The 53,620-nt window shown below is 73.0% G+C and carries 56 protein-coding genes, 1 tRNA gene and 1 pseudogene (1 of these 58 cut by a window edge); 24 read left to right on the plus strand and 34 right to left on the minus strand.

The window, feature by feature from the left end:
• Positions 1-190 (minus strand): annotated as a pseudogene (locus tag ACJ6WD_RS07220) (hypothetical protein); the annotation flags it as partial.
• A 126-nt stretch (positions 191-316) separates the two neighbouring features.
• On the opposite strand from ACJ6WD_RS07220, the gene ACJ6WD_RS07225 reads away from it, so the two are divergent.
• A complete protein-coding gene (locus ACJ6WD_RS07225; RefSeq protein WP_407615324.1) occupies positions 317-535 on the plus strand; it encodes a hypothetical protein in 219 nt (72 codons plus the stop codon).
• A gap of 91 nt (positions 536-626) precedes the next feature.
• Here ACJ6WD_RS07225 and ACJ6WD_RS07230 read toward each other — a convergent pair whose 3' ends face one another.
• Entirely contained in the window at positions 627-1,640 is a 1,014-nt protein-coding gene (locus tag ACJ6WD_RS07230; protein WP_407615325.1) for an NADPH:quinone reductase, read from the minus strand.
• 670 nt (positions 1,641-2,310) lie between these two features.
• Between ACJ6WD_RS07230 and ACJ6WD_RS07235 the strand changes: the two genes are divergently transcribed.
• The 3 genes from ACJ6WD_RS07235 to ACJ6WD_RS07245 all read left to right on the plus strand — a co-directional run bounded on the left by ACJ6WD_RS07235 (position 2,311) and on the right by ACJ6WD_RS07245 (position 5,627).
• On the plus strand, positions 2,311-3,372 hold the full coding sequence (locus ACJ6WD_RS07235) for a S8 family serine peptidase (protein WP_376442952.1): 1,062 nt from the start codon (positions 2,311-2,313) through the stop codon (positions 3,370-3,372).
• Between the two features lie 230 nt (positions 3,373-3,602).
• Entirely contained in the window at positions 3,603-4,898 is a 1,296-nt protein-coding gene (locus ACJ6WD_RS07240) for a C2 family cysteine protease (RefSeq protein ID WP_407615326.1), read from the plus strand.
• Positions 4,899-5,018: 120 nt separating this feature from the next.
• Positions 5,019-5,627 (plus strand): GNAT family N-acetyltransferase, encoded by a 609-nt coding sequence (locus tag ACJ6WD_RS07245; protein WP_376442904.1) that lies wholly within the window; start codon positions 5,019-5,021, stop codon positions 5,625-5,627.
• A gap of 104 nt (positions 5,628-5,731) precedes the next feature.
• Here ACJ6WD_RS07245 and ACJ6WD_RS07250 read toward each other — a convergent pair whose 3' ends face one another.
• The 4 genes from ACJ6WD_RS07250 to ACJ6WD_RS07265 all read right to left on the minus strand — a co-directional run bounded on the left by ACJ6WD_RS07250 (position 5,732) and on the right by ACJ6WD_RS07265 (position 9,757).
• Positions 5,732-6,679 carry a CPBP family intramembrane glutamic endopeptidase gene (locus tag ACJ6WD_RS07250; RefSeq protein WP_233655811.1) on the minus strand — a complete coding sequence of 316 codons (948 nt, stop codon included), beginning with the start codon at positions 6,677-6,679 and terminating at the stop codon, positions 5,732-5,734.
• Positions 6,680-6,813: 134 nt separating this feature from the next.
• Positions 6,814-7,872, minus strand: coding sequence for a tartrate dehydrogenase (locus ACJ6WD_RS07255; RefSeq protein WP_407615327.1), 1,059 nt, complete (start codon positions 7,870-7,872; stop codon positions 6,814-6,816).
• Positions 7,873-7,945: 73 nt separating this feature from the next.
• Positions 7,946-8,848, minus strand: a complete 903-nt coding sequence (locus ACJ6WD_RS07260) for a LysR family transcriptional regulator (RefSeq protein ID WP_407615328.1) — start codon at positions 8,846-8,848, stop codon at positions 7,946-7,948.
• Between the two features lie 264 nt (positions 8,849-9,112).
• Positions 9,113-9,757 (minus strand): TetR/AcrR family transcriptional regulator, encoded by a 645-nt coding sequence (locus tag ACJ6WD_RS07265; protein WP_233655808.1) that lies wholly within the window; start codon positions 9,755-9,757, stop codon positions 9,113-9,115.
• A gap of 81 nt (positions 9,758-9,838) precedes the next feature.
• Between ACJ6WD_RS07265 and ACJ6WD_RS07270 the strand changes: the two genes are divergently transcribed.
• Together ACJ6WD_RS07270 and ACJ6WD_RS07275 are read left to right on the plus strand one after the other, a co-directional pair.
• On the plus strand, positions 9,839-10,078 hold the full coding sequence (locus ACJ6WD_RS07270; RefSeq protein WP_233656241.1) for a hypothetical protein: 240 nt from the start codon (positions 9,839-9,841) through the stop codon (positions 10,076-10,078).
• Entirely contained in the window at positions 10,075-10,233 is a 159-nt protein-coding gene (locus tag ACJ6WD_RS07275; RefSeq protein ID WP_233655807.1) for a hypothetical protein, read from the plus strand. Before ACJ6WD_RS07270 ends, ACJ6WD_RS07275 begins: the two co-directional genes overlap by 4 nt.
• Before the next feature lie 230 nt (positions 10,234-10,463).
• Here ACJ6WD_RS07275 and ACJ6WD_RS07280 read toward each other — a convergent pair whose 3' ends face one another.
• Positions 10,464-11,702 (minus strand): MFS transporter, encoded by a 1,239-nt coding sequence (locus ACJ6WD_RS07280; RefSeq protein ID WP_407615329.1) that lies wholly within the window; start codon positions 11,700-11,702, stop codon positions 10,464-10,466.
• Between the two features lie 72 nt (positions 11,703-11,774).
• On the opposite strand from ACJ6WD_RS07280, the gene ACJ6WD_RS07285 reads away from it, so the two are divergent.
• Complete coding sequence (locus ACJ6WD_RS07285; protein WP_233655805.1) at positions 11,775-12,530, plus strand: DeoR/GlpR family DNA-binding transcription regulator; 756 nt, start codon at positions 11,775-11,777, stop codon at positions 12,528-12,530.
• 103 nt (positions 12,531-12,633) lie between these two features.
• On the opposite strand, the gene ACJ6WD_RS07290 is transcribed toward ACJ6WD_RS07285, so the two are convergent.
• Positions 12,634-13,626, minus strand: a complete 993-nt coding sequence (locus ACJ6WD_RS07290; RefSeq protein WP_376442921.1) for a LysR family transcriptional regulator — start codon at positions 13,624-13,626, stop codon at positions 12,634-12,636.
• An 83-nt stretch (positions 13,627-13,709) separates the two neighbouring features.
• Between ACJ6WD_RS07290 and ACJ6WD_RS07295 the strand changes: the two genes are divergently transcribed.
• Positions 13,710-14,681 (plus strand): DMT family transporter, encoded by a 972-nt coding sequence (locus tag ACJ6WD_RS07295; RefSeq protein WP_233655803.1) that lies wholly within the window; start codon positions 13,710-13,712, stop codon positions 14,679-14,681.
• Between the two features lie 63 nt (positions 14,682-14,744).
• On the opposite strand, the gene ACJ6WD_RS07300 is transcribed toward ACJ6WD_RS07295, so the two are convergent.
• Positions 14,745-15,242 carry a MarR family winged helix-turn-helix transcriptional regulator gene (locus ACJ6WD_RS07300; RefSeq protein ID WP_267952088.1) on the minus strand — a complete coding sequence of 166 codons (498 nt, stop codon included), beginning with the start codon at positions 15,240-15,242 and terminating at the stop codon, positions 14,745-14,747.
• Positions 15,243-15,372: 130 nt separating this feature from the next.
• Here ACJ6WD_RS07300 and ACJ6WD_RS07305 point away from each other — a divergent pair, with 130 nt between their 5' ends.
• Positions 15,373-15,999, plus strand: coding sequence for a UbiX family flavin prenyltransferase (locus tag ACJ6WD_RS07305; RefSeq protein WP_331246279.1), 627 nt, complete (start codon positions 15,373-15,375; stop codon positions 15,997-15,999).
• A gap of 59 nt (positions 16,000-16,058) precedes the next feature.
• Positions 16,059-17,570, plus strand: coding sequence for a UbiD family decarboxylase (locus ACJ6WD_RS07310; protein WP_407615330.1), 1,512 nt, complete (start codon positions 16,059-16,061; stop codon positions 17,568-17,570).
• A gap of 46 nt (positions 17,571-17,616) precedes the next feature.
• Here ACJ6WD_RS07310 and ACJ6WD_RS07315 read toward each other — a convergent pair whose 3' ends face one another.
• The 10 genes from ACJ6WD_RS07315 to ACJ6WD_RS07360 form a co-directional block, all read right to left on the minus strand.
• Positions 17,617-18,720, minus strand: a complete 1,104-nt coding sequence (locus ACJ6WD_RS07315; protein ID WP_376442931.1) for an NAD(P)-dependent alcohol dehydrogenase — start codon at positions 18,718-18,720, stop codon at positions 17,617-17,619.
• A gap of 262 nt (positions 18,721-18,982) precedes the next feature.
• Positions 18,983-19,546, minus strand: coding sequence for an isochorismatase family cysteine hydrolase (locus ACJ6WD_RS07320; RefSeq protein ID WP_331246282.1), 564 nt, complete (start codon positions 19,544-19,546; stop codon positions 18,983-18,985).
• Between the two features lie 133 nt (positions 19,547-19,679).
• A complete protein-coding gene (locus ACJ6WD_RS07325) occupies positions 19,680-20,924 on the minus strand; it encodes a beta-ketoacyl synthase (RefSeq protein ID WP_233655800.1) in 1,245 nt (414 codons plus the stop codon).
• A complete protein-coding gene (locus ACJ6WD_RS07330; protein ID WP_020963754.1) occupies positions 20,921-21,190 on the minus strand; it encodes an acyl carrier protein in 270 nt (89 codons plus the stop codon). Before ACJ6WD_RS07330 ends, ACJ6WD_RS07325 begins: the two co-directional genes overlap by 4 nt.
• Positions 21,163-22,263, minus strand: coding sequence for a beta-ketoacyl-ACP synthase III (locus ACJ6WD_RS07335; protein ID WP_233655799.1), 1,101 nt, complete (start codon positions 22,261-22,263; stop codon positions 21,163-21,165). The genes ACJ6WD_RS07330 and ACJ6WD_RS07335 overlap by 28 nt, the downstream gene beginning before the upstream one ends.
• Positions 22,264-22,289: 26 nt before the next feature.
• Complete coding sequence (locus ACJ6WD_RS07340) at positions 22,290-23,132, minus strand: SDR family NAD(P)-dependent oxidoreductase (protein ID WP_407615331.1); 843 nt, start codon at positions 23,130-23,132, stop codon at positions 22,290-22,292.
• Positions 23,129-24,241 carry a 3-oxoacyl-ACP synthase III family protein gene (locus tag ACJ6WD_RS07345; RefSeq protein WP_407615332.1) on the minus strand — a complete coding sequence of 371 codons (1,113 nt, stop codon included), beginning with the start codon at positions 24,239-24,241 and terminating at the stop codon, positions 23,129-23,131. Before ACJ6WD_RS07345 ends, ACJ6WD_RS07340 begins: the two co-directional genes overlap by 4 nt.
• A 13-nt stretch (positions 24,242-24,254) precedes the next feature.
• On the minus strand, positions 24,255-26,099 hold the full coding sequence (locus ACJ6WD_RS07350) for an acyl-CoA dehydrogenase (protein WP_407615333.1): 1,845 nt from the start codon (positions 26,097-26,099) through the stop codon (positions 24,255-24,257).
• The gene (locus ACJ6WD_RS07355) at positions 26,071-26,979 is read right to left on the minus strand and encodes an acyltransferase domain-containing protein (protein WP_407615334.1); all 909 of its coding nucleotides are present in this window, start codon (positions 26,977-26,979) and stop codon (positions 26,071-26,073) included. The genes ACJ6WD_RS07350 and ACJ6WD_RS07355 overlap by 29 nt, the downstream gene beginning before the upstream one ends.
• 306 nt (positions 26,980-27,285) lie before the next feature.
• On the minus strand, positions 27,286-28,641 hold the full coding sequence (locus ACJ6WD_RS07360) for a hypothetical protein (RefSeq protein ID WP_407615335.1): 1,356 nt from the start codon (positions 28,639-28,641) through the stop codon (positions 27,286-27,288).
• A 426-nt stretch (positions 28,642-29,067) separates the two neighbouring features.
• On the opposite strand from ACJ6WD_RS07360, the gene ACJ6WD_RS07365 reads away from it, so the two are divergent.
• A complete protein-coding gene (locus tag ACJ6WD_RS07365; protein ID WP_376442949.1) occupies positions 29,068-30,417 on the plus strand; it encodes a hypothetical protein in 1,350 nt (449 codons plus the stop codon).
• 401 nt (positions 30,418-30,818) lie between these two features.
• Here ACJ6WD_RS07365 and ACJ6WD_RS07370 read toward each other — a convergent pair whose 3' ends face one another.
• The 3 genes from ACJ6WD_RS07370 to ACJ6WD_RS07380 form a co-directional block, all read right to left on the minus strand.
• Entirely contained in the window at positions 30,819-31,577 is a 759-nt protein-coding gene (locus tag ACJ6WD_RS07370; protein ID WP_407615336.1) for a maltokinase N-terminal cap-like domain-containing protein, read from the minus strand.
• 73 nt (positions 31,578-31,650) lie between these two features.
• The gene (locus ACJ6WD_RS07375) at positions 31,651-32,610 is read right to left on the minus strand and encodes an erythromycin esterase family protein (protein ID WP_233655791.1); all 960 of its coding nucleotides are present in this window, start codon (positions 32,608-32,610) and stop codon (positions 31,651-31,653) included.
• A gap of 148 nt (positions 32,611-32,758) precedes the next feature.
• Positions 32,759-33,697: a LysR family transcriptional regulator gene (locus tag ACJ6WD_RS07380; RefSeq protein ID WP_407615337.1), complete on the minus strand. Its 939-nt coding sequence runs from the start codon at positions 33,695-33,697 to the stop codon at positions 32,759-32,761.
• 93 nt (positions 33,698-33,790) lie between these two features.
• Between ACJ6WD_RS07380 and ACJ6WD_RS07385 the strand changes: the two genes are divergently transcribed.
• Complete coding sequence (locus ACJ6WD_RS07385; protein WP_407615338.1) at positions 33,791-34,153, plus strand: DoxX family protein; 363 nt, start codon at positions 33,791-33,793, stop codon at positions 34,151-34,153.
• 39 nt (positions 34,154-34,192) lie between these two features.
• Here ACJ6WD_RS07385 and ACJ6WD_RS07390 read toward each other — a convergent pair whose 3' ends face one another.
• Entirely contained in the window at positions 34,193-34,330 is a 138-nt protein-coding gene (locus ACJ6WD_RS07390; RefSeq protein ID WP_020930953.1) for a hypothetical protein, read from the minus strand.
• A 128-nt stretch (positions 34,331-34,458) separates the two neighbouring features.
• Here ACJ6WD_RS07390 and ACJ6WD_RS07395 point away from each other — a divergent pair, with 128 nt between their 5' ends.
• Both ACJ6WD_RS07395 and ACJ6WD_RS07400 read left to right on the plus strand, forming a co-directional pair.
• Positions 34,459-35,031 (plus strand): sigma-70 family RNA polymerase sigma factor, encoded by a 573-nt coding sequence (locus tag ACJ6WD_RS07395; RefSeq protein ID WP_331246850.1) that lies wholly within the window; start codon positions 34,459-34,461, stop codon positions 35,029-35,031.
• Between the two features lie 150 nt (positions 35,032-35,181).
• A complete protein-coding gene (locus ACJ6WD_RS07400; protein WP_233655787.1) occupies positions 35,182-35,424 on the plus strand; it encodes a hypothetical protein in 243 nt (80 codons plus the stop codon).
• A 258-nt stretch (positions 35,425-35,682) separates the two neighbouring features.
• Here ACJ6WD_RS07400 and ACJ6WD_RS07405 read toward each other — a convergent pair whose 3' ends face one another.
• Positions 35,683-36,129 carry a nuclear transport factor 2 family protein gene (locus tag ACJ6WD_RS07405; protein WP_407615473.1) on the minus strand — a complete coding sequence of 149 codons (447 nt, stop codon included), beginning with the start codon at positions 36,127-36,129 and terminating at the stop codon, positions 35,683-35,685.
• Positions 36,130-36,312: 183 nt separating this feature from the next.
• Between ACJ6WD_RS07405 and ACJ6WD_RS07410 the strand changes: the two genes are divergently transcribed.
• On the plus strand, positions 36,313-36,888 hold the full coding sequence (locus ACJ6WD_RS07410; RefSeq protein ID WP_331246851.1) for a PadR family transcriptional regulator: 576 nt from the start codon (positions 36,313-36,315) through the stop codon (positions 36,886-36,888).
• Between the two features lie 266 nt (positions 36,889-37,154).
• Positions 37,155-37,910: an SDR family oxidoreductase gene (locus tag ACJ6WD_RS07415; RefSeq protein ID WP_233655784.1), complete on the plus strand. Its 756-nt coding sequence runs from the start codon at positions 37,155-37,157 to the stop codon at positions 37,908-37,910.
• 21 nt (positions 37,911-37,931) lie between these two features.
• Here the strand turns inward: ACJ6WD_RS07415 and arsB are convergent, their stop codons facing one another.
• Positions 37,932-39,032: an ACR3 family arsenite efflux transporter gene (gene arsB / locus ACJ6WD_RS07420; RefSeq protein WP_331246852.1), complete on the minus strand. Its 1,101-nt coding sequence runs from the start codon at positions 39,030-39,032 to the stop codon at positions 37,932-37,934.
• Positions 39,029-39,430: a helix-turn-helix transcriptional regulator gene (locus tag ACJ6WD_RS07425; protein ID WP_233655783.1), complete on the minus strand. Its 402-nt coding sequence runs from the start codon at positions 39,428-39,430 to the stop codon at positions 39,029-39,031. Before ACJ6WD_RS07425 ends, arsB begins: the two co-directional genes overlap by 4 nt.
• 79 nt (positions 39,431-39,509) lie before the next feature.
• Here ACJ6WD_RS07425 and ACJ6WD_RS07430 point away from each other — a divergent pair, with 79 nt between their 5' ends.
• Together ACJ6WD_RS07430 and ACJ6WD_RS07435 are read left to right on the plus strand one after the other, a co-directional pair.
• Positions 39,510-39,944, plus strand: a complete 435-nt coding sequence (locus ACJ6WD_RS07430) for an ArsI/CadI family heavy metal resistance metalloenzyme (RefSeq protein WP_331246853.1) — start codon at positions 39,510-39,512, stop codon at positions 39,942-39,944.
• Positions 39,945-40,106: 162 nt separating this feature from the next.
• Positions 40,107-40,790: a DUF4328 domain-containing protein gene (locus ACJ6WD_RS07435; RefSeq protein WP_233655781.1), complete on the plus strand. Its 684-nt coding sequence runs from the start codon at positions 40,107-40,109 to the stop codon at positions 40,788-40,790.
• Between the two features lie 183 nt (positions 40,791-40,973).
• Here the strand turns inward: ACJ6WD_RS07435 and ACJ6WD_RS07440 are convergent, their stop codons facing one another.
• A complete protein-coding gene (locus ACJ6WD_RS07440) occupies positions 40,974-41,591 on the minus strand; it encodes a TOPRIM nucleotidyl transferase/hydrolase domain-containing protein (RefSeq protein WP_331246952.1) in 618 nt (205 codons plus the stop codon).
• Between the two features lie 246 nt (positions 41,592-41,837).
• On the opposite strand from ACJ6WD_RS07440, the gene ACJ6WD_RS07445 reads away from it, so the two are divergent.
• A complete protein-coding gene (locus tag ACJ6WD_RS07445; RefSeq protein WP_407615339.1) occupies positions 41,838-42,524 on the plus strand; it encodes a hypothetical protein in 687 nt (228 codons plus the stop codon).
• A 127-nt stretch (positions 42,525-42,651) separates the two neighbouring features.
• Here the strand turns inward: ACJ6WD_RS07445 and ACJ6WD_RS07450 are convergent, their stop codons facing one another.
• Positions 42,652-44,496, minus strand: a complete 1,845-nt coding sequence (locus tag ACJ6WD_RS07450; RefSeq protein ID WP_407615340.1) for an FG-GAP-like repeat-containing protein — start codon at positions 44,494-44,496, stop codon at positions 42,652-42,654.
• A 67-nt stretch (positions 44,497-44,563) separates the two neighbouring features.
• On the minus strand, positions 44,564-45,283 hold the full coding sequence (locus ACJ6WD_RS07455) for a hypothetical protein (protein ID WP_407615341.1): 720 nt from the start codon (positions 45,281-45,283) through the stop codon (positions 44,564-44,566).
• Between ACJ6WD_RS07455 and ACJ6WD_RS07460 the strand changes: the two genes are divergently transcribed.
• From ACJ6WD_RS07460 to ACJ6WD_RS07475, 4 genes are all read left to right on the plus strand, one after another.
• A complete protein-coding gene (locus tag ACJ6WD_RS07460) occupies positions 45,276-45,494 on the plus strand; it encodes a hypothetical protein (protein WP_233655776.1) in 219 nt (72 codons plus the stop codon). The genes ACJ6WD_RS07455 and ACJ6WD_RS07460 overlap by 8 nt on opposite strands.
• A 203-nt stretch (positions 45,495-45,697) precedes the next feature.
• Positions 45,698-46,822 (plus strand): hypothetical protein, encoded by a 1,125-nt coding sequence (locus ACJ6WD_RS07465; protein WP_233655775.1) that lies wholly within the window; start codon positions 45,698-45,700, stop codon positions 46,820-46,822.
• A 43-nt stretch (positions 46,823-46,865) separates the two neighbouring features.
• Complete coding sequence (locus ACJ6WD_RS07470) at positions 46,866-47,381, plus strand: hypothetical protein (RefSeq protein WP_376447592.1); 516 nt, start codon at positions 46,866-46,868, stop codon at positions 47,379-47,381.
• A 31-nt stretch (positions 47,382-47,412) separates the two neighbouring features.
• On the plus strand, positions 47,413-48,939 hold the full coding sequence (locus ACJ6WD_RS07475) for an RICIN domain-containing protein (RefSeq protein ID WP_407615342.1): 1,527 nt from the start codon (positions 47,413-47,415) through the stop codon (positions 48,937-48,939).
• Between the two features lie 622 nt (positions 48,940-49,561).
• On the opposite strand, the gene ACJ6WD_RS07480 is transcribed toward ACJ6WD_RS07475, so the two are convergent.
• A complete protein-coding gene (locus ACJ6WD_RS07480; protein WP_407615343.1) occupies positions 49,562-49,789 on the minus strand; it encodes a hypothetical protein in 228 nt (75 codons plus the stop codon).
• Positions 49,790-50,199: 410 nt separating this feature from the next.
• Entirely contained in the window at positions 50,200-50,418 is a 219-nt protein-coding gene (locus ACJ6WD_RS07485; protein ID WP_016576971.1) for an EF-hand domain-containing protein, read from the minus strand.
• 213 nt (positions 50,419-50,631) lie between these two features.
• Here ACJ6WD_RS07485 and ACJ6WD_RS07490 point away from each other — a divergent pair, with 213 nt between their 5' ends.
• Positions 50,632-51,708, plus strand: coding sequence for a polyprenyl synthetase family protein (locus ACJ6WD_RS07490; protein WP_407615344.1), 1,077 nt, complete (start codon positions 50,632-50,634; stop codon positions 51,706-51,708).
• 149 nt (positions 51,709-51,857) lie between these two features.
• Here ACJ6WD_RS07490 and ACJ6WD_RS07495 read toward each other — a convergent pair whose 3' ends face one another.
• From ACJ6WD_RS07495 to rph, 3 genes are all read right to left on the minus strand, one after another.
• The gene (locus ACJ6WD_RS07495) at positions 51,858-53,021 is read right to left on the minus strand and encodes a UDP-N-acetylglucosamine--N-acetylmuramyl-(pentapeptide) pyrophosphoryl-undecaprenol N-acetylglucosamine transferase (RefSeq protein ID WP_407615345.1); all 1,164 of its coding nucleotides are present in this window, start codon (positions 53,019-53,021) and stop codon (positions 51,858-51,860) included.
• Between the two features lie 162 nt (positions 53,022-53,183).
• A tRNA-Met gene (locus ACJ6WD_RS07500) sits at positions 53,184-53,257 on the minus strand.
• A gap of 228 nt (positions 53,258-53,485) precedes the next feature.
• Positions 53,486-53,620, minus strand: the 3' portion of a protein-coding gene (rph, locus tag ACJ6WD_RS07505; RefSeq protein WP_407615346.1) for a rifamycin-inactivating phosphotransferase. The gene runs 2,463 nt beyond the window's last position; 135 of the gene's 2,598 nt are visible here — the last part of the coding sequence; its start codon lies off the right edge, out of view; the stop codon is at positions 53,486-53,488.

Here is a 53,620-nt window from a genome sequence, read left to right on the forward strand (position 1 = left end):
GTCGGGCCAGCTCGCCCACGATGACCTCGGCCACCAGTGCCTTGCGTCCTTGTGCGGACCCGGTGAACTTCACGACGTACGTCCCCAGGTCGTCGGCCTCGACGACGCCGGGCACGGAGCCGCCGCTCCGCAGCGGCGTCACGTACCGGACGGCCTTCACGGTGCGCAGTCCGCCCGAAGGACTCTCCATGCGTGTCTGCCCCTGCCCCGTCGCCGCTCCGGTCGCCTGTGCGGCGCCTCGCCAAAAACTGCAATGCACTGCAAATATACAACGCGCTACAGTTTTTGTGAGCTGCTACGAGAGGGGACGACGGCGATGACGACGCAGGGACACGACGCCGCGGTGCGGCGGGCCAACGCGGCCCTGGAGACCTACACGCTCTCCGGCGACGGCTGGCGCGACAGCCCCGGCGAGACCTTGCAGCACGTCCTCGCCGACTTGCTGCACTGGTGCGCCGACACCCAGCGTGACTTCGACGCCGCCCTGGAGCGGGCGCGTGCCCGGTACGCCGGAGAACGCACGCCGCGGGGGTAGGCGGGGTGGCCGTGGGCGGCACGCCTCGGCCGGCAGGTCCTCTCCTCGCGCGAGGAGGGGACCTGCCTCGTTTCGCCGCGAGGCGGCGTGGTCACGGGATGTCGATCAGCACCTTCCCGACCACGCCCCGTTCGAGCGCGGCGTGGGCGTCGGCGGTGCGCTCCAACGGGAAGCGGTGCAGCGCCAATCCCGCCTTCTCGCCCACGCGCAGGGCGCCCGCGTCCACGGCTGCCGCGACGTCGGTGACCGCCTGCCGCTTCGCCGCGGGCGGCACGGTGTAGACGAAGACGCCCTGCCAGCGCAGGTTCGCCGGCAGGGAGGAGAGCACCGGGACGGTGAGGTGTTCGTCCTCGCCGCCCGAGTAGTAGGCCACCACGGCGCCCGGTGCGGCGATCGCGACGTCGAGGGCGGCGTTGGTGCCCGGCGCGACCTCCACGACGATGTCGACGCCCTCGGGGGCGAGGGTGCGGATCTCCGTGGCCGCGTCCCCCGTCCGGTGGTCGACCACCTGGTGGGCGCCGGCCGCGCTCGCCAGCGCGGCCTTGGCGGGACTGCTGACCGTGCTGATCACCTGTGCCCCGGCCCAGCGGGCCAGTTGGACGGCCGCGTTGCCGACCGCACCGGCGCCGCCGGCCACCAGCACCGTCGCGCCGCGCAGCGTGCCGGGCGCGAGGTGCCCGGGGCCGCCGTCGTGAACGGTCAGTGCCCGGTGGGCGGTCAGCGCCGGGATGCCCAGCGCCGCGCCGAGGTCGAACGGCGCGTGGTCGGGGAGGGCGACGGCGTGCCGCTCGGGGACGAGTGTGTACTGCTGTGCCGTCCCCCAGGGGCGTTGCCAGGCGGCCTCCCAGATCCACACCCGCTCGCCGACCCGCGTCGGCTCGACCCCCGGACCCACGGCGTCGATCACGCCGGCACCGTCCTGGTGGGGCACCTGCTCCGTGGTGCCGGGCGGTAGCGGGCGCCGACGGCTGCGCCAGTCGGTGGGGTTGACGCCCGAGACGTGTACGCGCACGCGCACCTCGCCCGGGCCGGGCTCGGGCACCGGACGTTCGACCAGTTGCAGGACCTCGGGGCCGCCGGCCGCCGTCCGGATGACGGACTTCATTTCGCACCCATCCTTCGCTCGACTTGGGGAACCGCCGGCGGGCGCCTGGCGCCACCGTGCGGACATCCGCTGAACTCCCCGGCGGCGCGGAGTATTTCCGGCCGGGGCATTCCCGTCACCGGACCGAGGGCAAGCCTTTGCCGTAGCTCGGTGTCCCTTTGACGCAGGGTTCACTACTTTTCCCTACAGAGCCACCACTCAACGGGGTGGCATCACTGAGTGCACGTGCGCAACTCATCACCGGCAGACTGGGCACCCTGATGGGGCGTCACCGTCGTTGCGGCATCAATGTCATGTACGTGCCATTCCTTGCGGGGTCTGCCTGTTCGCTTGCGGGTGCGCAGGCATGCGGACGCGTGGGCGGACGTGCACGACACGCAACGCGGTCCCCTCCTCGGCGCGCTGACTGCCGGCCCTTTCCCCCACGGAGGTCGTTCCCTTGCGTTCCCTACGAAAGGGCAGATCGGATCGTGCCAGTGGACTGGCACACCGCGCCGTTCCCGCCCTGCTGTCGGCAGCAACCCTCGTCATCGGCGGCGTGATCGCCGCCAGCCCGTCCGCCGCCGCACCGGCGACGCACACCACCCGGGCCTCGCACTCCGCGCCGGCCGGGCCCGGTGCGGAGGTCCACATCCGCCGGCTGTGCGCGCACCCGTCGCACCCCGGTTACATGGCCTGCAACGCGGTGGCCCGCACGGACGTCAAACAGCAACTCTCCCTGCGGCCGCACGCCGCCCCCTCCGGCTACGGTCCCAGTGACCTGCAGAGCGCGTACAACCTTCCCCAGTCGGGCGGTTCGGGGCAGACCGTGGCGATCGTCGACGCCAACGACGACCCCAACGCCGAACAGGACCTGGCGACCTACCGTTCCCAATACGGCCTGCCCGAATGCAGCACGGCCAACGGGTGCTTCCAGAAGGTCGACCAGGACGGCGGCACCAACTACCCTGCCGCCGACGCAGGTTGGGCCGGTGAGATATCGCTCGACGTCGACATGGTCAGCGCGGCCTGCCCCTCCTGCCACATCCTGCTGGTCGAGGCGAACAGCGCCAGCATGGACGACCTGGGGACGGCTGTGAACCGCGCGGTCGCGATGGGCGCCAAGTTCGTCTCCAACAGCTACGGCGGTTCCGAGGACTCCACCGACCCCACCTCCGACGAGCAGTACTTCAACCACCCCGGCGTCGCCATCACGGTCAGTTCCGGTGACAGCGGCTACGGCGTCGAGTACCCGGCGGCCTCGCAGTACGTCACCGCGGTCGGCGGCACGTCACTCCAGCGGGACAGCAGCACGCGCGGCTGGTCCGAAACCGTCTGGGGATCCTCCGCGGGCGGTGAGGGCGCCGGTTCCGGCTGCTCGCAGTACGACGCCAAGCCGTCCTGGCAGCAGGACAGCGGCTGCGCGAAGCGCGCGGTGGCGGACGTCGCCTCGGTCGCCGACCCGGCCACCGGCCTGGCGGTCTACGACAGCTACCAGGCCACCGGCTGGAACGTGTACGGCGGCACCAGCGCCGCCGCCCCGTTCATCGCCGGCGTCTACGCCCTCGCCGGCACTCCCGGCGCGTCCGACACCCCGGCCTCGTACCCGTACAGTCACGCCTCGGCGCTGAACGACGTCACCAGCGGCGCCAACGGCTCCTGCTCGCCGGCGTACCTCTGCACGGCGGGCGACGGCTACGACGGTCCGACCGGCCTCGGCACCCCGAACGGCACCGCGGCCTTCACGTCGTGACGGGCGCAGGCCGCCGGTCGCGGTGACGCGGGCGATGACCGGTAGGCCCGGCACGGCGAAGTAGGCCGTCACCCGGCCGTCCGGCACGACCGCCCTCCGCAACCGATCGCCACAGTCCGGCAGCCTCCGGGGTGCCGGACTTGTGGCACGGATACCGGGGTGGCGACGCGGTGGCCCCGCCGGCTGCGTAGGCTCGTGGGACGGGTGGGAGACGGACGGGGGAGAAGCACGTGAACTACCACCGCAACAACTGGCGCCAGGTCGCCGACGTCGCCGCGCCGTTCATTCCGGGCGGGCGCGCACTGATGGACGCCGTGAACGTGGTGCAGGGATTCAGCGACGACGTCGGACGCGACCGGCTCCAGTACGTGCAGGACGGTCGCCCGGTGGTCGAACTGCCCTGGCAGCCACCCGGCCCGCCGCCGGACCCGCAGCGGGCCGAGGCGGTCGGTCGACAGGCATGGGGCGTGCTGTTCGCCGATGCGCAGCAGTACGGCGCCCGGCCGTTGCTCGACCAGGTCGGCACCCTGCTGGCGCCGCTGCCGCCCACCGAACTCGACCTGGTGGTAAGGCGCTTCGGGACCCAGGGCCTGGACCGGTGGGATGCCCTGACCCACATCGAGGACGAGCACGGCCAACCCGCCTACGACTGGCGTCGGCAGCAGGAGCTCTTCAGCTGGCTGCTGCGCACGGTCAGCCCGTACGGCGCCATGCTGGTCGGCACCGGGATGCCGTGCAGTCAGCCCGACTACGACGCCGAGTGCGGCTGCGGCGACCACGGATGGGTGCTGCCCGAGGGGCCGTTCGCGCAGGTCGACGGGGCGTACGTCACCGAGAACTGGCAGTGGGTCTCGGCCTCCACCGAGGCGATGTCCTGGCAGGACATGGACCAGGGGAGGTTCGGCACCTGCTGGCTGTTGACCAGTATGCAGGCCGTGCTCCAGGCCAATTCCCAGTACGCCCCGCGCCACCTCCGGTTGGAGGCCAACGGCACCGTCACGGTCACCCTCTACGACGAGGGCACCCCGATCGGGATCACGCTGGTGCCCGACCTGCCGTACGGGCACGGTGGTCTCTGGGGCGCCAAGGGCCACACCGCGGACGCGCGGTACGCGGAGACCTGGCCGGGCTACTTCGAGAAGGCCGCCGCGCAGTTCTTCGGCAACTACCACGACGTCGCCCACGGCGGTGGGGTCTGCGACGCGCTCGCCCTGCTCACCGGGCGGGCGGCACAGCCACTCGACCTCACCTCACCATGGCTCGCCCAGGAGATCGCCGACCGCAAGGCGCGCGGCCAGGCACTCGTGGCCACCACCCCCGGCACGAGTGACCGCGACACCATCGCGGACGGCCGACTGGCCGCCAACCACGCCTACTTCATCAAGGACGTGGACCCGGCCGGCGGTCGGATCTGCCTGGGCAATCCGTGGGGCGACGGGGCCACTCGGCAGATGTGGGAGTGCTGGCTGACGCGGCAGGAGGTCGGCCCCAACCTGGTGCGGATCGATGCCGTCGACACGTGGTGACGGGGGAGGGGAGCGCCGTCCGTTTTTGTCCGAACTTCCCTACTCTACTGTCCCCTTGGTCCGCGTATGAGCCGGGGCCCCCGTCGAGCATGCAAGATCATCAGGTGCAGAATGCCCCGTATGCCGAATGCGACCACGCCGCAGCAGAGCACGATCGACGATGCGCCGCTGATCAGCCGCACCTTCGCCCGTGCCTTCGACGACGACCCGATGATGCGCTGGTTCTTCCCCGACGCCGCCTCGCGCGAGACGGCGCTCGGGCGTTACTTCACCACCCTCTTCACCCGGCAGTACGTCCACCACGGGGTGTGCGAACGCACCGCGTCGGCGGCCGCGTTCTGGGTGCCGCCGGAGGCGCAGGCCAAGGCCGTTCCCGACGCGGAGACCATCAAGGAACTCCAGGACATCCTCGGCGACCGGGCCGAGGCGTTCCGGGACGCCGTGCAGACGGCCGCCCGGCACACTCCCGAGGAACCCCACTGGTCGCTGGCGGTCATCGGCGCGGACCCGGCCGCCCAGGGCCAGGGGCACGGGTCGGCGCTGCTGCGTTCGGGGCTGGCCCAGGCCGATGCGGCAGGGCTGCCCGTCTACCTGGAGTCCTCCAAGGCGTCCAACGTCCCCGTCTACGAGCACTTCGGCTTCACCGTGCGCGCGGAGCTGGCCCTGCCGGGGGACGGGCCCGTGCTCTGGGGCATGTGGCGCCCGGCGCGCCGCCCGGCCGACGCGTAGCCGGGCTCGCCACGGCCGCACGTGAGCCCGTGCGGCCGTGCCCGGCGGGCCGGGCCAGGCACGGACACCTCGTCCTGTGCCTGGGCAGCCCGCGCGGCGACCGCCTAGCGGCCTGAAACGGTACGCTGGCCGGCCGACGCGGACGTTCCACCGGTGGGTGACGGGGTGGTCGTGGGCACGCGGAGCCTGCCCGTCGCGGCGAGGACGGCGACCAGCGCGCCCATGGCGAGCCAACCGGGCCAACCCGTGAGACCCATGTGCAGCGGGTCCAGCGCGGCGTCGGGCGCGGCGAACTGCTTGACCATGCCGACGCTCGCCGTGCTGACGAAGGCGTGTGCGAGGACGGCCGGCAGGACCGAGTCGGAGCGCAGCCGCAGCCACGTGAAGACCGGCAGGACGAGCGTGCATGACAGCAGCATCGCGGGCACCGAGACGTACCACGGACGGCCCGGGTACTGGCCGCCCATCAGCAGCGTGGGCAGGTGCCAGAGTGCGAACGCACACCCGGTGAGGAGGTATGCCGTCACCAGGCGCGCGCCGCCGCCCCGTGCCAGTCTCGGGAACAGGTAGCCCTGCCACCCCAGCTCCTCGCCGAAGAAGAGCGGCAGGGACACCGCGACCTGCACCGCCATCCCGCCCAACCACCCCAGGAACGGCCCCCATCGGAGCTCGGCGAGCGGATAGGTGCCGGTGGCGCTGCCGAGGGCGAGCGCGGCGACGGTGAGGCCGGCCGGTACGGCGAGCCCCAGCAGACAGTCCCGCACGCCGCGCCGCCACGGCCGGGGCCAGCGCAGGGCGAGAGCGTCACGCACCCGACCGCCCGGCTCCACCAGGCGGACCACGAGGAACGCGGCGAGCGCCGGCGCGCACATCGCCGCCGAGATGCACGCCTCCGCCAGGGCACCGGTCTCCTCCCGCACGTCACCCCGCCGAAAGCCGCTGATCAGCAGGGGCGACATCGCCACCCACATGCCCAGGCAGGCGATCGCCAGGTACACCACCGGTCCGCGGTGCCGCCGCACCGGTTCCCATACCGTTGAGTGATACGTCATGACGGCGACGCTACGGAGGCCCGCCGCGAGGCGGAATCCGGCTGGCCCCCGGACGGTTCGGGCGGCCTCCTCCCCCGGACGTGGTGGAGTGCGCTCCACCATGAGTCCGGCAGGCGGGTGAACTCCCTTGTGATTCAGAGGAGTTGCAAAAGTGCCTCGGTGAAGTGCTCGGTGCTGGCGGTGCCGCCCAGGTCCGGTGTGCGGACGTCCGTCGTGGCCAGGAGGGTCGCGATGGCGTGGGTGACGTCGCCGGCGGCCGCACGGTGGCCGAGGTGGTCGAGCATCAGGGCCGCCGACCAGATGGCGCCCAGCGGGTTGGCGACGCCCCGGCCGGCGATGTCGGGCGCGGAGCCGTGCACCGGCTCGAACATCGAGGGGAAGGCGCGCTCGGGGTTGAGGTTGGCGGCCGGGGCGATGCCGATCGACCCCGCCACGGCGGCGGCCAGGTCGCTGAGGACGTCACCGAAGAGGTTGGAGGCGACGATCACGTCGTAGCGCGCCGGTTCGAGGACGAGCTTGGCGGCCAGAGCGTCGACGTGTTCCTGCTCCCAGGCAACGTCCGGATGCCTGGCCCCGCGTGCGGCGACCAGCTCGTCCCAGAACGGCATGGTGTGCACGATGCCGTTGGACTTGGTCGCAGAGGTCAGTCGGCCACCCCGGTCGGCCGCCAGTCCGAAGGCGTAGTCCACCACCCGGGTCACCCCAGTCCGGGTGAACACCGCTTCCTGGACGGCGAGTTCCCCGGGGAGGCCGCGGTTGAGGCGTCCGCCGATCTCGCTGTACTCGCCCTCGGTGTTCTCGCGGACCACCACGAGGTCCACCTCGCCGGGGAGCGCACCCCGCACCGGGCTGTCGACGCCCCGGAACACCCGGATCGGCCGCAGGTTGACGTACTGCTGGAAGCCGCGGCGGATCGGGATCAGCAGGCCCCACAGCGACACGTGGTCCGGTACGTCCGGGTGGCCGACCGCGCCGAGCAGGATCGCGTCCTTGTCGCGCAGCTGGTCGAGACCGTCGTCGGGCATCATCGCGCCCTCGCGCAGGTAGCTCGCGCACGACCAGTCGTCGTACGCGGTGTAGGCGAGACGGAAGCCGTGCCGACGGCTGACGGTGTCGAGCACGCGCCGCGCCGCGGGCAGCACCTCGGTGCCGATGCCGTCGCCGGGGACGAGGGCGATGTGGTGGGTGGTCATGCGCCCGATTGCACCAAGTGGTGCGGGGACGCGTCCAAGACGCGATCGCGATCTGCCTCATCGGCCGCGCCTATCAGCCGCTCGGCGCGGACGTCTCCAGGGCAGCCGTCACGAAGGCCCGCGCCGCCGGGGACAACCCGGTGCGGCGGCTGATCAGGCCGATGCGCAGCGTGGTGCGGGGTTCGATGTCCAGCACCCGGGCACCGGCCCGCTCGGCCAGGCCGCGCCAGGACTCGGCCACCACGGCCACTCCCACACCGGCCAGGACCAGGGGGAGCACGGACACCCGGTGCTCGGTCTCGGCGGCGACGGTGATGTCGATGCCCTGCTCGCGCAGCCCGTCCACGTACGCCCGCATCCCGGTGCCCCGCTGCCCGACGATCAGGCGTTGACCGCCCAACTCCTCGCACCGCACGGAGCGTTGACCGGCGAAGGGGGCGTCCCCGTCGGATCCGTCGCGGGCCACCAGCACGAAGCGTTGCTCGCCGAGGGGGTGCGCCGCCACGTCCCCCTCCGGCAGCGGGCCGGGAGTGGCCAGCAACCCCAACTCGGCCGCGCCGGTGCGGACCGCGTCCACCACGTCCTGCGCGGTGAAGGCCGCCTGGATGGCCACCGACACGCCCGGGTACCGCCCGGTGAAGGTCCGCACCAGCGTCGTCAACGGTTCCAGTGCCTGGGACGGCATCGACGCCACGTCCAGTCGCCCCTCGCGCAGTTCCTGGACGGCCGCGACGCTCGCCCGGGCGGTCTCCAGGCTGCGCACCGCCGCGCGTGCCGACTCGATCAGGGCCCGTCCCGCCTCGGTGAGCACCGCCCGCCGGCCGATCCGGTGGAACAGGTCACCGCCCAGGTCGCGCTCCAGCCCCTGGATCGCCTGGGACAGCGACGGCTGGGACACGTACAGCGCGGACGCCGCCCGGGTGAAGCCGCCGTGGTCCACGATGGCGAGGAAGTACTCCAACTGTCGGATGTCCATGCAGCGCATTGTCACGCGTGACGCCGGACCGCGCGGTGACCGGGCCGGTGGAACCCGACGCGCTGCGGCGGCAGCGTGTGCCGGGCGGGCGCATGAGGCCCGCTCGGCCGGGATGTGCCGCCGGTGCCGCCGGGTCGTGTGCAGGTCTGCGTCCGTAGGGCTGGGTGGTTGGGGTCGACCTCGGGGGCGAGGAGGGCTTGTCGCCCGGTGTGGGTGACGAACGGTGCGTCGGCGGCGGGATGATGACCCGGTCTTGTGGGCCTGTCAGCGTGTCGTGCGCGGGGTTTCGCCGGGGAGCGACAGGCCGCCGAGGTGGGTCGCCAGCACGTCGGCGCATGCCTGTGGGCCGAGGACGTCGGGATGCAGGACGGCGGTGAGGCCGAGTCCGTCGAGGAGCGCCGAGAGCCGTTCGGTTTCGAGGGCGAGATCGAGGTCGGGGTGGAGGGTGCCCGTGGCGGCGAGCCGGGTGAGGACGCCGCGCACCAGGCGTCGGGTGCCGGTGGCGGCCTTGCGCGACAGGGCGCCGAACGTCGGGTTGGTGCGGGCCGCGGCGTTGAAGTCGAGGAAGACGGCGACCTCGGCGCGGCGCTCCTCGTCCAGGGGGAGCAGTTCGGCCAGGAGGCCGGCGGTGAGCCGGAGTTGTTCCGTGCGGGGATGGCGGCCGAGGTCACCGATCCGGTCGAGGTGGGCGAGCAGACGGCTGCTGACGCGGTCGATCATCGACTCCATCGCGAACTGCATCAGGTCGTGCTGACTGGCGAAGTAGTGCCGGAGGGAGCCGATGTTGAGCTCTGCCTCGGCGGCGACGGCGCGCAGTGAGGTGCGTTGCAGACCGTCGCGGACGACGACGCGGAACAGTGCGTCGACCACGAGGCGACGACGGGCCTCCGGATCCACGTGCTTGGGCATGGAGCCTTTCTATCACGCCTGTGATACAACGGAAGAGCTGGGAAATATCACAGGTGTGACAGAAAGGTTGGAGGCTTGCTCGTGGAGACGTACCTGAATCTCATGCTCGTCAGGTTCGGCGTGATCGTGGGCGGTCTGGTGGTGCTGGCGCTGCTGGTCTTCGCCGTCGCACTGGCCCTCAAGCGCCGGGGCAGGCTCGACGACGCCCGCCGGTATGCCGCCCCGGCGGTGCGGGCCGGGCTGCGCGCGGCCGCCAGGCGGATCGAGGGCGGTGGGCGCCGCGGTGCACCCGGGGCGCGACGGGGGGACGGCCGGCGATGACCGCTCTTGCCGGGCAGGCGTCCGACCTGCTTGAGCACCTCCTGCTGGACCGCATCATCAAGATCGCCATCGTGCTCGCGGCGCTCGGCGTGCTGGCCGTCGGGGTGAGGCTGCTCTGGCGGAGGGTCGGGCAACCGAAGGGCGAGCGGGAGTGAGGCGTGACGGCCGTCGACGGGACCGGGCCGGGTGCGTCGGGGGCGGCTGCGATGGTAGGGGCCGGCGATCGCCGGGCGTCAGCGGGTGCGGTGCGCGGGGCGGGCTGGTGGAGTGCTGCTGCGGCGCTCCACCAACCGGTGTCAGTCGTGTGCCGGTGCTGGAGGGTCAGCTCAACTGCCGGTCCACGGCGAGGCGTCGGGCCCGCGGGCGGCGCTCGACGGGGCGCCCGTCAGGCTGTCGAACCGGCATCGCCCGGGAGCGTCGTGGTCGGCCGGGTGCGCAGGATGCCGGCCGTGGCCGCCGCCACGAGGCAGCACGCCACGGGCAGGAGGAGGGTGAGGTTGAGCGGGGCGAAACGGGTCAGGGGACCGATGGCGGCGGGGCCGGCCAGCATGCCGAGATAGCCGAGGCCGGCGACCCGGGAGACGTTGGTGCCGGCGTTGTCGGGGTCGGCGTGGCCGGCGGCGCTGAAGAGTTGCGGCACGCACCCGGACAGTCCCGCGCCGAACACCGCCCAACCGGCCAGTGCCAGGAGGATCCAGGGGGAGAGCGCGGCCGCGGTCAGACCGGCGGCGGCCGTGGCGGCGCCGTAGCGGAGGACGGCCGCCGGGCCGAGCCGCCCGGCCGCCCGGTCCGCCAGCAGTCGGCCGACGGTCATGGCCGTGGCGAACGCCCCGTAGGCGAGGGCGGCGGTGGCGGCGGGCGCGTCGAGGACGGTGCGCAGGTGCAGCGCGCTCCAGTCGTTGGCCACCCCCTCGCACAGCATGATCATCAGGGCCAGGACGGCGAGGAGCCAGATGCGGCGGGGCGTGGTGCGCCGGGCCGGTGCCGCGCCGTCGGCCGCGGGGGAGGCGGGGGCCGGGGAGTCGGCGGTCGGCAGCAGCGCCGGCGCGGCCAGTGCGGCGACGGCCAGGCCCAGGAGCGCCACCGCCCCGAGGGATGCCGCCGGGTGCCATCCCCAGGCGAGCGTGCGCGCCCCCACCAGGGAGGCCAGTACGCCGCCGAGGGAGAAGGTGGCGTGGAAGGTCGACATCACGGGGCGCCGGTAGTCGCGTTCGACCTGGACGGCGTGGGCGTTCATGCTGACGTCCAGGCATCCGTTGCCGAACCCGAGCAGCAGCAGCGCCGACCCCAACGACCAGGCGTGCGTGGCCAGTCCGGGCAGGAACAGGGTGACGCTGCACAGCGCCGCACTGAGCGGCACGACGGTGCGGGCCCCGAACCGGTCGGTGAGCGGCCCGACGATCTGCATGCCGACGAAGGCGCCCGCCCCGAGGAGCAGGAGGAGCCAGCCGAGCACGGCGTGGCTGATCCCCGCCCGGTGCTCGACGCTCGGGATGTGGACGATCCACATCCCCATCAGGAATCCGTTGAGGGCGAAGTAGGCGAAGGTGGCCGCCCGCCCGGCTCGCAGTCGGGCCGCCGGCGGTGTGCCCGCTCGCGCCGCGGAACGCGTCGATGTCGTCATGCCGCGAACATATCGAACAAGAGTCATGTGCGGAACTTGGCAGTTCGAACAACCGTGATGTTCAATCTGGGCATGACTGGTACGGAACGACTGCGACGGATCACCGAGGCGGTGCGCGCGGCGGGGCGCCTCGGCGTGGCCGAACTGGCCGCGCTGACCGGCGCCTCGGAGATGACCATCCGCCGCGACCTGGAGGCGCTGGCCGCCCAGGGTGTCGTCGAGCGCTACCGAGGGGGAGCCAGGAGCCTGCTGCTGCGGGGCGAGGAACCGCCGTTCGCGCTGCGTGCCCAGGAGGGGCTGGAGGTCAAGCGACGGATCGCCGCCGAGGTCGCCGGACTGATCGCGGACGGCGAGTCGGTCGTCCTCGACAGCGGGACCACCTGTCTGGAAGTGGCCCGCGCGCTGGCCCACCGCCGGCTGACCGTCATGCCGCTGTCCCTGCACGCCGTCAACGCCCTGACCGACGCCCCGCAGCTCACCCTGCTGGTGCCGGGCGGTCGACCGCGGCCCGGTGAACTCGCGTTGACCGGCCCGTTGACCGAGGCGTCACTGACCGCCCTGCGCTTCGACACCGCGGTCATCGGCTGCTGCGGGCTCACCGCGGAGCACGGGCTGACCGCTTACGACCTGGACGACGCCGCCATCAAGCGCACCGCGATCGGCTGCGCCCGGCGCGTCATCGCGGTAGCCGAGGCCGACAAGCTCTCCCGCACCGCCCTCGCCCACGTCGCCCCCGCCACCGCCCTCCACGCCGTCGTCACCGACGCCGCCCCGGACGAGCGAACGGACCGGCTGGCCGCAGAGGGGGTGACCGTCCGCACGGTGTGACCGCCACCGACCGGCGTCCGGCGCGCCGGGCGGGTCGCCGGGGTGCGGTGCGGGCGCCGGGCCGCGAGGGCGGTTCCGCCGGCCCGTCCTCGCGGCCCGCCCGCTAGTCGTCGCCGTCCGTGCTCCGGTCGCCCGGTGCTGCCGTCCCACGGCCGTCGGTCGATTGTGTGGCCTCCGGCCCGGGGGCGGTCGCCCCGGTGGTGTCCGGTCGGGTGGACCGCTCGGTGAGGAGGTCGGTGATCAGGGCGAGCGGCGGCCAGTTCAGGCGGCCGTGGCGGGCGACGGCGTAGGCGCGCAACACCACGTCGGGGGCGGTCAGTGGCAGGAGGCGGACCTCGGGGAAGGTGGGGATGCCGGCCGGCAGCAGCCCCACGCCGAGTCCCGCCGTGATCATGCCTTGCACCAGGTCGAGGTTGTCGGCCCGGTGCGTGATGCGCGGGGTGAAGCCGGCCATGGAGGCGAGCGTGCGGATGACGGTCTCGTCGGCGGTGTTGCGGGAGTTGACGATCCAGTCGTGTGCGGCGAAGCGGGCGAACACCTCGACCGTGGTGCCGTCGCGGTGGGCGTCGTGGGCGGCGACGCCCAGGCCCCATGGCGCGGTCCACAGCGGGCTGGCGCGCACCGCGGGGTCGAAGGTGGCGGGCGCCAGGTTGTAGTCGTAGGTGAGGGCCAGGTCCGTGTCGTCCGTGGTCAGCAGCGACAGGGCCTCGTCGGGTTCGTGCTCCCGGATGAGCAGGTGGACCCGAGGATGGCTGGTGGCCAGCTCGCTGACCAGGGGCAGCAGGTGGGCCCGGATGGCGGTGGCGAACCCGGCGGTGCGCAGGGTGCCGTTCGGTTCGGCGCCGGGTGCGAGGTCGAGGTGGGCGGCCTCCACGGCGCCCAGGATGGTCACGGCGTGCTCGGCCAGGCGTCGGCCGGCGGGGGTGAGGCGGACCCGGCGACCGTCCGGTTCGATCAGGGCGGCGCCGGTCTCGCGGGCGAGCACGGCGATCTGCTGCGAGACGGTGGAGGTCGTGGTGCCGGTCGCCTCGGCGACCGCGCGCATCGACCCCAGTCGGGAGAGCTCCACCAGCAGCTGGAGCCGACGGGTTTCCATCCTCCCATTGTTCGGGATTGGCGAACGGAATGTCCACGATCGGCACGTGGACACGAACGATGCCCAGGGCATCTACTGTCCCCATGAGTGCGTTCGAGCCACAGCGTCCCCAGGGCGGTTCCCCGTCCCGACTCCGCACCGCCGCCGGTGGCCGACTGCGCCGCGGCGGTGCCGAGACCGGCTTCCTCATGGCGGTCGCCTCCATGACCTCCGTCCAGCTGGGGCTGGCACTGGCCGTCCCGCTCTTCGGGCAGCTCGGCGCGATCGGCACGGCGGGGCTGCGGCTGGCGTGGGGTGGCCTGCTCATGCTGGTCCTCATACGCCCGCGCCTGCGCGCCTTCACCCGGCAGGACCTGCTCGCCTGCACCGTGCTGGGAGCGGCGACCGCCGGCATGATGCTGTTCTTCATGCTCTCCGTCGCGCACCTGCCGCTCGGCACCGCCAGCGCACTGGAGTTCCTCGGCCCGCTGGCCGTCTCCCTGTACGGACCGGGCGGTGGCCGGAAAGTGTGGACGGCGCTGGCCGCGCTGGGCGTGGTGCTGCTGACCGAACCCTGGCACGGCGGCCTGGACGTCGTCGGACTGGTCTGTGCGCTGGCCGCCGCGGGCTGCTGGGCCGCCTACATCCTGCTGACCCAACGCGTCGGGGACCGGGTCACCGGGCTCAGCGGCCTCGCGGTCTCCATGCCCGTCGCCGGCCTGCTCGGCACGCTGATCGCCGCTCCCGGCCTGTGGGGGCACGTGACCTGGCGGGCGGTCGGGATCATGCTGGTGCTGGCGGCGGTGAGTCCCGTCCTGCCCTTCGCCCTCGAATTCCTCGCCCTGCGCCGCCTGACCACCGCCGCCTTCGGCACGCTGATGAGCCTGGAGCCCGCCATCGCGCTCCTGATCGGGCTGCTGGTGCTCGGCCAGACGCCGGACCTGGCGCCCGCGGCCGGCGTGGTGCTCGTCGTGATCGCGGGGGTCGGTGCCACCCGGACCGGTGCCCGCACGCCGGACCCGGCCACCGGGAGCGCCGGACCCGAGCCGCGGCCGGGCGTCGTGGAAGCGGTCTGAGGGGACCGCATCGGCCGTGGCCGGCCGGGGAACCGGCGGGCCACGGCCGTTTCCGTTTCCGGCTCAGCCCGACGGTTCGGTGGTGTCGGGGTGCGTCGCTGGTTCCGTCGTGGTCGGGGCGCCCCGGACCGCCCGGCGGAGGAAGCCGAGGAACTGCTCGCGCTCCGCGGGGGAGAAGTCGGCCAGGACCTGTTCGTTCACCCGGAGGACCGCCGGGGCGAGGTCGGCGGCCACGGCCCGCCCCTCGTCGGTGAGGCGGATCATCTTGCGGCGGCGGTCGGTCGGGTCCTTGGCGAGTTCGACCAGGCCCCGCCGCCGCAGGCGGTCCAGCAGGGGAGCGGCGGTGGACTTGTCGAGGCGGGCGCGGGTGCCGAGGGTGCCCTGGTCCATGTGCCCGTGGGTGTGCAGCAGGCTGAGGACGGTGAACTGCGGGCCGGTGAGTTCCCGGTCCACCTGCTCGTGCCAGAGCCGGGTGTGCAGTTGGTTCAGCTGGCGCGCCAAGGGGCCGACTCCGCCGATCGCGGCGGCGACGTCCCGCGCGTCCCCGTGCTGTTGTGCCATTGCTCCCCTTATCCCTCCGGCGCCGGCCACCCGGCTTGATTAGGACGTACACGTACTTTATCGTGGAAGCAGATAGGACGTGTGCGTCATAAATGGGTGCGGGGGCGGAAGAAGGAGAGGAGACGGTGCCGTGCGCCTCGTCGTCGCGATGACCGGTGCCACCGGTGCGCCCCTGGCCGTGCGCCTGCTGGAGGCGTTGCGGGAACTGGAGGTGGAGACGCACCTCGTCGTCAGCCGCTGGGCCCGCGCGACCCTCGCCCGGGAGACCGGCCGCTCGGTGCGCGCCGTGGAAGCCCTGGCGACGGTGGCCCACAACCCCGCGGACCAGGGCGCCGCGCTCGCCAGCGGCTCGTTCCGGGTCGACGGCATGGTGGTCGTGCCGTGCAGCATGAAGACCCTCGCGGCGATCCGGACCGGCTACGGGGAAGGACTGATCGCCCGGGCCGCCGACGTGACCCTCAAGGAGCGGCGCCGCCTGGTGCTGGTGGCCAGGGAAACCCCGCTGTCGGCCGTCCACCTGGACAACATGCTGGAACTGACGCGCCTGGGCGCCGTCGTGCTGCCCCCCGTCCTGACCTTCTACAACCGCCCCGCCGGCATCGACGACCTGGTCGAGCACCTGGTCGTCCGCATCCTCGACCAGTTCGGGCTGGACCTCCCCACGGCCCGGCGCTGGCACGGCATGCGGGAGGAACCGGCCGAGCGGCCGTCCCCGCCGGTCGGCCGGGACCGCGGCCCCGCGGACCGACCGGCCTGACACCGGGGCGCCCCGCGCCGCACCTCCCGCTTCCCTCCCCGCCCTACGAAAGGTTCGCCATGACCCAACGCGGCAGCGCGCTCAACTTCCGGGACTTCGTCGACGAACTGCTGGCCGTCGGCGACGCCGTGGACGTCCACCGCCCCGTCGACCCCGTCCTGGAGGCCGCCGCCGTCACCCGGCGCGTCTACGAAACCAGGAGCCCCGCCCCGCTGTTCGAGAACCTGACCGGCACCGAGCCCGGCTACCGGCTGCTCGGCGCGCCCGCCGGCCTGAGCAGCGGCCCGGCCGGCACCTACGGCCGCCTCGCCGCACACTTCGGACTCCCGCGCGAGACCACCCCGCGCGAGCTGCTGGACCGGCTCATCACCGCCATGCACGCCGAACCCGTCGCCCCGCGCGTCGTGGACTCCGGCCCCTGCAAGGAGCACGTGCTGCGGGGCGACGAGGTGGACCTGGAACGGTTCCCGGTCCCGCTGCTCCACCAACAGGACGGCGGGCGCTACTTCGGCACCTACGGCTTCCACGTCGTGCGCACCCCGGACGGGCGGTGGACGAGCTGGTCCATCAGCCGCAGCATGCTCCACGGCCGCACCACCCTGGTCGGCCCCGCCATGGCCCAGCAGCACCTCGGCATGATCCACCGCAGTTGGCAGGAGCGGGGCGAGCCCACCCCCTGGGCCATGGTGCTCGGCGCGCCGCCCGCGGCGCTGGCCGCCGCCGGGATGCCGCTGCCCGCCGAGGTCGACGAGGACGGCTACGTCGGCGCGCTCACCGGCAGCCCCGTCGAAGTGGTCCGCACCGAGACCAACGGCCTGTACGTCCCGGCCAATGCCGAGATCGTGCTGGAGGGGTACATCAGCCCCGACGAGACCGCACCCGAGGGGCCGATGGGCGAGTACCACGGCTACACCTTCGCCGAGTCGAAACCGCAACCGGTCTTCCACGTCGAAGCCGTCACGCACCGCTCCGACCCGATCCTGCCGATCTGCGTCGCGGGCCTGCCGCCGGAGGAGAACCACACCATCTGGGGCACGATGATCTCCGCCAGCGCCCTGGACCAACTGCGCGCCGACGGCCTGCCGGTCGACCTCGCCTGGTGCTCCTACGAGGCCGCGACGTGCTGGATCGTGGTCTCCGTCGACATCCGACGACTGGCCGAAACCGGCATGGACGAGCGCCAGTTGGCGGACGCGGTGGCCGACAGCCTCTTCGGCTCGCACGCCGGCTGGCTGGTGCCCAAGGTCCTCCTCGTCGCCGACGACATCGACATCACCGACATCGACCAGGTGGTGTGGGCCCTGGCCACCCGCTACCACCCCGGCACCGGCGAGTACGCCTACCCCGACGCGCCCGGCATCCCCTTGGTGCCCTACCTCACCGCGGCGGAGGTGCGGTCCGGCCGCGGCGGCAAGTCGGTGGTCAGCTGCCTGCTGCCCGAGCACTTCGCCGGGCGCACCCGCGGCGTCACCACCGACTTCCGGCACGCCTATCCCCGCGCGCTCCAGCAGAAGGTGCTCGACACCTGGACCGACTACGGGTTCGCCGCGCCGGGCGGGCCGGTGCGCTGAGGGCCCGCGGCCGGTCGGGCCCGTGGCGGCCCCGCCGGCCCTCCGCTCAGGGGAAGCGGAGCACGGGCTTGATGACCTCGCCCGCGGCCGCGGCCCGGGCGGCCTCCTCGATCTCGTGGAACGGGAACTCGGTGATGATCCCGTCGAGCGGCAGCAGGCCCGCCCGGTACCGGGCGACGAGGTCGGGGAGGAACGCGGCCGGCGCGGCGTCGCCCTCGATGACGCCGCGGATCCGGATGCCCTTCGTCATCACCGTCATGATGTCGAACTCGGCGCGGCCGCCGACCCCGACCAGGGCCAGCGTGCCGCGGTGGGCGAGCGCCGCGAGGGCCTGGGAGATCACGTCGGACCGCCCGGTGGTGTCGATGGCGAAGTGCGCGCCGCCGTCGGCGTGGTCGCGGACCGCGGCCCCGACGTCGGTCTCGGCGGTGGGGTCGACGGCCGCCACGGCACCGAACTCGACGGCCTTGGCGCGCCGGGCCGCCAGCGGATCGACGGCGATGACCCGGCAGCCCTCCGCGACCGCGGTCATCACGGAGGTGAGCCCGACGCTGCCCGTGCCGAAGACCGCGACCGACGAACCCCGCGGCGGACGCAGCACGTTGAGGACCGTGCCGACCCCGGTCTGCACCCCGCAGCCGAGCGGCGCCGCGACGGTCGGCGGCAGGTCGGCGGGGACCGTGACGACGTTGCTGGTGTGCGCGAGGGCGTACGTCGCGAAGGACGACTGGCCGAAGAAGCTGCCGTAGACGGTGCCGCCGTCGCCGGCCCGGGACAGCGGGCTGGTGCCGTCGGGCCGGGTGCCGGTGGCGTTCAGGGCGAAGATGCCCGTCTCGCAGTAGGCGGGGTGTCCGGCCGTGCACTGGCCGCAGCTGGTGCAACTGCGGTAGCTCAAGCACACGTTGTCGCCCGGGCCGACGTGGGTCACCGCGTCGCCGACCGCCGTCACCACACCGGCGCCCTCGTGGCCGAAGACCATCGGGCTGAGCTGCCGCGGCCACTTCTGCCGGGTGCTGAGGTCGGTGTGGCAGATGCCGGCCGCCGCGATCTCGACCAGGACCTCGTCGGGCCGGGGCGGGGCGAGAACCACGTCGTCGCGGACGGTGAAGGGGCCGCCGGGGGACTCCACGACGGCTGCCTGAATGCGCATCGGTTCCTGTCGCTCTCTGGGACGTTGACGGAGGGGGCCGGGGACGCGGCCGGCGCGACGCGGCGGTGGCCCGCGCCCGCCCGACGCCCGTGCGGTCGCACCTTCGCCGGACACCCCTCCGCGCCTGCTCGTTGGGTGATCGCACGACCACGACGCGGGTGGGGCTGACCCGGCTGTTCCGCGTGCTCCCCATCCCGCACCGGCACCTCACGCCCGCCAACATCCGTTGTGGCGACGCGCTGTTCGCGCGGCGCCGACCCGCTCAGTTCGGGGCGAGGGCGGTGAGCCAGTCCTCGACGGCCAGGACGTCCGCCCACCGCGGGAACAGCCGGTCGGTGAGCGTGCGGTGCACCTCGGGGTCGGTGTCGAGGCAGGCGTCCGCCAGGACGGTGAGGCCGAAGTCCAGGTCGTTCGCCTGGCACAGGGTGGACAGCACGACGCCGCTGGTGGCGATGCCCGTGAGCACCAGGTGGTCGATGCCGCGGACCCTGAGCACCAGGTCGAGGTCGCTCCCCGAGAACGCGCTCGCCCGCCGCTTGGTGATCACCACGTCGCCGTCCTGCGGGGCGACGTCGGGATGGATCGCCGTGCCCGGGTCCCCCTCGGTGAACAGGCCCTCCCGCACCGCGGCGGAGAGCACCTTGTGGTGCGCGCTGACGTCCGGCCGGCCCGGCCGGAACCCGATCACCACGTAGATCACCGGGAGGTCCGCGGCGCGGGCGCCGTCGATCGCGCGGCGGACCCGCCGCAGGTACCCGGAGCCGTCGTCGGCGATCTCCACGATGTCCTGTTGGACGTCCATCACCAGCAGGGCGCTGTTGCCCATGGTCGCTGTCCTCTCTCCGCCGGGGAGGGCGGGTTCCACCGCCGACCACGAACGCGTCTCGGGGGGTTGGCCGGGGTGTGGAGCGATCTTCCCACCGGCCGGCGGTGCGGCGACATCGCCCGCCCGTATGACGTCAGGGGGCCGGCCGGAACGCGAGCACCGTGCAGTGGCCGCCGAAGCCCAGCGAGTTGCTGAGCGCGAGGGGGACCGACTGGCGGCGGGGGCGACCGGTCACCAGGTCCACGACCGGGGCGTCGGGGTCGGGACGGTGGAAGTTGGCGGTGGGCGGGACGGTCTGGTGCTGGACGGTGAGCGCGGTGAGCGCCGCCTCGATCGCGCCGGCGGCGCCCATGGTGTGCCCCAGGACGCCCTTGGTGGAGGTCACCGAAGGGGCCGCGGAACCGAAGAGCCGTCCCAAAGTGGCCGCTTCCGTACGGTCGTTGAGGGGGGTACTGGTTCCGTGGGCGTTGACGTGCGCGACGTCCGCCGGGGTGGCGCCGGCGGAGCGCAGCGCCTCCTGCGTGGCCAGCCGCAGGCCCCGGCCCTCCGGATCGGGGGCCACCGGATGGTGGGCGTCGGCGGCCATGCCGTGGCCGGCGAGCCGGGCCCGTACCGGCGCCCGGCGGGCGACGGCGTCCGCGGTGCGTTCCAGGACGAGCACCCCCGCGCCCTCCCCGAGCACGAACCCGTCCCGGTCGACGTCGAAGGGACGGGAGGCGCGGTCGGGGCTCCCGTGGCGGCGGGACAGCGCGCCCATGCGGGCGAACGCGGTGGCGCACAGCGGGGTGACCATGGCGTCGGCGCCGCCCGCCACCGCCACGTCGCAGGCCCCCGCGGACAGCAGGAGCGCGGCCAGCGCCACCGCGGCGGCGCCCGATGCGCAGGCCGTCGCGGTGTGCAGGACCGGGCCCCGGGCGCCGAGGGCGAGGGCCAACTGCCCCGCGGCCATGTTGGGGAGGAACGCGGGGAGGGTCAGCGGGGAGACGGCCCGGGGACCGCCGTCGGTCAGTTTGCGGAGCTGCTCCTCGTAGGTGCCCACGCCGCCGGCCGCCGACCCCAGCACCACCGCGACGCGCGCGGCGTCCCGGGCGGCCGGGTCCAGTCCGGCGTCGGCGACCGCCTCGTGGGCGGCCGCCAGGGCGAACTGGGTGCACCGGTCGTGCTGCCACGGCCGGGGCCCCGGCACCTGGGTGCGCGGGTCGAAGCCGGGCACGCGGCAGGAGAACCCGACCGGCAGACCCGCCAGTTCGGGATCCGGGGCCGCGGTGCCCCGCCCGGCGCAGACTCCCTTCCAGGTCGCCGCGGTCCCGGAACCGGCCGGGGTGACCAGGCCGATTCCGGTGACCGCGAGACCCGCGTCGTCGCCTGGGACGCTCACTGCGGGGCTCCTCCCCGGTCGGCGACGCCCTCGACGGTCAGCTGCGCCGACACGGCCTGCGCCACCTGTTCCAGGGTCAGTTCGGCGGTGGCGCCGTCCTCGTCCAGCGGGACGCCCCAATGCTCCTGGAGGGTGACGTAGAGCTCGACGACGGCGAGGGAGTCGAGTTCCAGGGCGCCGAGGGTGCTGTCGGGGCGGATTTCCTCGGCGTCCACCTCGAACTTGTCGGTGAGGACGGTCACGAGGTGGTCGTAGACAGGGTCCATGTCTTCCTCCGGTGCGTGGGACGGGGGGTGGCGTCGGTGGTGCGGGGTTCCGGGGCGTGGTCGTGGGGGCGGACGGCCGGCCAGGTCAGGGCGGCCGAGGCCCAGGTGAGGCCGCCGCCGAAGGCGGTGAGCAGGGTCGGGGTGCCGGGGGAGACCCGGCGGTGCGCGGCGGTGTCGGCGAGGGCCAGCGGGATCGACGCGGCGGCGGTGTTGCCGACGTCGCGGAGGTTGCCGTAGCGGTGGCGGGGCGGGATGCCGACCCGTTCGGCGACCGAGTCGAGGATCCGCTGGTTGGCCTGGTGGCCGATGAACGCCCCGACCACGGTCGGCGACCACCCCGTCTTCTCCAGCACGGCCCGCGAGGACTCGGTCATCCGGCGCACCGCCTGCCCGTACACCTCGCGGCCGCGCATCCGGAAGTAGTGGTCGTCACGGCACCGCCGGCGCGCCGGGTCGGGCTGCCGGGCGCCGCCGGCGGCGATCGCGATGAGGTCGCTGCCGGTGCCGTCGGAGCCCCAGTCGGTGGCCGCGACCGCACCGGGCTCGGCCCGGTCACCGGCGCGCAGCAGCACCGCGCCGGCCCCGTCGCCGAAGATCACCGCGGTGTCCCGGTCCAACGGGTCGATGATGCGGGAGTAGGTCTCGGCGCCGATCACCAGGGGGCGGGTGCAGACACCGGTACGGATCAGCGCGGTGGCGACCGTGAGGCCGTACAGGAAGCCCGAGCACACCGCCGCCAGGTCGAAGGCGGGCACGGTGCCCAGCCCCAACCGGTGGGCGACCTCGGGTGCGGTGGCCGGGCAGCGCCGGTCGGGGGTGGTGGTGGCGACGAGCACCAGGTCCGCCCGGGCCCGAGCGGACTCCTGGGCCGCCCGGCCGGCCGCCACCGCGAGGTCCCCGGTGCTGGTGTCGTCCTCGGCGGCCCGGCGCCGGGCGATGCCGGTGCGGGTGCGGATCCACTCGTCGCTGGTGTCCAGGACGCCGCGCCGCCGGACGTCCTCGTTGGTCAGCACCCGCGGCGGCAGGCAACTGCCGATGCCGTCGATCACGGCCGTCGGACTCACCGTTGTCATGGTGGTGTTCCTCGATTCGCGGGCGGTCAGGCGGTGAACGGGGACGGCGGTTTGGGGATACCGGCCAGCCCGCCGTCGGGTACGGAGGCGCCGCCGTCGAGCACCAGGGCCTGCCCGGTGAGGTACGAGGCGGCGGGGGAGGCCAGGAACAGCGCGGCGTGGGCGATCTCGTCCGGTTCCGCCCAGCGGCCCAACGGGACGTGCGCCATCAACCAGTCCGACAGCGGCGCCTGGGAGGAGGCGAAGGTCGTCATGTCGGTGCGGGTCCAGCCCGGGCACAGCGCGTTGACCCGGACGCCGTCGCGCGCCCAACCGACCGCCAGGCTGCGGGCGAGCGCGATCTGCGCCGCCTTGGAGGCGCCGTACGCCTCCATCCGGGGGGTGCCGGCGACCCCGGCTAGGGAGGACATCACCACCACGCTGCCCCGGGACGAACCGGTGAGGTGGCGGTGGGCCCGCCGGCACAGCGCCGCGGTGGCGTTGAGGTTCACCGACACGACGCGGTCCCAGTCGGCCTGCGCGGAGTCCTGGAGGGGCACGAGGATCGGGGCGCCGTCGTCCTGCGTGGGCAGCACGCCCGCGTTGTGGACGAGCACGTCGAGACCGCCGAGCGCGGTCGCCGCCTCGTCCACGACCGCCTCGGCGACCCCGGGTTCCGCGAGGTCGCCGGGGACCAGCGCCGCAGTGCGGCCCTCGTCCTCCACCAGCGCGGCGGTCTCCTTGAGCGCGCCCGAACTCCGCGCGGACAGTGCGAGGTCGGCGCCGGCCCGGGCGAGGGCCACGGCGGTGGCCTTCCCGATGCCCCGGGAGGCGCCGGTGACCAGGGCCCGTGCCCCGTCCAGTCGGAACGGGGTGTGAAGGGACGTCATGAGGAACTCCTCTGCAAGGCGGGGGTGGGGCTGGTGGACGTGGGGGGTGGGGCGGGGGCGTGCGGCGCGGCCCGGGTGGGGGCGATGCGGATGGTGGGCGCTCCGGTCCAGGTCAGCAGGGCGCTGCCCCAGGTCACGCCGGCGCCGAAGACGGCCAGCAGGATCCGGCCGCCGGGCGGCAGCAGTCCGCGGGCGGCGGCGCCGGCCAGCGCGTACGGGGCGCTCGCGGCGCCGATGTTGCCGACCTCGTCGCCGACGATGACCAGCCGCCCGGGTGGGATGCCGATCCGTTCGCCGAGGCCGCGCAGCAGTACCGGGTTGGGCTGGTGGGTGATGACGGCGTCGATGTCCTCCAGCCGCAGGTCGTTGGCGGCCAGGCTCTCGCGCACGAGCCGGGGGAAGATCTCGACGATGAAGTCCCGCACCGCGCGACCGTCCATGTGGATGTGGTGCCGGTGCGCGCCGAGCGTGGCGGGACTGGCCGGGGCGCGGCTGCCGCCGGCCGGGATCAGGACGTGGTGCGCGCCGGTGCCGTCGGAGCCGAGGCGGAAGTCGCCGAACCCGGCGCCGTCGTGCACCGGGCCGAGCACCGCGGCCGCCGCCCCGTCGGCGAACAGCACCGCGGTGCCCCGGTCGGTGGGGTCGAGGAACTTCGAGTACGCCTCGACGCCGACCACCGCCGCGTACCGCGCGCCGCCGCTGCCGCGCAGCCAGTCGTGCGCGACCCGGGCCGCGAACAGCCAACCGGCGCAGGCGGCGCTGACGTCGAGCGCCACGGCGTGCCGGGCCCCGATCAGGGCCTGGATGCGGCAGGCGGTGGACGGGCCGAGTTCGTCGGGGGTGGAGGTGGCGGCGATCAGCACGTCGAGCTGGTCGACGTCGATGCCGGCGGCGGCCACCGCGGCGCGGACCGCGTTCGCCGCCAGGTCGGACGCCGCCTGGTCGGGGTCGGCGACGTGCCGGGTGTGCACGCCGGTGCGCTGGGCGATCCACTCGGCGGTGACGCCGGCGGCGGCCGCGACGTCCTGGTTGGTGCGGGTGTCGTGCGGCAGGTAGGTGCCCATGCCCAGGACGCCGATGTGCGGCAGGGGGGAGGAGTGCGGGCTCATGACGGCCTTCCGGTCACCGGTCGAGGGAGTCGTACAGGGCGGCCGCGTAGTCGTCGGCGGCCAACGGGGCCGGCGCCGCGCCCGGAGGCGCGCCCAGCGCCTCGCACAGCAGCGGGAGGTGGGGCAGCAGCCGGTCGCACAGGCCGTCGACCACCGCGGGCAGCGCCCGGACGGTGGCCGGGGCGAGCGCGCCGGTGGCCAACAGCCCGCCGGCCAGGCGGCGTGCCTCGACGGCCCCGTACAGGGCGGCCAACGGGCGCAGCACGCAACGGAGTTCGGGGTCGTGGACGGCCTCCACGGCGGCGGCCACGGCATCCGCGACCAGTCGGGCGCCGTACGCCTCCCCGAGGCCGTGCGCGGAGTCGAGCAGCGGGTTCCACAGGTCCAGCCCGGTCCGCCCGACCCGGGCGCCTTGGCGGACGGCGCGGTGCAGGTCCTCGCGCAGCCACCCCTCCTGCGACCGGGCCACCGCCGGCCACCACCCGGGGTGGTCCGCGGGAACGGCGGCCGGCCGCACGGCGCCGCCCGCTCCGCCGCCCCGCTCCTGGGCGAGCGCCCGACCGGCGTCCAGCAGGATCAACTGGCTGTCGCCGCCCGCGGTGTCGAAGGCGTGCGCGAAGCCGTGGTAGCCGTCGAGGAGGTTGGGGCGCAGGAAGCCGGCCAGCCCGCAGCGGTGCTGGCAGTCGCCGGCCACCCGGGCGGCGCCGCGCACCGTGACCGCCTTGAGCACCGCCAGCGGCCGGTCGACGGCGGTCCACGGGGAGAAGGTCATCCCGTCCGCACGGCGCGCCGGCGCACCGTGCGCCGCGGCACCGCGGGACCGGGCCCAGATCTCCCGTGCGGTCCGACCGGCACAGGTCAGCGCGAACGAGGTGGCGAGCGCGCCGAGCAGCGCGTGCTGCTGGTTGCGGAACTCCAGCACGCTCGCGCCGGGGGCCAGCCGGCCGTGGGCGCGGCGGTGCGCGGCGAAGCGCAGGGCGGTCACGGCCGACTGGCGGGCCATCGTGGCGACCGCCGAGGGCAGGGTGGCCCACAGGATCTGCCCCACGGACAGGGTCCGTTGGAGCCGGGCGTCCGGACCGCCCAGCGGATCGTGGAAGGCCCCGTCCGCGTCGATGCGTGCCCGGTCCCGCAGCCACTGCCGGTACGGCACCCGCACCCCGTCGAACCGCACCAGCGCGTAGTCCAGGGGCAGCGAGGGCACGTCGACGCTGCGGGTCACCTGCACGCCGGGGCGCGGGCCGTCGGCGTCGGTGAGCTCCACCAGGAACGAGAACACCCCGCGCGCGGTCCCGTCGACCACCAGCCGGGCGCACACCACGGCGCTCTGCGGCACGCCGGAACCCCCGACGCCGGAGAACTTCGCCGCACCCACCACCGGTGTGTCGAGCACGAACTCCCGGGTCTGCGGGTCGAACCGGGCGGTGGTCCGGATGCCCAGGTGGCTGCTGGCGTCGCCGACCTCGGTCACCAGGAAGACGCCCTTGGTACGGCCGGTGGCCAGCGCCTGCCAGGGACGGCCGAGCGTCGCCGGGTCGTCGGCGAGGGTGACGACGGAGCCCAGGCAGAGCACGTAGTGGTTGACGACGGCCATGTAGAGCGGCGGGTCGGCGAGCGCCACGCACTCGCTGAGCACCGCGAGTTGTTCCGGGTCCCGGAACAACTCGCCCACCGGGGGCAGGTTGTCCGCGAGGAGCCGCAGGCGCCGGTGCACCCGCTGGGCGGAGACCTCGGGAGGGTCGGCGGCCCGCTCGCGGTCGGCTGCCAGGGCGGTCAGGAGGCGGCTGCGCAGGGTGTAGGGGCGGGCGCCGTGGACGAGCGCGTCGAGCTCACCGGGCGGTTGCGGGTACGTGGTCATCGTGTTGGCTCCAGAAGGCGGCGGCGAGCGCGGCGTTCGGCCGGTCGGCAGTCGGGGCGCCGGGCCGCGGCCAGGGGAAGGTGGGATCGGTGAGCGGCGCGCGGGCGCCGACCGCCTCGGACGGCAGGGTCCGCCGGATGCTGCGGGTCAGCGCCCCGCCGGTGCCGGCCTCGAAGAACAGGGTGCGGCCGCCGGCACTCAGCCCGTCGAGCACCGCCGGCAGCCGCACCGGGTGGACGAGGCAGTTGGCCAGGCCGCGGTGGACGTCGTCCCCCGGCCCGTAGGGACCGCCGTGGACGGCCGAGTGCACGGGCATCCGCGCCGGGCGGGGGCCGAGGTGCCGGATCGCGGCGGCGAAGGCGTCCGCGGGCCCGGTGAGGGACGGGTGGTGGGAGGCGAACGGCAACCGCAGGCGCGCGGCCGGCAGGCCCCGCCGCGCGGCGACGTCCTCCACGGTGCCCAGTTCCGGCAGCGGCCCGCTGACGATGCTCTCGTCCGGAGCGTTGACGCAGGCCAGTGCGACGCCGGGGCAACCGGCGGTACGCAGCAGGTCCTCCGTGCGCTCCGCGCCGGCCCCGATCAGCGTCAAACCACCTGCGCAATGCGCCAGTTGGTGAGCCAAGAGACAGGCGATCCGGGCGCCCTCGGCGACCTCGAACACGCCGGCCGCCGTGAGCGCGGCGATCTCCCCGAAGCTCACGCCGAGCACCCGGTCCGGCGCCAGGCCGGTGGCGCACAGCGCGCGGTGCACGGCCACCGACGAGCAGAACAGGGCGAGTTGGGGGGTGCCCACACTGCCGGCGGCGAGCTCGCGACCACTGGGCGGCGCCTCGCTCAACAACGCCTTCGCAAGCGGCACGATCCCGAATTCGTCACCCACCTCCTCGGCCTCTTCGCATACGTCACGTACGGCTTTCCGCACGACCGAGTGCGTGCGAATCGCCCGGCTGAGAGGACTCACCGCGAAATCGCCCTGCCCGGGAAAGACATGGACGATCCTCAGTGGTTCCGGGTTACGTTTCCCTTTTTTGGCCGCGACGGCAGCAGGCATTTCCTCGCCCCATTTCCGGTGGTTCCCGGTCGGTGTTGTGCCATTCAACATCCGTCCTCGGGCCCGTGGACTTCGTTTCCGGTCCGGGACTGTTGAAAGGGGTGAACGCGCAGGCCGTGCGGTGTCCCGGGAGTGCTACGACGGTGACGTCACGGCGAACGTCCGGTGCAACACGGCGCTCGCCACCGGGAGTTTCCGGAAGGGCGTCAGCAGTTGCCGCAATCGACCGGCGGCCAGATCCGCCGTTCCGGACCGCAGCTGGACGTAGTGGTCGAGGAAGGAATTCCACGAGGCGCATGCCTCTTCCACATGACCGAGCCCCATGAGTATTTCCGCGTGCTGGGCGTGACTCAGCGCCATGCCCCGGTGGTCCGCCGCGGAACGGTGCGCCAGTGAGTTCGCCAACGCCGCCCGGGCGGCCGGCAGGTCACCGGAATGTCTGAGGACCTCGGCGCTCTGGAACTCCAGCGAACCGGCCGAGTAGGCGGTGAACGGCTCCGCCGCGCCGCCGCGCTCGCCCTTGGCCAGTGCCCGCTCGGCCCGGTCCAAGGACTCCCGCGCCGCCCGATGCCGCCCGTAGGCCGCCTGCGTCACGGCCAGTTGGGACAGCAGGAACGCCCGGGCCGGCCCCTGGGAGGCCCGGGTGGCGGCGGCGGCCTCGGCGGCGAGCAGGGCGGTGCGCCGGTGGCCCAGCGCCAGCCCCTGGGCGCTCAGCCCGCGCAGCACGACGGCGCGCGCCGTGGCGTCCCCGGACTCGTCGGCGATCCGCAGCGCCGTGCTGAAGTGGCGCTGGGCGAGCCCGTGGAGCGACGCGTCCTGATACATCCGGGCGAGCAGGAACGCGAGCCGGGAAGCCTCCACCAGCAGCTCGCTGCGCGGCTGGTGACCGTCCCGCTCGCGCAGCAGCGGAGCGATGTCGTCCGCGAGGTACGCGGCCAGCGCCGACCGGGCCCGGCGCCCGCCGTGCGCGTCGAAGGAGGCCGAGTAGAAGCGCACCGCGAGCCGGACGACGCCGAGGTCGGCGCCGGCGTCCGGCGCGCCGCGCGGTGCCCGGGGCGTCGGCACCCGCTCCGCGCAGCCGTCCGCGGCTCGCGCCAAATCCGCTTTCCGGTACGGCATCACACGGGCCGCGGCCCGCCGCGCGGGGTCGTTCTCCATGCTGCACAGCTCGGTGAGCGCGGCGCCCACCGGAAGGGCGGAGAGGGGGAGCCGCCCGCCCGCCGGAGCGGACGGCTCCCCGGAGAGCCCCGCCGCGGCGGGGGAGACCGAGCGGCCCAGCCGACGGGACAGCGCCTCCGCGATCAGTTCCGGCGCCGGTGGCGCCGGACGGGTCCCGCTGAGCCAGTGCGCGACGGCCGTGCGGTCGTAGTTGAGGTCGAGGTCTATCTCCGAGGCGAGGGCGTTGACCGTGCGCGCCAATGCCGCCTGGGTCCAGCGGGCCTCCGCCAGCAGGGCCCGCAGATTGGCGTTGCGGCGGCGTGACGAGGGCACCTAGGGCTCCCGGCACGGTGGTTCGGGCGGGATGCGGAGCATCCGCGCCGCGTCATTCCGCGTCAATTCCCCGGTCATGCCGCGGACGCCCGAAGGAGGGGAACCGGAGAAACGGGTGGTGCCAAAGGAGTTCATGGGGAGCGACGTCCGTACGTGGTATTGCCGTGGTGCCTGATCAATTTCCTACCCACCGCTGCGGGGGCCCTCCGGAGTGTCCGGGGAATTCTTCCGGGGCAGCCTCTCCGTGGCCGGAAAGGCGCCTTGCGGACCGCTGAGCCGTAGCCAACAGCCGTCCACCAACGGAACCATGAAACCAGCCCAGGTGGAACGCCGGACCACGGCGGGAAGCGTGAACGTGTTGAAAGCCACTCGTCCCGACGAACAATCCTTAGCCCGAGCCCGACCATTGAGCGAGGCACAGAGACGATGACGCCCCCGCGCCGCCCCAACCGGATGCTCGCGGCACTGTTGGCCGAGGCCGACTGGACCGCCACCGACCTCGCCCGCGCCGTCAACGCCCTCGGCGCCGCCCAAGGAGTGCGCCTGCGCTACGACCGGACCTCGGTGGCCCGCTGGCTCAACGGAGCCCGCCCCCGGCCGCCGGCCGGCCAACTGATCGGCCAGGCGCTGGGCCGCCGCGTCGGCCGCCGGCTCACGCCCCGCGACACCGGCTTCGCCGACCCCGACCCCACCGGCGGCACCCTGACGACCGTGCTGCGCGGCGGCGACCCGGTGCTCCGCCTCGCCGCCCTCTGCCGCGCCGAGACCGACCCCGCGCACCGGGCCGACCTGGCGCGCACCGTCCTCTCCGCCCCGCCACCCCCGTTCAGCGGCTGGGGGAGCCGACGCCCGACCCTGCCCCCGGCCGACCTCCGCGCACCGCAGGCGTCCGCCGCGGCCCCGGCGCGCCTGGAGGCGGTGGCCATCCACAGCGCCCACGTGGGCGAGCGGCACGGCGGCGCCCACGGCCGCCCCGCGCTCGCGGGCTACCTCGCCACCGAAGTGGTGCCGCTGCTCACCGCCCCCGCACATCCCGCGGTCCGACGGGCCCTCCTCACCGCCGCCGCGCACCTGACGCTCCTCCTGGCCGGCCGCACCTGCGAAACCGGGCACCCCGCCCTCGCCCAGCACTACTACGACATCGCCCTCGAACTCGCCCGCGCGGCCGGCGACCACAGCTCCTACGCGATCGTCCTGCGCTGCCTCAGCCTCCAGGCGCACCAACTCGGCGACCACCACCAAGCGCTCGCCCTGGGCGAGGCCGCCATCGAGATCGCGGGATCGGCGGTGCCCGGCGCGGTCCGCTCCTACCTGCACGCGGGACGTGCCGTCGTCCGGGCCGGTGCCGGTCAGAGCCGGGCCGCGGCCGCCGACCTGTTGGCGGCGGAGCAGCACCTGGCGCGCGCCACGGGCCCCGAAGGCCCGTTCACCAGCTATCCGGAGACCGCCCTGCGCTACCAGCGGGCCGAGGTGCTGTCATGCCTGGGCGAGCACAAGGCCGCACTCGGCGAACTGGCCAACTCCCTCGCCTGCCGGCCCGCCGACCACCACAAGGCCCGCACCCTGCTGCACGCCCAGCTCGCCCACACCCTGCTCGCCCTGAACGAGGTGGACGCGGCCGTGGAGCACTCCGTGCAGGCCCTGCGCCACCACCGGCAGCTGACCGCGGGTTCCGTGCACGGCACGCTGCCCCGGCTCGCCCAGCGGCTGGCCCCCCATCAACGCAATCCGCACGTCAAGGCGTTCCGGGAGCGGCTGCGCGCGACGGCCTGGTGAGGTCGGCGCAGCTCGCCTCCTCCGGACGGCATGGCCGCAGGTCGGCCGGTCGGCCGTCCGCTCCCTCGCCGGCCGCAGGCCCCGGGGGGAACCCGCCCAGCAACACCATCGCCACGTCCATAGGATCCGTCACAAGGCCAATAAAGGGGAGCGCAGCGCCCGTATCGATTCCCGGCACGCCCAGCCGACCGCACTGTTCACCCGGACGCACGCAGTCCGCCCGCCCTGCGGGCCCTGCGACGCCCACCGTCGGCCACCCCCGGAACTGTGCCCGGGCGCAGGGAAATTGCCCGCCCGGCAGCACCACGCCACCCGCACCGCACCGCGCACCGCCCGGCCGCCTGGAACGCCGCACCGCGCGCCGGGCCCCACCCCGGCGCGCGGTGCCGTCGTCGTGGGCCTCAGGCGCCCGACGGGCGGAGGGTGGCGAACACGCCGCGGTGCTCCGCGCCGTCGCCCGACCGCCAGACACCGGTGACCGCGCCCAGGAGCCCCGGCCCGCCGGCCGCCACGTCGCCGGCCGCGACGCCGGCACCGGCCACGGGCTCCAGCAGGCGCGCGAGGCGCAGGCCGAGGCCGCCCGAAGCCGACACCGACCGGCCGGCCGCCGCCGCACCGGACGCCTGCTCCGCGTCCGGTGCGGTGGTGGTCGCCAAGGCGAGCCCGGTGCCCTGTGCGTCGTGGGCGACGGTCACCACCGCCGCCACCCGCGACGAGCCGAACGCCGCGGCGTCCTCGACGTGACGCGTCACGGAGTCGTCGCGGGTGCCGGAGTCGTTCTGCGACTGCGGTACGGCACGTCCCTGGAACAGCGCGAGCAACTCGGCCGCGAACACCGGGTCATGGGCTCCGTCGTAGATCCACCGCATTCCCAGGACGCCGTGCCGGGTGGTGCCGACCAGGGCCTGTTCGGCACCGTCCAGCGGCGCCCCGCGGTAGGTGAGCGGGACGAAGTAGGACCGCGGAACGGCACCGGACCGGTCCGTGACGACCAGGCATTCGATGCCCACCTCGCCCTGCGGATCGTCGAGCCGGAAGCCCCCCGCCTTGGTCAGCTGCGGTGGCCGGTGCTCGCCCCGGAACCACGGCTGGCCGGGCAGCCAATCGGTCAGGACTTCCAACTTGGTGGGCTTGAGCGTGGTGTGGTGAATGACAGCCATGCTCCGGCAACACCACCCCCACCCACTTCATTCCACACCACGGTCGTTCGTTCCGACCCCGTTCCGCGCCGCGTCATTCCGCGCCCCCGGGGTGCTTGAGCGGACGCGCCGGGGTGGCCTCCGGTACATGCACGACGGCGTCGAACCAGTCGGCGAGCGAGCCGCCGGACATGTGGTGGTCGGCGTCGGCGGCCGGATCGTAGGCGGGGCCGATCAGCCGGGTCCTGGTCGGCGTCGCCAACCAGGTCCGGACGGCCGCCGGGGCAGCGGTCCGCAGGTCCAGCAGGTAGGCGTCCGGGCCGGCGGTTCCCAGGACCGCTTCGGCGAACTCCGGCGGGGGAGCGGGCACGGGGAACGGCACGTTCCCGTGGTGGAAGGTCAGCCCGAGGGACACGAAGCGGGCCCCGAAACGGGCGCGCAGGTGACTGCCGGCGTTCCGGTGCGTCGCGGGCGTCGGGGACGGGGAGAGGGTGCGGGGGTCGCCGTTGGAGGTGTGGGCCAGGCCGCCCCAGTAGACGACCTTGTGTCCGGTGCGCTCCTGCCAGCGGATGGTGTCCTCGGCCAGGCACCGTTCGACGGCCGCCAGTTGGTCGAGGGACGAGGGTGCCCGGCGGGCTCCGCCGTCCGAGCCGGTCAGGTGCACCGGATCGTGCGGGTGGCGGCGGTTGTGGTCGCGCATCCACGCGATCAGGTCGAGCATCTCCTCCGTCCGCCAGAACGACCGGGCCGCCGACAGCAGCGCTCGTGGGTCGCCCGGCCCGCCGTTGACGTACGCGTCGAGACCGATCCTGGAGGGGACGTCACCCTCCAACACCAGTGTGCGAAAGCCCTCTTCCTCGACCAGCAGCCGAACCATCCGGTGCGCCACCGCGGACAGCTCGTGGGACTCCCGACCGGCGGCGCCCAGCGCCACGACCTCGGCGTCCCGCACCATGTCCGCCAACGGCCGCACGTCGGTGAGCGGGGCGGCGGGCTCGTCCGTGGTGAGGTGGTGGGCGTTTTCCCTGATCCACCGGGTGACCTCTTCGACCATGATGCGACCTGCTTCCCTCGTGTGGCGCCAGACGGTGCGGCGCCGACCGGCCGCGCACGCGGGGTCGGCCGACCGGGCGGTCCCGAACGGTGCGGCCCCGCCGGGCGGTTGCCGCAGGAGAAGCCTCGAACGTCAACCGCGGTTGAGGTCAAGTCGAGGGAATGCCTGGCCCGCTCCCCGGGTCGGGTCCGTCGGCCCGGCCCGTCTGGGCCAGGCAGCACCGGACGAAGCCCTGGACCACCGGGTTGGTGTCGTCCGCCGGAGCCCAGGCGACGGCGACCTGACTGGGACTGATGCCGGTCACCGGGCGGTAGGTGATCCCGGGGCGCGCGTAGAAGCGGGTGGCGGATTCCGGAGCGAGCGCGACGCCGTAGCCGTTGGCGATCGCGCTGAGCCACTCGTCCGGCTGGTCGGTGACGGCGCCCACGTCGACCGGGTGTCCGCCGCGCTCGTCGGCGGCCAGCCAGTAGTCCCGCCAGCGACCCGTTTCCGCCGGTGCCGCCACGAACGGCTCGTCCCACAAGGCGCGGAACGGGACCACCTCGCGCGCGGCCAAGGGGTGGGTGGCGGCGAGCGCCACGCAGCGGGGTTCGGTGAAGAGCGCCGCGACGCGCAGGGACTCCTGGCCCGGGAACGGCAGCCGCAACAAGGCGACGTCGACCTCCGCGTCGGCCAGTCCGGCCGACGGATCGGACCACGCGGCCTGACGCATCTCCGCCCGCCAACCCGGTCGCCGCCGAGCGAACTCCGCGACGATGCGCGGCGTCGCCTCGTTGGCACCACTGGCCAGGAACCCGACCCGCAGTACGTGGTGCGACCGGATCGCCGTCGCCCTCGTCTCCCGCACGGTCCGATCCCAGTCGCCCAGCAGGGACGGCACCCGCTCCGCGAAGGCACGACCCGCCTCGGTGACGGCCATGCCGGCCCGGGACCGCGTGAACAGGCGCACTCCGAGCTGCGCTTCCAACTGCTTGATCTGCTTGGTCAGCGCCGGCTGGGAGACGAACAGGCGCTGCGCGGCACGGGTCAGGCTCCCGTCCTCCGCCACGGCGACGAAGTAGCGCAGCAGTCGGGTGTCGACGTCCATGCCGCCAGGTTATGGCCGCAGGTATTGGACGCCGCGCCACGGTGCGACGAGTCTGGTCGCAGGTGACCCGAGCGGAAAAGGAGGCGTCGCCCCATGGCTGCGGCCTACATGATCATCACCGTCCTGACGGTCGTGGCGAACGCGGCGATCGCCGTAGCGGACCTCGTGCGGGCCGAGTTCGTCCTCGCCAACTCCGCCGCAGTGGGCGTTCCGCCGTCCTGGCTCCCGTGGCTCGGCGCGCTCAAGGGCGCGGGAGCGGCCGGGCTGCTGGTCGGCCTCCTCGGCTTCCGCTCCCTCGGCGTCGCCGCCGCCGTCGGGCTCGTCCTCTTCTTCGCCGGCGCCGTCGTCGCCCACGTCCGGGCGCGTGCCTACGCCACCATGGCCGCTCCCGCCGGGTACTTGGGACTGGCGGTGGCCTCGCTCGCCCTCACCGTGCTGAGGTGGGGCGGAGCGTGACGCCGCGGCGGAGGCGAGCGGGCACCGCGCCCGGTCCCGCTACTCGTCCAGGAGCGACAGGAGCAGGGTGACCACGACGACCCCGATGCCGATGGCCGCGCCGAGCACGGGGTGGTAGTAGGCGAGGTAGACGGCCAGGCCGCCGAGTACGAGGGCGAGGGCAGTACGCGTGTCCATGCCGTGAGGTCCCGCCGGGGACCGCGGATTTTTCATCCGGCGGCGATGAAAGGAATCGGGGCGCCGACTCGTCCTCTCCCTGAGCCCGGGGCCCTGTTGCGGTACCCGGTCAGTGGAGAGGACGACACATGAGGCAGCTCTCAGGGGGCGGCGACGACTCCGGAGAGGCGCACCGCCGGTTGTCGAAGGCACGCGAGGCCGCTCTGATGGAGGACGCGCTGCGCGCCATCGAGCCCCGGCTGATCTCCTCGGTCACGCGGGTCACGCGTGATTACCACCTGGCCCAGGACATCACCCAGGAGACCTGCATAGCGGTGCTCCAGGAGTTCCGCCGGGGTACCAAGTTCGAGAAGCCGATCATCGTGTTCGCGACCGTCGTCGCCCGCAACAAGCTCCGGGACCATTGGCGCAAGGCGTCGTCGAGCGAGCGGCTCTACGACGAACCCCCGGAACACGCACGGCAGTTAGCGTCCGCCCCGGCCGCCGGGCTGGAGTACCTCGAACTGCTGGAGTCGGTGAAGACCGCGATCTCCGACGAACGGCAGGCGGCCGTCTGGGAACTCACCCACGTCTGGGGACTGAAGGGCGTCGAGATCGCCGAGCTGCTGGAGGTCTCGTCCGCGACGGTCAGCCGTGAGCTGGCCGCGGCCGAGACCAAGGCGAAGCGCTGCCGTGACGATGAGGAACCGGCCCCCGCGTAGGCCACGGCCCGGGCACCCGGCCGCCGCGCCCGGGCCTTGGCGCGGCGCCGGACCGGACCTCGCCCCGGGGCCACGGGACGGTCGTCGACCGCCCCGTGCCCCCCGGGTGGGACCGATCCACCTCCAACAGTTCCTGAGGGAAGGGTGACCATGAACAACAGCCATTCCTCTCCGCACGAGAGGATGCTGGCCTACCTCCGAGAGGGGGACCAGCTCGTGCCCCCCGACGCGCGCAGCCCGCGTGACGGGGAAGCCCGGTACGACATGCTGTCGGCGGCCGCCGAGACGACCGCGACGGCGACGAACCCGCCCGAACACCTCGACGTGTCGCCGGACGCCTGGTACCGGGACGGGCTCGACGAGACGCTCGGACGATCGGTGGTGAAGTGGTGACGCGGCGACCGGACCCCGCGGGTGCCGGTCCGCAGGCGTGCACCGGACTCCCGCGCACGGCTGCGGGCGTTCCCGGCAGGCACCAACCCCGTTGTGGGCGGGGGCGATTCCTGGGCCCTCGCCAGGGGGAGGCGGGGTTCGGGCCCGACCCGACGTTCCGGTGCGGCACACGAGGGTTGCCGCAGCGGACGTCGGCGTAGCTCGGCGACGTGACCGGCGGCGCGGCCCACACAGGGGGATGGGCCGCGCCGCTCCGCGTCACGTGCGGGCGGGCGCAGGTGCCAACCCGTCGGCCACCAACCCGGCGAGGACCGCCTCGCCCAGGGCCTGCACGGCGGACTGCGGCCGCACCATCACGTTGATCTCCTCGATCCGGCCGGCCCCGGCCCCGGCCCCGGCATGGTGCAGCAGGTCCATGCCGTGGACCTCCTTGCCGTTGACGGTGGCGCGGAAGATCAGCACCGACGACGGGGTGGCGGTGCCGTCCGCGCTCGTCTCGGCGGAGCCGGCGAACTCGCCGACGTAGCGGAAGTCCTCGAAGGTGCGCAGCAGGACCCGCAAGAGGCCCACCACCGCCGGCTTGCCTTCGAAGGGCCGGAACTTCACCGGGCTGTACAGGCGGACGTCCTCGGTCAGCAGTTCCTCCAGTGCCGCCAGGTCGCGGTCCTCGACGGCGGCCCGGAAGCGTGCTGCGGGTGCGGTCATGGTGGTGTCGTCTCCCATCCTGTTCGTCCTTCTCGTCGTGTTCTCGCTGCTCGTACTCGCCGCGTGCCGGGCCACGGCGCGCGATACTCATGATTCTGACTAATCAGAATCATGAGTACCATGGCATGTGCATCCCCGAGTAGGGGGCGAGCGCCACGGCGCGGAGCGGCGGGAGGAGAGCCGATGGCCTTGCGGCACGCAGTTCTGGCGGCCCTGCTGGGGGCGGAACTGAGCGGGTACCAACTCGCGAAGTCCTTCGACCTCGGGGTCGCCAACTTCTGGCACGCCCAGCCGCAGCAGGTCTACGCCGAACTGACCCGGCTGGAGAAGGACGGGCTGATCACCGGCCGCGAGGTCGTCCAGGACACCCGCCCCAACAAGCGCCTGTTCCGCGTCACCGACGCCGGCCTGGCGGAACTGCAGGGGTACGTCGCCGCCTCCACCAAGCCCTCCTTCATCCGCGACGACCTGCTGGTCAAGGTCCAGGCGGCCGGCCACGTCGACACCGCGGAGCTGATCGCCCGGCTGACCGAACGCGGCGAACTCGCCCGCGCGAAGGTCGAGCAGTTCGACGCGCTGCTGCGCACCCTGCGGGGCGCACGCACCGAGGAGGAGCACCTGCGCCACGGCACCCACGTCGGCCCGTACCTGACGTGCCTGCGCGGTCTGGCCTTCGAGGAGGGCAACCGCGACTGGTGCGCCCGTGCGGCGGCCGTGCTGCAAGCCAGGCTGACGGCGCAGAACACCGCCCGGGACTGACCGGACGCCCCGGGCGCGGCACGGTGCCGTCGACGGTCCGGCCCTGGGAACCACCGGCGTCTGACCGGGCCGCGCATCCCCCGCCGCACGCCGTCCGCCGGCCGAGTGAGCCGCGGGCGCCCTGCGGATGCGATCACCGGGGGGCCTGCATAGCGTCGGGGTGCCCGCGCGCCGCACGTGAGGGGCCAGGCCCCGGGAGTGCGGGCGCCGGTGTGCGCCGGCACGCCCGCGCGGGGACGGACACCCATCTCACGAGGAGACGCGTCATGCCCGCTCGTACGCTCAAGGACAAGGTCGTCGTGGTCGGCGGCGCCTCCAAGAACCTCGGCGGCCTGATCAGCCGGCAACTCGGCGAACACGGCGCCAAGGTCGTGGTCCACTACAACAGCGACGCGTCCCGCTCCGGCGCCGAGGAGACGGCCGCCGCGGTCAAACAGGCGGGCGGGGACGCGGTGACGCACCAGGCGGACCTGACGCGGGTGGTCGGCGTCGAGGGGCTCTTCGACGCGGCGTTCGACGCGTTCGGGCGGGTGGACGCGAGCGTGAACACCGCCGGCATGGTGATCAAGAAGCCGATGACCGAGACCTCGGAAGCCGAGTACGACCGGATGTTCGCGGTGAACTCCAAGGCCGCCTACTTCATGATGCGCGAGGCCGCCAAGCGCATCGACCGCGACGGCTCGATCATCACCGTCGTCACCTCGCTCCTGGCCGCCTACACCGGCCTGTACTCGGTCTACGCCGGCAGCAAGTCACCGGTCGAGCACTTCACCCGCGCCCTGTCGAAGGAACTCTTCGGCCGCAACATCAGCGTCAACAACATCGCCCCGGGCCCGATGGACACCTCGTTCTTCTACCCGGCCGAGACCGACGACTCCGTCGCGTTCCACAAGTCCTCGTCCATGAACGGCGAACTGACCAGGATCGAGGACATCGTGCCGCACGTCATCTTCCTGCTCACCGAAGGATGGTGGCTCAACGGCCAGACGCTCTTCATCAACGGCGGGTACACGACGCGCTGACCCGGCCGGCGGCTCGTGCGGTCAGGTTCGGGCGAACTCCTCGGCGGCAGCAGGGGCGTTGGGGAAGAGTCGGCGGGCGGCGAGGGCGACGTAGACCAGGCCGATCAGCACCGGCACCTCGATGAGGGGGCCGACGACGCCGGCCAGGGCCTGTCCGGAGGTCGCGCCGAAGGTGGCGATGGCGACGGCGATGGCGAGTTCGAAGTTGTTGCCGGCCGCGGTGAACGACAGCGTCGTCGCCCGCGGATAGTCCAGGCCGACGGCCCTGCCCAGGGCCATGGACCCGGCCCACATCACCGCGAAGTACACCAGCAGCGGCAGGGCGATCCGCGCCACGTCCAGCGGCCGGGAGGTGATCGCGTCTCCCTGGAGGGCGAAGAGCACCACGATCGTGAACAGCAGCCCGTAGAGGGCGAATGGGCCGATCCGGGGGACGAACCTCGTCTCGTACCAGGTGCGGCCCCTGGCCCTCTCGCCCAGCCGGCGGGTGAGGAAGCCGGCCGCCAGCGGGATGCCGAGGAAGACCAGCACGCTGCGGGCGATCTCCCACACCGAGACGTCCAACCCGGTCCGTTCCAGCCCGAGCCAGCCGGGCAGGACCGAGAGGTAGAACCAGCCCAGCAGGCTGAACGCGAGGACCTGGAAGACGGAGTTCAGGGCGACGAGGACGGCGGCGGCTTCGCGGTCGCCGCAGGCCAGGTCGTTCCAGATGATGACCATGGCGATGCAGCGGGCCAACCCGACGATGATCAACCCGGTGCGGTATTCCGGCAGGTCGGGCAGGAAGAGCCAAGCCAGGGCGAACATCACGGCCGGGCCGACCAGCCAGTTGACCACCAGCGAGGGGATCAGCAGGCGGCGGTCGCGGGTGACGGTGTCCAGGCGGTCGTAGCGGACCTTGGCCAGGACCGGATACATCATCACCAGCAGTCCGAGCGCGATCGGCAGCGAGACGCCGGTGACGGTGACCCTCGCCAGTGCGTCGCCCAGGCCGGGCACCAGGCGGCCCAGACCGAGGCCGCCGGCCATGGCCAGCAGGATCCACACGGCCAGGAAGCGGTCCAGGAACGACAGCCGGCCCGCGACCGGCCCCGCCCCAGCGGTGGCGTCCTGCGCCGTCACGAGGCCGCTCCGGCGGGCGTCGGGTCGGCCTGGGGCAGTGCCTGGCCGTGGGGACGGGTCAGGATGCCGGCGAGGCGGTCGGTCATCTCGGGCAGCAGCCAGTAGTAGACCCATGTTCCGCGGCGTTCGCAGTCGATCAGTCCGGCCTGCCGCAGCAGCTTGAGGTGGTGGGAGATCGTCGGCTGCGACAGGTCGAACGCCGGCGTCAGATCGCATACGCACACCTCGCCGCCGGCCCGCGAGGCGATCATCGACAGCAGTCGCAGCCGCACCGGGTCACCCAGGGCCTTGAAGACCTTCGCCAGCTCGGCGGCCTGGCCCTCGTCCAGCGGCGCGGTCAGCAGCCCCGGGCAGCACTCCTGGGCCTCGCCGGCCACCTCACGCTCTTGATTCGACATACGTCTATGTTGACGCACTTCGATCCAAGGTGCAAGGTTGAATCGACAGACATCAATGCAACGTGTGGGAGAGGTCCTCATGTCCCGTGTTCAGCTCGCCCTGAATGTCCCCGACCTTGAGGCGTCGGTGGAGTTCTACACCAAACTCTTCGGCGTCGAGCCGGCCAAGCGTCGACCCGGCTACGCCAACTTCGCCCTCACCGAGCCGCCGCTGAAGCTCGTCCTGATCGAAGGCGAGCCCGGCCAGGAGACCCGCCTCGACCACCTCGGCGTCGAGGTCACCTCCACCGACCAGGTCACCGCCGCCACCGACCGCCTCAAGGAAGCAGGCCTGGCCACCTTCGAGGAGAACGACACCTCCTGCTGCTACGCCCTCCAGGACAAGGTCTGGGTGCACGGCCCCGGCAAGGAGCCCTGGGAGGTCTACGTCGTCAAGGCCGACGCCGACCGGATGGGCACGTCACCCGTCCTGCAAGGCGACGCCTGCTGCTCCGGCGGTGCGCCCTCGGCCTGAGAGCCTCGCCGAGGCGCCCCAAGTCCGGCCATCCCGAGCCCCGTTGACGGCCTTGCGCACGTGGCAGCGCTCCTCCCCGTGCCCCTGGCGTACCCGCTCGTTGCCCGGGGCGTCGTCCGACGGGACTGTGACATTCGGCCCGGGGCACGTCAGGATTGCCGGGTGAACGCTCACCTGACTCAGCAGGCACTGCGTCCCATACGGGGACGCGCTCGAAGTGCCGTCGCCACCCTCGTCCTCGCCGGCGCCGCCTGGGCGACCCAGGCCGTCTGGCACGTCCGGCTCGCCGCGGCCGGGCTGCCGCCTTCGGGGCTGCCGAACCAGGGCGACGGCCGACACCGCCCGCTGACCGGGCTGGAGAACGCCTACCACGTCGTCAGCGCCCTGGCGGATGCGGCCACGTTGCTCTGCGCGGTCGCCTTCCTCCTGTGGCTGTCGCGGGTGCGGGACAACGCGCACGTCCTGTCGGGACGGCCACCGCGCCACGCCTGGCCGTGGGTCCTCCTCGGCTGGATCGTGCCCGTCGCCCAACTGTGGGTACCCCGCGGGATCGTCGTCGACGCCCACCAGCGGAGCGCCCCGAAGGAACGGGTGCCGCGCGCCGTGAACTGGTGGTGGGGACTGTGGCTGGCCGGGATCCCGAGCGGGATACTGAAGTTCAGCGTCTCCACGGACGACGTCATCGCGCGCGCCTACAGGGACGTACGGCTCCTGTTGGCGGCTGACGTGGCCGTCGTGGCCGCAGCCGTGGCGGCCGTCTTCGTCGTCCGGGAACTGACCGCGGTCCAGCAGAAGCATCTGGGCGGTGCGGGACGACCGAAGGGCAGCGCCGCGGACCTGCGCTGAGTCGGCACTTGCCCGACGTCCCCCCGCGACGGGTTCCAACGGGCGGAAGCCACGGTCTACGTGGCAGCGGCCCACCGCGGCACGGGCCTGGCGGGCGCGCCCCTCGCACGGGCCTGGCTCGCGGTCGCTGATCGGGCCCACCAGATCACGGCCGCACACCTCACGGCCTCACACCTCACGGCCTCACAGGCTCGCGAGCAGGCGGTCGAGCGGGGGCGGTGTCCGGTCCGGTGCGAGGGCCTCGACGAGCAGCCGGCCGTAGCGGATCTTGCGGCCCTTCTTCGTGCCGAGGAAGCGCCGCGCCTGCTGATGCCTGGGCCGGCCGTGCTGTGCGGGCTGGCGCTGGAACGTCTGCCAGGCGCGCAAGTCACCCGCGGCGCTGATGATCTCCTCGAACCCGACCGTGCCCAGCGCGCGGATCAGTTCGTCCTCCAGGTCCGCAGCGCACACGTAGACGTCCTGCAGCGGCGCCTGTGCCCGCGTCAGGCCGCGTTCGTAGAAGCCTCGTTCGCCCTCGTCGCAGAGTCCCGTCAGGCGCAGACCGAGGCCGGGCGGCCCGAGGAGGCCGGCATAGCGGGCGACGCTCATCGCCCCGCCCATCGGCATGACGCACACACCGTCGGCGGCCAGGTCCCGGCCACGCCGGGCGGCCAACGCCTCGACGGCCGCGAGATCGCTCAGCCCTTCCACGAGCACCGCGGTCCGCACGCCCAGTCCTTCCGCCAGATCCCGCGCCGGCCCGTCGGGACCGCCCGTCGCCCACGTGGTGACCACATCCCGGAACGCCTTCATGTCCGCCATGGGGCGAGTCTGCCCGCCCACCCCGTGCCACGGCACGGAAATATCCGACGTCCGCACGACGTGCGGCGGCAGGTGCGCTCCGGTCGCCACGGCTCGACTCCTCCGGGATGGCCTCGGCGCCCGTCCGCCGCTCATGGCCGTGTTAGCCAGGCGTTAGCGGAGCGGCGGCCTGGCGATAGCGCTCTCGCAGAGAGTGGGGGCGTCGCGAGGAATCCTCGCCACCGACTGCCCCGGAGGAAACACGACATGCGCTCCAGCACCACCGTCCGCCTCGCCCGCAGCCGTTCTCTGCGCGTTGGCGCGGCGGCCCTGACCGCGGCCGCCGGCCTGTCCCTGGTCGCCTGGTCCGGCTCGGGCGCCACCGACGCCAACCCCGCGGGACACCCGAGCGCGAGTGCGGCGGTCGCCGATGCCAGTCCCGCGGGCTGGTCCGGTTTGCAGAGCGTCGGCGCCAAGGCGTCCCTCACGGGCGAGCACTCGGGCGGCACGCGCGCCTCCACGGCCGAGTCGGCTTCCCCGGTCCGCACCCAGACCCTGGTGGACGGCAGCACGGCCAAGATCTACGACCTCGGCGGCCAGCGCTACCGCGCCGAGATCGTCAGCCGCGGTGCGGTGTTGGCGACGTTGGAGACGACGGGCCAGGAGATCGACGCCGGGCTGGACGCCAACGACATGTTCGTGGTGCTCACGATGGGCGGCGAGGTCCACTCGTGGATGGGTGGGGGGCAGCAGGGTCCCGGCACGTTCCGCCTTGCCGGTGGTTGGACCGCCAAGGTGACGAAGGTCGGCGGACTGCGGTACCGCGCGCAGATCATCGGCCACGACGGTTCGGTGGACGCCACGTTGGACACCAAGGGCCACGACGTCGGCCTCGACGCCAACGGCGTCTCCATCGTGCTCAGCACCGGCGGCATCATCAGCGCCCACGAGTGACCCCCGTGCCGACTGCGGGCGGTGGAGCCCACGGCGGTGGCTCCACCGCCCGCAGTCAGAGGACGCCGCCCGGGACGGTGCCGGGCCTGCCCTCCATGGTCAGCGGGGGCGTCCCGTCCCCCCCGGACTACCGGGTCCTGAAGCGCCGGAAGAGGTTCCGGGCCACGTACACCCCCGGGCCGCCGAAACCGACGATGTCGACGCGCCCGTCACCGGTGATGTCGGCGAGGAAGCGGGGGTGGCGGTCGACCCGCCAGCCGCCGGAGTCCTCGTTGTACCCGAAGCCGCTGCACACCAGTTGGGCCTGCTCGAACGTGCCGTCGCCGCGGCCGTGCGACACCCAGACCCCTTCGTCGCCGAAGCCGACGACGTCGGGGTTGCCGTCACCGGTGACGTCGCCGAGGAACCGGAGGTGCTTCCCGCTCGTCCACCCCTGGGCGAGCCCGAAGTCGTTCAGGACGAGCTTCGCGGGCCCGAACGTGCCGTCGCCGCGCCCGCGCGAGACCACGACGCCCTGCGGACCGAACCCGACGAGGTCGAGCGATCCGCCACCGGTGGTCCTGAGCAGGAACCGGGGGTGCTCCTCGACCGTGCCCCACCCCTGGTCGACCCCGAAGGCGTCGAGGACGTACAGGGGGTCGGCGAACGTCCCTTCCTCGTCCTGGAGCGATACCCAGACGCCGTCGTCGTGGCAGCCGACGAGGTCGAGCCTGCCGTCTCCGGTGGTGTCGCCGAGGAACCGCGGGTGCTTGTCGGCGAGCCACCCACCCGCCTTCTCGTCGTGGCCGAACGCCCGCAGGACCGGCTCGTCGCCGATCGGCGCGAACGTCCCCTCCTCGTCCTGGAGTGACACCCAGACGCCGTCGTCGTGGCAGCCGACGAGGTCGAGCCTGCCGTCTCCGGTGGTGTCGGCGAGGAAGCGAGGATGCCTGTCGGCGAGCCACCCACCGGCCGGCTCGCCGTGCCCGAACGCCTTGAGGACCGGCTCGCCCGCGGGCGCGAACGTCCCGTCCTCGCCCTGAGGGGACACCCGGACACCGTCGGCGGCGAGCACGACGACATCGGGCTTGCCGCGGCCCGTCGTGTCCACGAGGGTCCACAGGTCCTCGGGGCCCGCCGCGGGTACGGGTGGGTGCAGGACGCGCTCTTCGTCGTCGAACGTGCCGTCGCCCCTGCTGGACGACGTCACGGCCCCTTCCTCGGGCTTGAGCCCCACGACGTCCGCCCGCCCCGCCCCCGTGGTGTCGGCGAGGAACCGCGCACCGGCCCCGGCCCACCAGACCGGCTGTCCGCCGGGAGCGCGGGTGACCCCTTCGCTCTTCCACTGCCCGGCGTCCTCGTCGCTCCCGAACTGCTCCAGGACCAGCAGCATGTTGCTGAAGGAGGGCGTCGCGCCGGGGGCCGGCCGCAGCGCGGCCGAGGGGGCCAGCCGCCAGGATTGGCGGCCGTTCCAGTGCCCCAGTGCCGCCCAGCGCAACGCGGGGTCACTGGTGCGCTCGGGCTCGGCCGGGACGAACCGCCACCGCTGGCTCTCCGCGCCGTCGTCGTGCTCGCGCAGCACGACGTGGGTGTCGTCCGCGCCGGGCGCGTCGAGGTCGAGGACGGCGCCGTCGGTCGCGCCCTCGATGAAGTAGAGGCCCGCTTCGCCCTCAACGGGGACGACGTGCCACTGCTGACGCTGATTGCCGTCGGCGGCGTCCCCCTGGCGGACGGCGCGGTCCGCGGCAGCGGGGTCGTCGAGCACCTTGCCGGTGACCGCGTTGCGGATCACAAATCGCTGGTTGTCCTCTGTTTCCTCGCCTTCCGCGGCCTGCACGGGGGCGAGCTGCCACTGCTCCGGGCGCGGGCCGTCATCGGGGAAGTCGCGGACGACGAGCGCCCCGTCCGCGGTCGGCGCGGCCTCGGCGCCGAGGGGCTTCCCCGTGGCCGCGTTGACGATCTCCAGCTTCAGTTCTTCCGTGGGCACGGACATCGTGGTGCCTCTTCCAGGCGGTTCGGGCGTTGGCTCGGGACGGTTCTGGCACGGCGACGGCCGCGGATCACGTGAAGACGTGGTGGTACGGGACGTTCCACTCGCTGGGCAGCCGCGGATAGAACGTGTTGATGACCGTCCCGGTGAAGTCCCCGCCCCAGTTGTAGGTGAGGCGCACCTCGCTGTCGGCCGTCACCGCGTGGTCCTTGAACCCGAGGATGGCGTCGGGGTGGGTGATCGGTACGAAGGTGATCCCGCCCCACGGCGTCACCGTGACGACCCAGAGCTGGGTGTCCTCGGGCGCGCCGTTCTTCCCGCGCCACTTGTCGCCGACCTTGTCGGGGAGCCCGACCTGAACGGTGTCGGCCGTGCTCTTCGGCGCCTCCTGGTGGACGGTGATGCGCCTGCGCCGCGGCTTCGGGGTGCCGTCGTCGCCGCGCCCGGCGTCGGCTTCGCCCGCACCGGCCGGCTTGGGCGACACCTGGCCCGCGGCGCTCTCGATGACGTACAGCGGTCGCTGCCCGAAGAAGCCGGCGGGGGTGATGTACCAGAGGTGGCCCTGCGCTTCCTTGGTGTCCGGGCCGAGCGCGGTGGCCAGCTTGACCCCCTTGTCGTGGCTCTCCTCCTTCAGCTCGGCGGGCCGCAGATAGCCGCCGTTGAAGGCGTGGACGAGCATGACCGGCCGGTTTTCGAGCAGCGCCGCCACGATTGCGTTGTCGTAGCTGTTCACCGCCACCGGTCCGCCGACCACCAAATTCGACATCGCCGTGCGTTCCTGGGTGTACATCGCGAAAACCTCACCTGTTCTGAATGTGGAGAACAACGCGTCGGGCGGTCAGTTCAGTGCTTTATCGCGCGGAATTGCTGGAGCTTCGATCGCCTTCGACGAAGACGACTTCGAAAGCGATGAGATGGCCGGATCCAATACCCTCACCCACGTCAACGGCCGAGGCCGCAGTGTTCGTGGGCAGGGCTGCCCGAGAGTCATCGTCGGGTGATTGGCGGCGCCTCAACGTACCTTCAGTTCTTGCGAGTTGAGAACGGCCACCGAACCTTGATCACTCGATTGGGTGAATGCCTGGGGTCATCGTTTGGGTGATGGGGGTCCCGGTAATTTCGTTGGTCGGGAACATGCGCAGATATCTGAAACCGCTTTGCCGTTCACCGAACGCAGTGCGACCAGACCAGTCGAGGACGGGGAATGCCTTCCAACGCGTACAATCTGGAACGGGCCAAGCGCCAGCCACTGACGAAGAAGAACCTGCGAGAACTCAACATCGAGCAGACCTGGCAGTCCATCCTGGACCACCCCAACCTGGTCTACGTCGACGACTACGGCGTGCGTCACAAACCCGTCGGGTTCTCCTTGAACAAGTCGAGCTTCGGCGCCTTCCCCGGGTCCGCGTTCAAACTGGGCTGGCTCGCCTACATGAACCTCGGGGAGCCGCTGATCGAGGAGCGGCGCAACGTCCAGCAGCCCCCGCCCGACACGTTCTCCTCGCGCACCTACGTGAACCGCAGTCAGACGTCCAATATGACGTTCAACGACTCGGTCGAGTTCACCGTGTCGAACGAGGTCACGTGGTCGCTCCAGGGGGAGGCCCAGCTCACCTTCGGCGGCAGCGTCGGCGCGGAGCTCCAACTCCAGTTGCAGAGCCAGCTCCAGGTGGACCTCCAGGCACAGTTCGGGACGGAACTGCAGAACCAGCTCCAGAACGACATGGAGAACAGCGCCACGAACACCGTGACCAACGAGAACAGCAAGGACGACATCGGGGTCGACACCGCCAACGGCACCACCAACGGCGTGACGAACTCGATGACGAACGGCGTGACGAACTCCGCGTCGAACTCGGTGACGAGTTCGGGGGCGTTCACGACCACGGGCAGTGCCACCGGCAGCGCGGAGCTCAACGCCCAGTTGATGCTGGGCATCACCGGCTCCGTCGGTGGCTCCCTGACCACCAGTTGGGCCTCGAACTCGCAGATCTCCGGCGAGGTCCCGCCGGGCTCCCGCGTGGACACCATCGTCACGCAGCGGCGCGTCCGCAAGCAGTACTCCTACGAGATCCCGGTGACCTTCTCCGGGTTGCTCGCGGTGAAGTACGACGTACCGGTGGCGGTTTTGTCTCCCCCACAGTCCAGGAACTACCCGGGCCTCGAGTACGTGGTCGCCCGCGACCTCGGCGACATCGACCTTGCGGGCGGCAACGGCTTCCGCATGAAAGGGCTGGCCGAGGTCGTGTCCGCCCTGGAGGTCCACCACACGATGTTCGACGGCGAGAGCCTGACCGGCAGCGAACGAGAGCTGCACAAGCAGCCTTGACCGGCGGGTGGCACCGCCACCACGACGACCAGGAGTGACGACCATGGTGTTCGGCAACATCTTCGGCTTCGCGGACAAGGGTGCGGGACTCTTCTCGGTGACCACCGACGGCACCAAGCCGCAGCCGGGGGCGGGCGTCGACTTCGAGGACGCCGACGACGACACGTACGACGACACGAGCGCGAGCCTGTTCAACGACTCGATCCACGGGGCCAACTCCCGTGCGAAGGTCGTGCAGGAGACCTCGCCCGAAGCTCGGGCCATCCTGGGCTTCCTCGGTTCCTTCGTCCAGACCACCCAGGCATCGGCCGGCGCGCAGGCCCAGTACGCCCAGAACCCCGGCTCGGTGTCCAACGCGGCGTCGGCCGGCATGAAGGAGTCGAGCTCCACGGTGACGGAGCACGGCGACCTCCAGAAGGACGAGGACCTGCGGAGCAAACCGAAGAAGAGCGATTTCAACCAGGCCCCCAAGGCACCCCCGGCCCCAGAGGCCCAGACCCCCAAGGCGTCCAAGCCGACCGCCGAGGACCCGTCCGCCTCCAACGACAACCGCTCGTAGCAGGCGGTCAGTGAACGGTGAAGGGATGACGATGAGCACTGCCCACGAGGCAACCACGGGTGGCGAGGACTCCGCCCCGCCGATCAGCACGGTCGCGGGGACCGGGGTCAGCGGGTTCGCAGGGGACAACGGGCCTGCCGCATCGGCCCAGTTGAACAACCCGTACGGGGTCGTGGTGGACTCCACCGGAGCCCTCTACGTCTCCGAGTACAACAACCACCGGGTCCGGAAGATCACGACCGACGGGAAGATCAGTACCGTCGCCGGCACGGACACCAAGGGCTTCGGCGGTGACTGCGGCCCCGCCGCCTCGGCCCAACTGAACCGCCCCCGGGGGGTGGCGGTGGACAGCGCGGGCACCGTCTACATCGCCGATTCCGACAACCACCGGGTCCGGAAGGTCGCGGCCGACGGAAAGGTCTGCACGGTCGCCGGCACCGGCACCAAGGGCTTCAGCGGTGACGGCGGCCCCGCCACCGCCGCACAGTTGGACGGCCCGTACGGGGTGGCGGTGGACAGCACCGGCACCCTCTACGTCACCGAGCACAACAACCGCCGCGTTCGGAAGATCACGACGGACGGGCTGATCAGCACGGTAGTGGGGACCGGGACCAAGGGCTCCGACGGAGACGGTGGTCCAGCGGTTTCGGCCAAGCTGACCAACCCGCGCGGAGTGGCGGTGGGCCGGGCGGGCGAGCTCTACATCGTCGATGCCGGCAGTCACCAGGTCCGGAAGGTCACGGCCGACGGGATCATCAGCACGGTCGCGGGCACCGGGACCAAGGGCTTCAGTGGTGACGGCGGCCCCGCCACGGCCGCCCAGTTGGACAACCCGTTCGAGGTGGCGCTGGACAGCATCGGCACCCTCTACATCGCCGATTTCGGCAACAACCGGGTCCGGCAGGTCACCTCCGACGGGAAGATCAGCACGGTCGCCGGCACCGGTACCGGGGGCTCCGACGGTGACGGCGGCCCGGCCGCGTCGGCCCAGCTGAACAAACCGATCGGGCTCGCAGTGGACCGCGCCAACACCCTCTACATCGCCGACCACGCCAACCATCGGGTGCGGAAGGTCGGGTTGGCGAAGCGGGCCGGGCTGCCCGCGTCGGGCACGGTGGTCTCCTGGGCCAACGTCCGCAGCAGGCTGCGGATGGCGGTCCAGCGCGAGTCCACCAAGGACGGGGCCGAGATCCACCAGACCCTCGCCACGCCCAGGGGCCACCAGCAGTGGCGGCTGGTCGTCGCGGGCCAGGTCGACGGCGAGAACCTGTACACGATCGAGAACCTGCGCAGCGGCAAGGTCCTGGAGATCGTCGGGGCGCACGAGACGGCCGGAGCAGTGGTCGCGCAACGGTCCTACGAGGGTGACGACGCCCACCACCAGCAATGGAGGCTGATCCCGGTGAGTTCCGCGACCGACACCCCGCAGGTGTACGAGATCGCGAACCGGAACAGCGGTCTGCTCCTGCGCGTCGACACCAACGCCCGCACGGCGATCCAGCAGCACCGGGCGGAGGGCGACCACCGGGACCGGCAGTGGCACCTGCTCCCCGTGTGACGCACGTGTGGTCAGGGGCGACCTCGCCCCTGACCACACGGCAGCCGACCCTGGCAACGCCCACCCGTGAACGGCCCGGCCGCGGCGAAGCCTCCCATCAGACCCACGGGAGCGGCGAGTTGGCGACGGGGGTGACGGGGGCGACGGCGACTGCGCGCCTTCAGGCGGTGGGTGGCGTTCGGTAGGTGTGGTGGAGGTGGTTGAGGTAGTGCTCGGCGCTGGGGTGGGGGTGGTCCTGGGCGCCGTGGCGGTGGAGTTCGGTCCGTGCGTCGGGGTGGAGACGAATGGTGGTGGTCGCCCGCCTGGGGGATGCGGCGGGTGGGGTGGGGGCGGTGAGGACGGGAGCGCGGGGGGCGAAGTGCGGCGCGGCCTCGGCAGGGGTGGCTGCGGGCGGATGGCCGGTGCGGTTGGCGCTGCTGACGTAGAGCAGGGGGAAGTCGTCCAGGAGCGGTGCCAGGGGCTGCCAGCGGGCGGCGAACAGGAGCGTCCAGCCGTCCTTGGCGGCGGGGGCCAGCCAGGACGGGACGTCGTGCGGGCGGCGCAGGGGCGCCAGCAGGGTGACGAGTTCCTCGGTGAGCAGACGGCGGGCGAGCCGGTGTGCGTCCGGGCTGAGGTCGAGGTGCTAGGTCAGTTCCTCGCGTGTGTGCGGGTGGTGGGCCCATAGGGCGACGGCCTGGTCGGCGGGGCGTCCCTTGGCGACGTTGACGGCGGTGGGCTGGGTGGCGGTGACGACGCAGGTGAGCGGGGCGGGATTGGGCAGGACGACTGCCCGGCCTTGGGCGAGAGCGCGGCGGACGGTGGCGGTGTCGCTGGTGGCCGGGGTGGCGTCGGCTGCGGGGCGGTGGCTCATGCGGTGGTCTCCGTGCGGCGCTCGGTGAGGCCGTCGAGGTAGGCGGCGAAGGCGTGTTCGTCGAGGACGGCGCGGCCGACTCACGCACGACATCCGGCACGCCTGCCCCCCACTCTCGCAGTGACCCCGGGGCACTCACCGTGCCGGTGAACTCGCGAAGTGATGCCAGCCCCCGAAAGGGCTTCCAACGGCGGGTAGTTGCGCCTACCTGGCGACCCCTGCTACGGGCGAGGTGGGTCCGCTGCGGGATGCCTGGCCTTGCCGGCACCCCGCCGCGCCCAACCCTGGCCCTGCTGGCACACCGGCCGGCAACGGCGAGGCGTGTGAAGGGTGTTGATGGTCCTGCCCGCCGCACCGGATCGGGGGACGACGACCGGGTCCGGCACGTTCACGTGCCGGACCCGACAGCGTCAGCCATTCATGGCCGCCCAGAACTCCTCGAAGGACATCTGGCGGTCACCGTCGGTGTCGAGGGAGTCGATCAGCTCCTGAGCCTGCGCCTCGGTGATCTCCGTGCCCTCCAGCTCCGCGATGACCTGGCGGTACTCCTCCGCGGTGACCTGACCGTCCCCGTCGAGGTCGTAGCGCGCGAAAACCTTGCGTGCCGCCGTCTCCACGATGTCTGCCATGTGCTTCGCCCTTCCGTGATCCTTTACTGACGGGCCCAGGTTATCCGCCCGCCCGGACGCCTCGTGGGCGCGCCCAACATGCCTGGCCGCCGCGGGCCCGGCCACGACCGTCCGTTGGAAGCGGTCACTTCGTACCACGCACCGATGGTGTTGAATGCCAGTTGACGGTGTGCGTCGACGGCCGTCGCGCTTGACGGGGTGCCAGGGAGAGCGATGAGTGCTGAGATCGAGGCCGGTGTGCGCGAGCGGCTCGCCGGATACCGGGACCGCTTCCACGGGGTGTTCGCGGACTACTTCGACTCGGTCGCCAGGCAGGGGCCGCCGCGCAACGCGTTCGTGCCCGAGGCCCTGGAGCTGGTGCGGGACATGTCGCTGCGGGGCGGCAAACGGCTACGCGTCGCGTTGGTGTACGAGGCTGCGCGCCTGGTGACCCCCGATGCCGTGACGGGCTTGGACGAGGCCGCGCTCAGCATCGAGTTGTTGCAGACGCACGGGCTGATCCACGACGACATCATCGACGACTCCCCGGTGCGCCGGGGAGCGCCGTCGGTGTACTACGCCTACCGCGACCGGTTCCCCGACCGTCCGCACACGGCATTGGGCCTGGCCGTCCTGGCCGGGGACCTGGCCGCGTTCCTGTCGGTCCAGGTGTTGCTGACCGCGCCGGTGCCCCGCGACCTGCGGCAGGCGATGGCCGCGGTCCAGGCGACGGCGGGCGCGGACACGGTCCGCGGCCAATTCCTCGACCTGGAGCGCGACTTCGGCCCGGTGCCCGACCGCGCGGTGCTGGACACTGTGTCCGAGTACAAGAGCGCCCGCTACTCGGTGCTGGCTCCGTTGCAGCTGGGGCTGCTCGCGGCCGGCGCGGACGTGACCGCCCACGAGGAGGAACTGACCCGGTACGCCCGACTGCTCGGCGTGAGCGGGCAGATGCGCGACGACTACCTCGACCTGTTCGCGGACGCAGGCACGGTCGGCAAGCCGGCCGGGTCGGACCTGCGCGAGGGCCGCCGCAGCTACGCGGTGTGCGCACTGCTGGCAGCCACGAGCGGTGCGGAGCGGGCGCTGGTGGAGTCGGCGCTCGCCGGCCCCGGCTGCCCGCCGCAGACCGTCGAACGGGTTCAGGACATCGCCAGGCACCACGGCGTCGACGAGCAACTTCTCGCCGAGATCCGCGGCGGTGCCGAGGAGGCGGCCGCCGTCGCCGCCACCTGGCGGGGGCGGTGGCGGGACGAAGCCGTCGCGTTCTTCGAGCAACTGCCGCTGTGGGGCGCACTGCGCACCCAGTGACCATGCGCGGCCTTCGGGGGGCGTGCGCGGACACCTGCCCGTTGCGGACCGTCGTGACTGTCACACCGACGGCGAGGACGGCCAACACGGCGACGACGACCGCGAGGGCCGGCACGGGCCCCGCCATGCCTGCGGCCGCGCCGCAGTGGTCAGCCCGATGCGGCGGACACCAGGACCTCGACCAACCGGTCCGCCGCGTCCGGCCGCCCGTGCGCCCGGGCCCGCTCCGCCATCGTCGCCCGCAGTGCGGGGTCGGTGAGCAGCGGGCCCACGGCGTCCTTCAGGCGGCCGGCGGTGACGTCGCCGAGCAAGGCGAGCGCCGCCCCGGCCTCCTCCAAGTGTTGTGCGTTGTACGCCTGTTCATTGCCCGCCGCGGAGGCCAGCGGCACGAACACGGCCGGCTTGCCGAGCGCGGTCAGCTCGGCGAGGGTCCCGGCACCACTCCGCGACACGACGACGTCCGCGAGCGCCAGGACGTCGGGCAGTTCCGGGCCCACGAAACCGGTCAGGTGGTAGCGGCCGGCCGACGCCGTCGGCAGCGCTGCCGCGTGGCGGCGTAGTTCCGCCACGTTGTCCGGGCCGCACTGGTGGACGACGTTGGCCTGCCGGAGCAGCCACGGCAGGGCGTCCCGCACGACATCGTTGATCTGCCGGGCCCCTTGCGCGCCCCCGGTGACGTACACCGTCGGCAGCCTCCGGTCGAACGCGTCCAGCCCCAGACTCTGCACCGCCTTGTCCGGCCGCCCGGCGAGCACCTCGGGGCGGATGGGGTTTCCCGTGACGACCGCCCGCCCGCGCACCCGCTCCGGCAGCAGCGGCACCGAGGACTCCGACGACACCGCGATCCGCGTCGCCGAGCCGGCGAGCTTGCGGTTGGCCAGGCCCAGCCGCACGGTCTGTTCGTGCAGCACCAGCGGACGCCGGCAGATGCGCGCCGCCAGGCCGGTCGGCACGGCGACGTAGCCACCGGTGGCGAGCACCACGTCCGGCCCGAAGCCCGCGACCAGCTTCCGCGCCTGCGCGACGCCGAGCGGCACCCGCGCCATGTCCTTGAGGTTGGCCGCCGACATCATCTTGAGCGGGTTCTTCGCCCGGCGAACCTTGCCGGTGGCCACCGTGGCGAACGGGATTCCCTCGCCCGGGGCGACCCGGGCCTCCAGGCCGTCGGCAGTGCCGATCCACAACACGTCGAGAGCCCTGCCCTCGGCCGACAGCCGCCGGCGCAGCGCACGGATCGCGGTGAGCGCCGGATACGTGTGACCACCGGTGCCGCCACCCGTGACGACGAGACGAAAGACATCGACGTTGCTCACTGGAGCTACCCCAAATCTGGCGACGGTCGGACGAAGGCGCCACAGTAGCGGCTCGCCGCAGGTGTCCCGGCCGTGCGCAACGGGGAATCGGCGGGCCGGTTCGCTCGGGTGCGCAAACGCGGTGCAGGCCCGGTGGGATCCACCGGGCCTGCACCGTTTCAGTAGCGGGGACAGGATTTGAACCTGCGACCTCTGGGTTATGAGCCCAGCGAGCTACCGAGCTGCTCCACCCCGCGACGGCACCGTGAACTGTACGGCACTGACACGGATCGACCGAATCGACGTCGGATGGCTTCGGCCGCAGGCCCGCCACGGTCGCCCGTCAGCTCGCTACCAGGCCGGTCGACGGCCGCCATGGAGCGGCCGTCGACCGCTGGACATCGCTCGGTCGGAAGCCCCGGACGGACGGGCTTACTCGGAGCGGTCGGAGTGGTCGGCGTGGTCGGGGTGGAAGGTGTTGTCGGTCAAGGCAGGATCTCGACGTAGCCGTCGGTTCCGTGCACGCGGATCCGCTGCCCGTCGCGGATCAGCCGGGTGGCCTGCGCCACGCCGACGACGGCCGGCAGGCCGTACTCCCGGGCGATCACCGCGCCATGGGT

It is taken from the genome of Streptomyces sp. VTCC 41912, from assembly GCF_045799175.1.
Classification (GTDB): domain Bacteria; phylum Actinomycetota; class Actinomycetes; order Streptomycetales; family Streptomycetaceae; genus Streptomyces; species Streptomyces albulus_C.

What these genes read in the sequence shown, in the direction of transcription:
- ACJ6WD_RS07225 (WP_407615324.1), top strand. Translation starts at nt 317, where the DNA reads ATGACGACGCAGGGACACGACGCCGCGGTGCGGCGGGCCAACGCGGCC.
- ACJ6WD_RS07230 (WP_407615325.1), bottom strand. Translation starts at nt 1,640, where the DNA reads ATGAAGTCCGTCATCCGGACGGCGGCCGGCGGCCCCGAGGTCCTGCAA.
- ACJ6WD_RS07235 (WP_376442952.1), top strand. Translation starts at nt 2,311, where the DNA reads ATGGCCTGCAACGCGGTGGCCCGCACGGACGTCAAACAGCAACTCTCC.
- ACJ6WD_RS07245 (WP_376442904.1), top strand. Translation starts at nt 5,019, where the DNA reads ATGCCGAATGCGACCACGCCGCAGCAGAGCACGATCGACGATGCGCCG.
- ACJ6WD_RS07250 (WP_233655811.1), bottom strand. Translation starts at nt 6,679, where the DNA reads ATGACGTATCACTCAACGGTATGGGAACCGGTGCGGCGGCACCGCGGA.
- ACJ6WD_RS07255 (WP_407615327.1), bottom strand. Translation starts at nt 7,872, where the DNA reads ATGACCACCCACCACATCGCCCTCGTCCCCGGCGACGGCATCGGCACC.
- ACJ6WD_RS07260 (WP_407615328.1), bottom strand. Translation starts at nt 8,848, where the DNA reads ATGGACATCCGACAGTTGGAGTACTTCCTCGCCATCGTGGACCACGGC.
- ACJ6WD_RS07265 (WP_233655808.1), bottom strand. Translation starts at nt 9,757, where the DNA reads ATGCCCAAGCACGTGGATCCGGAGGCCCGTCGTCGCCTCGTGGTCGAC.
- ACJ6WD_RS07275 (WP_233655807.1), top strand. Translation starts at nt 10,075, where the DNA reads ATGACCGCTCTTGCCGGGCAGGCGTCCGACCTGCTTGAGCACCTCCTG.
- ACJ6WD_RS07280 (WP_407615329.1), bottom strand. Translation starts at nt 11,702, where the DNA reads ATGACGACATCGACGCGTTCCGCGGCGCGAGCGGGCACACCGCCGGCG.
- ACJ6WD_RS07285 (WP_233655805.1), top strand. Translation starts at nt 11,775, where the DNA reads ATGACTGGTACGGAACGACTGCGACGGATCACCGAGGCGGTGCGCGCG.
- ACJ6WD_RS07290 (WP_376442921.1), bottom strand. Translation starts at nt 13,626, where the DNA reads ATGGAAACCCGTCGGCTCCAGCTGCTGGTGGAGCTCTCCCGACTGGGG.
- ACJ6WD_RS07295 (WP_233655803.1), top strand. Translation starts at nt 13,710, where the DNA reads ATGAGTGCGTTCGAGCCACAGCGTCCCCAGGGCGGTTCCCCGTCCCGA.
- ACJ6WD_RS07300 (WP_267952088.1), bottom strand. Translation starts at nt 15,242, where the DNA reads ATGGCACAACAGCACGGGGACGCGCGGGACGTCGCCGCCGCGATCGGC.
- ACJ6WD_RS07310 (WP_407615330.1), top strand. Translation starts at nt 16,059, where the DNA reads ATGACCCAACGCGGCAGCGCGCTCAACTTCCGGGACTTCGTCGACGAA.
- ACJ6WD_RS07315 (WP_376442931.1), bottom strand. Translation starts at nt 18,720, where the DNA reads ATGCGCATTCAGGCAGCCGTCGTGGAGTCCCCCGGCGGCCCCTTCACC.
- ACJ6WD_RS07320 (WP_331246282.1), bottom strand. Translation starts at nt 19,546, where the DNA reads ATGGGCAACAGCGCCCTGCTGGTGATGGACGTCCAACAGGACATCGTG.
- ACJ6WD_RS07330 (WP_020963754.1), bottom strand. Translation starts at nt 21,190, where the DNA reads ATGGACCCTGTCTACGACCACCTCGTGACCGTCCTCACCGACAAGTTC.
- ACJ6WD_RS07335 (WP_233655799.1), bottom strand. Translation starts at nt 22,263, where the DNA reads ATGACAACGGTGAGTCCGACGGCCGTGATCGACGGCATCGGCAGTTGC.
- ACJ6WD_RS07340 (WP_407615331.1), bottom strand. Translation starts at nt 23,132, where the DNA reads ATGACGTCCCTTCACACCCCGTTCCGACTGGACGGGGCACGGGCCCTG.
- ACJ6WD_RS07345 (WP_407615332.1), bottom strand. Translation starts at nt 24,241, where the DNA reads ATGAGCCCGCACTCCTCCCCCCTGCCGCACATCGGCGTCCTGGGCATG.
- ACJ6WD_RS07350 (WP_407615333.1), bottom strand. Translation starts at nt 26,099, where the DNA reads ATGACCACGTACCCGCAACCGCCCGGTGAGCTCGACGCGCTCGTCCAC.
- ACJ6WD_RS07365 (WP_376442949.1), top strand. Translation starts at nt 29,068, where the DNA reads ATGACGCCCCCGCGCCGCCCCAACCGGATGCTCGCGGCACTGTTGGCC.
- ACJ6WD_RS07370 (WP_407615336.1), bottom strand. Translation starts at nt 31,577, where the DNA reads ATGGCTGTCATTCACCACACCACGCTCAAGCCCACCAAGTTGGAAGTC.
- ACJ6WD_RS07375 (WP_233655791.1), bottom strand. Translation starts at nt 32,610, where the DNA reads ATGGTCGAAGAGGTCACCCGGTGGATCAGGGAAAACGCCCACCACCTC.
- ACJ6WD_RS07380 (WP_407615337.1), bottom strand. Translation starts at nt 33,697, where the DNA reads ATGGACGTCGACACCCGACTGCTGCGCTACTTCGTCGCCGTGGCGGAG.
- ACJ6WD_RS07385 (WP_407615338.1), top strand. Translation starts at nt 33,791, where the DNA reads ATGGCTGCGGCCTACATGATCATCACCGTCCTGACGGTCGTGGCGAAC.
- ACJ6WD_RS07390 (WP_020930953.1), bottom strand. Translation starts at nt 34,330, where the DNA reads ATGGACACGCGTACTGCCCTCGCCCTCGTACTCGGCGGCCTGGCCGTC.
- ACJ6WD_RS07395 (WP_331246850.1), top strand. Translation starts at nt 34,459, where the DNA reads ATGAGGCAGCTCTCAGGGGGCGGCGACGACTCCGGAGAGGCGCACCGC.
- ACJ6WD_RS07400 (WP_233655787.1), top strand. Translation starts at nt 35,182, where the DNA reads ATGAACAACAGCCATTCCTCTCCGCACGAGAGGATGCTGGCCTACCTC.
- ACJ6WD_RS07405 (WP_407615473.1), bottom strand. Translation starts at nt 36,129, where the DNA reads ATGACCGCACCCGCAGCACGCTTCCGGGCCGCCGTCGAGGACCGCGAC.
- ACJ6WD_RS07410 (WP_331246851.1), top strand. Translation starts at nt 36,313, where the DNA reads ATGGCCTTGCGGCACGCAGTTCTGGCGGCCCTGCTGGGGGCGGAACTG.
- ACJ6WD_RS07415 (WP_233655784.1), top strand. Translation starts at nt 37,155, where the DNA reads ATGCCCGCTCGTACGCTCAAGGACAAGGTCGTCGTGGTCGGCGGCGCC.
- ACJ6WD_RS07425 (WP_233655783.1), bottom strand. Translation starts at nt 39,430, where the DNA reads ATGTCGAATCAAGAGCGTGAGGTGGCCGGCGAGGCCCAGGAGTGCTGC.
- ACJ6WD_RS07430 (WP_331246853.1), top strand. Translation starts at nt 39,510, where the DNA reads ATGTCCCGTGTTCAGCTCGCCCTGAATGTCCCCGACCTTGAGGCGTCG.
- ACJ6WD_RS07440 (WP_331246952.1), bottom strand. Translation starts at nt 41,591, where the DNA reads ATGGCGGACATGAAGGCGTTCCGGGATGTGGTCACCACGTGGGCGACG.
- ACJ6WD_RS07445 (WP_407615339.1), top strand. Translation starts at nt 41,838, where the DNA reads ATGCGCTCCAGCACCACCGTCCGCCTCGCCCGCAGCCGTTCTCTGCGC.
- ACJ6WD_RS07450 (WP_407615340.1), bottom strand. Translation starts at nt 44,496, where the DNA reads ATGTCCGTGCCCACGGAAGAACTGAAGCTGGAGATCGTCAACGCGGCC.
- ACJ6WD_RS07455 (WP_407615341.1), bottom strand. Translation starts at nt 45,283, where the DNA reads ATGTACACCCAGGAACGCACGGCGATGTCGAATTTGGTGGTCGGCGGA.
- ACJ6WD_RS07465 (WP_233655775.1), top strand. Translation starts at nt 45,698, where the DNA reads ATGCCTTCCAACGCGTACAATCTGGAACGGGCCAAGCGCCAGCCACTG.
- ACJ6WD_RS07470 (WP_376447592.1), top strand. Translation starts at nt 46,866, where the DNA reads ATGGTGTTCGGCAACATCTTCGGCTTCGCGGACAAGGGTGCGGGACTC.
- ACJ6WD_RS07475 (WP_407615342.1), top strand. Translation starts at nt 47,413, where the DNA reads ATGAGCACTGCCCACGAGGCAACCACGGGTGGCGAGGACTCCGCCCCG.
- ACJ6WD_RS07480 (WP_407615343.1), bottom strand. Translation starts at nt 49,789, where the DNA reads ATGAGCCACCGCCCCGCAGCCGACGCCACCCCGGCCACCAGCGACACC.
- ACJ6WD_RS07485 (WP_016576971.1), bottom strand. Translation starts at nt 50,418, where the DNA reads ATGGCAGACATCGTGGAGACGGCGGCACGCAAGGTTTTCGCGCGCTAC.
- ACJ6WD_RS07490 (WP_407615344.1), top strand. Translation starts at nt 50,632, where the DNA reads ATGAGTGCTGAGATCGAGGCCGGTGTGCGCGAGCGGCTCGCCGGATAC.